54 protein-coding genes and 3 tRNA genes (2 of these 57 cut by a window edge) are annotated in these 55,932 nt (G+C 72.4%); 34 read left to right on the forward strand and 23 right to left on the reverse strand.

Annotation, left to right across the window (positions count from 1 at the left end; translation table 11 throughout):
* The 11 genes from BRM3_RS08140 to BRM3_RS08190 form a co-directional block, all read left to right on the forward strand.
* Nucleotides 1-601: the 3' portion of a PP2C family protein-serine/threonine phosphatase gene (locus BRM3_RS08140; RefSeq protein WP_263592832.1), read on the forward strand. It extends 257 nt beyond the left edge of the window; the window shows 601 of its 858 coding nt (coding positions 258-858); its start codon lies off the left edge, out of view; its stop codon occupies nt 599-601.
* Nucleotides 598-2,940 carry an FHA domain-containing protein gene (locus BRM3_RS08145; protein ID WP_263592833.1) on the forward strand — a complete coding sequence of 781 codons (2,343 nt, stop codon included), beginning with the start codon at nt 598-600 and terminating at the stop codon, nt 2,938-2,940. Before BRM3_RS08140 ends, BRM3_RS08145 begins: the two co-directional genes overlap by 4 nt.
* The gene (locus tag BRM3_RS08150; RefSeq protein ID WP_263592834.1) at nt 2,937-4,556 is read left to right on the forward strand and encodes a serine/threonine-protein kinase; all 1,620 of its coding nucleotides are present in this window, start codon (nt 2,937-2,939) and stop codon (nt 4,554-4,556) included. Before BRM3_RS08145 ends, BRM3_RS08150 begins: the two co-directional genes overlap by 4 nt.
* A gap of 47 nt (nt 4,557-4,603) precedes the next feature.
* Nucleotides 4,604-5,308 (forward strand): hypothetical protein, encoded by a 705-nt coding sequence (locus BRM3_RS08155; RefSeq protein WP_263592835.1) that lies wholly within the window; start codon nt 4,604-4,606, stop codon nt 5,306-5,308.
* 90 nt (nt 5,309-5,398) lie between these two features.
* Nucleotides 5,399-9,865, forward strand: a complete 4,467-nt coding sequence (locus BRM3_RS08160) for an FtsK/SpoIIIE domain-containing protein (protein ID WP_263592836.1) — start codon at nt 5,399-5,401, stop codon at nt 9,863-9,865.
* Between the two features lie 196 nt (nt 9,866-10,061).
* The gene (locus tag BRM3_RS08165) at nt 10,062-10,331 is read left to right on the forward strand and encodes a WXG100 family type VII secretion target (protein ID WP_263592837.1); all 270 of its coding nucleotides are present in this window, start codon (nt 10,062-10,064) and stop codon (nt 10,329-10,331) included.
* 138 nt (nt 10,332-10,469) lie between these two features.
* On the forward strand, nt 10,470-10,892 hold the full coding sequence (locus tag BRM3_RS08170; RefSeq protein WP_263592838.1) for a hypothetical protein: 423 nt from the start codon (nt 10,470-10,472) through the stop codon (nt 10,890-10,892).
* 208 nt (nt 10,893-11,100) lie between these two features.
* Complete coding sequence (locus BRM3_RS08175; RefSeq protein WP_263592839.1) at nt 11,101-11,361, forward strand: WXG100 family type VII secretion target; 261 nt, start codon at nt 11,101-11,103, stop codon at nt 11,359-11,361.
* Between the two features lie 46 nt (nt 11,362-11,407).
* The gene (locus tag BRM3_RS08180) at nt 11,408-11,692 is read left to right on the forward strand and encodes a hypothetical protein (RefSeq protein WP_263592840.1); all 285 of its coding nucleotides are present in this window, start codon (nt 11,408-11,410) and stop codon (nt 11,690-11,692) included.
* Nucleotides 11,693-11,902: 210 nt separating this feature from the next.
* On the forward strand, nt 11,903-12,781 hold the full coding sequence (gene htpX, locus BRM3_RS08185; protein ID WP_263592841.1) for a zinc metalloprotease HtpX: 879 nt from the start codon (nt 11,903-11,905) through the stop codon (nt 12,779-12,781).
* Between the two features lie 281 nt (nt 12,782-13,062).
* Complete coding sequence (locus tag BRM3_RS08190; protein ID WP_263592842.1) at nt 13,063-13,248, forward strand: hypothetical protein; 186 nt, start codon at nt 13,063-13,065, stop codon at nt 13,246-13,248.
* Nucleotides 13,249-13,829: 581 nt separating this feature from the next.
* Here the strand turns inward: BRM3_RS08190 and BRM3_RS08195 are convergent.
* The 11 genes from BRM3_RS08195 to BRM3_RS08245 all read right to left on the reverse strand — a co-directional run bounded on the left by BRM3_RS08195 (nt 13,830) and on the right by BRM3_RS08245 (nt 21,450).
* The gene (locus BRM3_RS08195) at nt 13,830-14,156 is read right to left on the reverse strand and encodes a head-tail adaptor protein (protein WP_263592843.1); all 327 of its coding nucleotides are present in this window, start codon (nt 14,154-14,156) and stop codon (nt 13,830-13,832) included.
* On the reverse strand, nt 14,153-14,461 hold the full coding sequence (locus BRM3_RS08200; RefSeq protein ID WP_263592844.1) for a hypothetical protein: 309 nt from the start codon (nt 14,459-14,461) through the stop codon (nt 14,153-14,155). The genes BRM3_RS08195 and BRM3_RS08200 overlap by 4 nt, the downstream gene beginning before the upstream one ends.
* Nucleotides 14,461-15,291: a phage major capsid protein gene (locus BRM3_RS08205; protein ID WP_263592845.1), complete on the reverse strand. Its 831-nt coding sequence runs from the start codon at nt 15,289-15,291 to the stop codon at nt 14,461-14,463. The genes BRM3_RS08200 and BRM3_RS08205 overlap by 1 nt, the downstream gene beginning before the upstream one ends.
* Before the next feature lie 106 nt (nt 15,292-15,397).
* Nucleotides 15,398-15,577, reverse strand: coding sequence for a hypothetical protein (locus BRM3_RS08210; protein WP_263592846.1), 180 nt, complete (start codon nt 15,575-15,577; stop codon nt 15,398-15,400).
* A gap of 14 nt (nt 15,578-15,591) precedes the next feature.
* Entirely contained in the window at nt 15,592-16,062 is a 471-nt protein-coding gene (locus BRM3_RS08215) for a hypothetical protein (protein WP_263592847.1), read from the reverse strand.
* Between the two features lie 16 nt (nt 16,063-16,078).
* Nucleotides 16,079-16,687, reverse strand: a complete 609-nt coding sequence (locus BRM3_RS08220) for a hypothetical protein (RefSeq protein WP_263592848.1) — start codon at nt 16,685-16,687, stop codon at nt 16,079-16,081.
* On the reverse strand, nt 16,684-17,964 hold the full coding sequence (locus BRM3_RS08225; RefSeq protein ID WP_263592849.1) for a phage portal protein: 1,281 nt from the start codon (nt 17,962-17,964) through the stop codon (nt 16,684-16,686). Before BRM3_RS08225 ends, BRM3_RS08220 begins: the two co-directional genes overlap by 4 nt.
* Nucleotides 17,961-19,529, reverse strand: coding sequence for a terminase large subunit domain-containing protein (locus tag BRM3_RS08230; RefSeq protein WP_263592850.1), 1,569 nt, complete (start codon nt 19,527-19,529; stop codon nt 17,961-17,963). Before BRM3_RS08230 ends, BRM3_RS08225 begins: the two co-directional genes overlap by 4 nt.
* Before the next feature lie 569 nt (nt 19,530-20,098).
* Complete coding sequence (locus BRM3_RS08235) at nt 20,099-20,743, reverse strand: hypothetical protein (RefSeq protein ID WP_263592851.1); 645 nt, start codon at nt 20,741-20,743, stop codon at nt 20,099-20,101.
* Nucleotides 20,744-20,806: 63 nt separating this feature from the next.
* A complete protein-coding gene (locus tag BRM3_RS08240; protein ID WP_263592852.1) occupies nt 20,807-21,268 on the reverse strand; it encodes a hypothetical protein in 462 nt (153 codons plus the stop codon).
* The gene (locus tag BRM3_RS08245) at nt 21,265-21,450 is read right to left on the reverse strand and encodes a helix-turn-helix transcriptional regulator (RefSeq protein WP_263592853.1); all 186 of its coding nucleotides are present in this window, start codon (nt 21,448-21,450) and stop codon (nt 21,265-21,267) included. Before BRM3_RS08245 ends, BRM3_RS08240 begins: the two co-directional genes overlap by 4 nt.
* A gap of 99 nt (nt 21,451-21,549) precedes the next feature.
* Here BRM3_RS08245 and BRM3_RS08250 point away from each other — a divergent pair, with 99 nt between their 5' ends.
* On the forward strand, nt 21,550-22,074 hold the full coding sequence (locus BRM3_RS08250; protein ID WP_263592854.1) for a helix-turn-helix domain-containing protein: 525 nt from the start codon (nt 21,550-21,552) through the stop codon (nt 22,072-22,074).
* Nucleotides 22,061-23,200 carry a tyrosine-type recombinase/integrase gene (locus tag BRM3_RS08255; protein WP_263592855.1) on the forward strand — a complete coding sequence of 380 codons (1,140 nt, stop codon included), beginning with the start codon at nt 22,061-22,063 and terminating at the stop codon, nt 23,198-23,200. The genes BRM3_RS08250 and BRM3_RS08255 overlap by 14 nt, the downstream gene beginning before the upstream one ends.
* Here the strand turns inward: BRM3_RS08255 and BRM3_RS08260 are convergent.
* The gene (locus BRM3_RS08260; protein ID WP_263592856.1) at nt 23,197-23,685 is read right to left on the reverse strand and encodes a YajQ family cyclic di-GMP-binding protein; all 489 of its coding nucleotides are present in this window, start codon (nt 23,683-23,685) and stop codon (nt 23,197-23,199) included. The two genes, BRM3_RS08255 and BRM3_RS08260, sit on opposite strands and share 4 nt — an antisense overlap.
* Nucleotides 23,686-23,969: 284 nt before the next feature.
* On the opposite strand from BRM3_RS08260, the gene BRM3_RS08265 reads away from it, so the two are divergent.
* The 10 genes from BRM3_RS08265 (at nt 23,970) to BRM3_RS08310 (ending at nt 30,137) form a co-directional block, all read left to right on the forward strand.
* Nucleotides 23,970-24,051, forward strand: a tRNA-Tyr gene (locus tag BRM3_RS08265).
* A gap of 90 nt (nt 24,052-24,141) precedes the next feature.
* Nucleotides 24,142-24,214, forward strand: a tRNA-Thr gene (locus BRM3_RS08270).
* A 54-nt stretch (nt 24,215-24,268) separates the two neighbouring features.
* Nucleotides 24,269-24,345 (forward strand) — tRNA-Met (locus tag BRM3_RS08275).
* 108 nt (nt 24,346-24,453) lie between these two features.
* On the forward strand, nt 24,454-24,624 hold the full coding sequence (rpmG, locus tag BRM3_RS08280) for a 50S ribosomal protein L33 (RefSeq protein ID WP_263592857.1): 171 nt from the start codon (nt 24,454-24,456) through the stop codon (nt 24,622-24,624).
* A 145-nt stretch (nt 24,625-24,769) separates the two neighbouring features.
* Nucleotides 24,770-25,219: a MaoC family dehydratase N-terminal domain-containing protein gene (locus BRM3_RS08285; protein ID WP_263592858.1), complete on the forward strand. Its 450-nt coding sequence runs from the start codon at nt 24,770-24,772 to the stop codon at nt 25,217-25,219.
* Between the two features lie 14 nt (nt 25,220-25,233).
* Entirely contained in the window at nt 25,234-25,704 is a 471-nt protein-coding gene (locus BRM3_RS08290) for a MaoC/PaaZ C-terminal domain-containing protein (RefSeq protein ID WP_263592859.1), read from the forward strand.
* The gene (locus BRM3_RS08295; protein WP_263592860.1) at nt 25,701-26,828 is read left to right on the forward strand and encodes a UDP-N-acetylmuramate dehydrogenase; all 1,128 of its coding nucleotides are present in this window, start codon (nt 25,701-25,703) and stop codon (nt 26,826-26,828) included. The genes BRM3_RS08290 and BRM3_RS08295 overlap by 4 nt, the downstream gene beginning before the upstream one ends.
* Before the next feature lie 135 nt (nt 26,829-26,963).
* The gene (gene glyA, locus BRM3_RS08300) at nt 26,964-28,232 is read left to right on the forward strand and encodes a serine hydroxymethyltransferase (protein ID WP_263592861.1); all 1,269 of its coding nucleotides are present in this window, start codon (nt 26,964-26,966) and stop codon (nt 28,230-28,232) included.
* A 74-nt stretch (nt 28,233-28,306) separates the two neighbouring features.
* Nucleotides 28,307-29,218 (forward strand): bifunctional methylenetetrahydrofolate dehydrogenase/methenyltetrahydrofolate cyclohydrolase, encoded by a 912-nt coding sequence (locus tag BRM3_RS08305; protein WP_263592862.1) that lies wholly within the window; start codon nt 28,307-28,309, stop codon nt 29,216-29,218.
* 97 nt (nt 29,219-29,315) lie between these two features.
* Nucleotides 29,316-30,137 (forward strand): exodeoxyribonuclease III, encoded by an 822-nt coding sequence (locus tag BRM3_RS08310; protein ID WP_263592863.1) that lies wholly within the window; start codon nt 29,316-29,318, stop codon nt 30,135-30,137.
* Between the two features lie 117 nt (nt 30,138-30,254).
* Here the strand turns inward: BRM3_RS08310 and BRM3_RS08315 are convergent, their stop codons facing one another.
* Genes BRM3_RS08315 through sdhC form a run of 4 tightly spaced genes read right to left on the reverse strand, consistent with a single transcriptional unit; the run spans nt 30,255 to nt 33,678 of the window.
* Nucleotides 30,255-31,028 carry a succinate dehydrogenase iron-sulfur subunit gene (locus BRM3_RS08315; protein WP_263592864.1) on the reverse strand — a complete coding sequence of 258 codons (774 nt, stop codon included), beginning with the start codon at nt 31,026-31,028 and terminating at the stop codon, nt 30,255-30,257.
* A complete protein-coding gene (gene sdhA, locus BRM3_RS08320; RefSeq protein ID WP_263592865.1) occupies nt 31,028-32,800 on the reverse strand; it encodes a succinate dehydrogenase flavoprotein subunit in 1,773 nt (590 codons plus the stop codon). The genes BRM3_RS08315 and sdhA overlap by 1 nt, the downstream gene beginning before the upstream one ends.
* A 39-nt stretch (nt 32,801-32,839) precedes the next feature.
* Nucleotides 32,840-33,298, reverse strand: coding sequence for a succinate dehydrogenase hydrophobic membrane anchor subunit (locus BRM3_RS08325; RefSeq protein WP_263592866.1), 459 nt, complete (start codon nt 33,296-33,298; stop codon nt 32,840-32,842).
* A 2-nt stretch (nt 33,299-33,300) separates the two neighbouring features.
* A complete protein-coding gene (sdhC, locus tag BRM3_RS08330) occupies nt 33,301-33,678 on the reverse strand; it encodes a succinate dehydrogenase, cytochrome b556 subunit (protein WP_263592867.1) in 378 nt (125 codons plus the stop codon).
* Nucleotides 33,679-33,876: 198 nt separating this feature from the next.
* Between sdhC and BRM3_RS08335 the strand changes: the two genes are divergently transcribed.
* The 8 genes from BRM3_RS08335 to BRM3_RS08370 all read left to right on the forward strand — a co-directional run bounded on the left by BRM3_RS08335 (nt 33,877) and on the right by BRM3_RS08370 (nt 43,801).
* Complete coding sequence (locus BRM3_RS08335; protein ID WP_263592868.1) at nt 33,877-35,034, forward strand: mannose-1-phosphate guanylyltransferase; 1,158 nt, start codon at nt 33,877-33,879, stop codon at nt 35,032-35,034.
* 58 nt (nt 35,035-35,092) lie between these two features.
* Nucleotides 35,093-36,322: a M20 family metallopeptidase gene (locus tag BRM3_RS08340; RefSeq protein WP_263592869.1), complete on the forward strand. Its 1,230-nt coding sequence runs from the start codon at nt 35,093-35,095 to the stop codon at nt 36,320-36,322.
* A gap of 179 nt (nt 36,323-36,501) precedes the next feature.
* Complete coding sequence (locus BRM3_RS08345; protein ID WP_263592870.1) at nt 36,502-37,605, forward strand: BMP family lipoprotein; 1,104 nt, start codon at nt 36,502-36,504, stop codon at nt 37,603-37,605.
* Between the two features lie 113 nt (nt 37,606-37,718).
* A complete protein-coding gene (locus BRM3_RS08350) occupies nt 37,719-39,290 on the forward strand; it encodes an ABC transporter ATP-binding protein (RefSeq protein ID WP_263592871.1) in 1,572 nt (523 codons plus the stop codon).
* Nucleotides 39,287-40,618, forward strand: coding sequence for an ABC transporter permease (locus tag BRM3_RS08355; protein ID WP_263592872.1), 1,332 nt, complete (start codon nt 39,287-39,289; stop codon nt 40,616-40,618). The genes BRM3_RS08350 and BRM3_RS08355 overlap by 4 nt, the downstream gene beginning before the upstream one ends.
* Nucleotides 40,615-41,958, forward strand: coding sequence for an ABC transporter permease (locus tag BRM3_RS08360; protein ID WP_263592873.1), 1,344 nt, complete (start codon nt 40,615-40,617; stop codon nt 41,956-41,958). The genes BRM3_RS08355 and BRM3_RS08360 overlap by 4 nt, the downstream gene beginning before the upstream one ends.
* A gap of 64 nt (nt 41,959-42,022) precedes the next feature.
* Complete coding sequence (locus BRM3_RS08365) at nt 42,023-42,445, forward strand: cytidine deaminase (RefSeq protein WP_396126892.1); 423 nt, start codon at nt 42,023-42,025, stop codon at nt 42,443-42,445.
* Between the two features lie 42 nt (nt 42,446-42,487).
* On the forward strand, nt 42,488-43,801 hold the full coding sequence (locus BRM3_RS08370) for a thymidine phosphorylase (RefSeq protein WP_263592874.1): 1,314 nt from the start codon (nt 42,488-42,490) through the stop codon (nt 43,799-43,801).
* Between the two features lie 67 nt (nt 43,802-43,868).
* On the opposite strand, the gene BRM3_RS08375 is transcribed toward BRM3_RS08370, so the two are convergent.
* A complete protein-coding gene (locus BRM3_RS08375; RefSeq protein WP_263592875.1) occupies nt 43,869-44,942 on the reverse strand; it encodes an NUDIX domain-containing protein in 1,074 nt (357 codons plus the stop codon).
* Between the two features lie 206 nt (nt 44,943-45,148).
* Between BRM3_RS08375 and BRM3_RS08380 the strand changes: the two genes are divergently transcribed.
* Together BRM3_RS08380 and deoC are read left to right on the forward strand one after the other, a co-directional pair.
* On the forward strand, nt 45,149-46,531 hold the full coding sequence (locus tag BRM3_RS08380; protein ID WP_263592876.1) for a dicarboxylate/amino acid:cation symporter: 1,383 nt from the start codon (nt 45,149-45,151) through the stop codon (nt 46,529-46,531).
* Nucleotides 46,528-47,175, forward strand: a complete 648-nt coding sequence (deoC, locus tag BRM3_RS08385; RefSeq protein WP_263592877.1) for a deoxyribose-phosphate aldolase — start codon at nt 46,528-46,530, stop codon at nt 47,173-47,175. The genes BRM3_RS08380 and deoC overlap by 4 nt, the downstream gene beginning before the upstream one ends.
* Before the next feature lie 64 nt (nt 47,176-47,239).
* On the opposite strand, the gene BRM3_RS08390 is transcribed toward deoC, so the two are convergent.
* Together BRM3_RS08390 and BRM3_RS08395 are read right to left on the reverse strand one after the other, a co-directional pair.
* Nucleotides 47,240-48,982 (reverse strand): phospho-sugar mutase, encoded by a 1,743-nt coding sequence (locus BRM3_RS08390; RefSeq protein WP_263592878.1) that lies wholly within the window; start codon nt 48,980-48,982, stop codon nt 47,240-47,242.
* Nucleotides 48,979-49,824, reverse strand: a complete 846-nt coding sequence (locus BRM3_RS08395) for a purine-nucleoside phosphorylase (protein ID WP_263592879.1) — start codon at nt 49,822-49,824, stop codon at nt 48,979-48,981. The genes BRM3_RS08390 and BRM3_RS08395 overlap by 4 nt, the downstream gene beginning before the upstream one ends.
* Before the next feature lie 87 nt (nt 49,825-49,911).
* Here BRM3_RS08395 and BRM3_RS08400 point away from each other — a divergent pair, with 87 nt between their 5' ends.
* Entirely contained in the window at nt 49,912-51,381 is a 1,470-nt protein-coding gene (locus BRM3_RS08400; protein ID WP_263592880.1) for an NAD(P)H-quinone dehydrogenase, read from the forward strand.
* 55 nt (nt 51,382-51,436) lie between these two features.
* Here BRM3_RS08400 and BRM3_RS08405 read toward each other — a convergent pair whose 3' ends face one another.
* The 4 genes in view from BRM3_RS08405 to BRM3_RS08420 are tightly spaced (at most 60 nt apart) and all read right to left on the reverse strand, a layout consistent with a single transcriptional unit that may run on beyond the window.
* Entirely contained in the window at nt 51,437-53,212 is a 1,776-nt protein-coding gene (locus BRM3_RS08405) for an acetyl/propionyl/methylcrotonyl-CoA carboxylase subunit alpha (RefSeq protein ID WP_263592881.1), read from the reverse strand.
* 60 nt (nt 53,213-53,272) lie between these two features.
* Nucleotides 53,273-53,929 (reverse strand): Maf family protein, encoded by a 657-nt coding sequence (locus BRM3_RS08410; protein WP_263592882.1) that lies wholly within the window; start codon nt 53,927-53,929, stop codon nt 53,273-53,275.
* On the reverse strand, nt 53,926-55,611 hold the full coding sequence (locus BRM3_RS08415; protein ID WP_263592883.1) for a DUF885 domain-containing protein: 1,686 nt from the start codon (nt 55,609-55,611) through the stop codon (nt 53,926-53,928). The genes BRM3_RS08410 and BRM3_RS08415 overlap by 4 nt, the downstream gene beginning before the upstream one ends.
* Before the next feature lie 51 nt (nt 55,612-55,662).
* A protein-coding gene (locus BRM3_RS08420; protein ID WP_263592884.1) for a hypothetical protein crosses the window boundary here: on the reverse strand, nt 55,663-55,932 show its 3' portion. Its footprint extends 48 nt past the window's final position; 270 of the gene's 318 nt are visible here — the last part of the coding sequence; the start codon falls outside the window, past its right edge; it ends in the stop codon at nt 55,663-55,665.

Consider the following 55,932-nt stretch of genomic DNA (forward strand, 5'->3'; position numbering starts at 1 on the left):
CCACGAGATCGGCACCGGCGGTCCGCTCTCGGCGGGCACCACCGTCGCGCTCGCCGCGACCATGCTCATCGACGGCGCCGGGTACTGGGTGGTCCTGAACCTCGGCGACTCCCGTGTCTACCGGCTCTCGGGCGACGTCTTCGAGCAGGTGAGCGTGGACCACTCGGTGGTCCAGGAGCTGGTCGACGCGGGGGAGCTGACGGCCGCCGAGGCCAAGGTGCACCCCTACCGGCACATGATCACGCGCGCTCTGGGCGCCGGGCCGCAGTCCGACCCCGACTACTGGCTGATCCCCGCCGAGGCCGGCGATCGCCTCCTGGTCTGCTCCGACGGGCTCAGCGGCGAGCTCGACGACGAGACGATCGAGCGGGTCCTGCGCCGCACCGCCGGCGTCCAGGAGGCGTGCGACGTCCTCGTCGAGCTCGCCCTGGCGGCGGGCGGCCACGACAACGTCACGGTCGTGATCGTCGAGGCGATCGAGGTGCCCGGCGCCGAGGGCGACGGGGACACCGGCCCCGCCCCGCGCGCTCCCGAGCGCGTCGACGACGCCGGGGAGGACACGGTGCCCCGCCGGCTGCGCCGAGACGGAGGGGAGCCGTGAGCGAGAGCCGCCCGCTCCTGCCGCCCGGCACCTGGTACCAGCCCGGACCCGCCTACCTGATCCGTCGAGCGGACTCGTTCGTCGTGCTCACCCCCACCGCGCCCAAGCCGCTCCTCGACGCCGCGTGGGCCGTGCTCGGGCACGGCCCCGCGAGCGACGACCTCCTCGAGACCCTGGCCCGCGAGGCCGGGCTCGAGGGCGCCGACGCCCTCGGCGCCGTGCTCTTCGGCACCCTCGGAGGCGACAGCACGCTGCTGGGCGTCAAGGGCGACACACCTCTGGCGGCCTACACGCACGACGGACGCGAGCTGGTCGCGGCCGAGGACGGGCCGGCCCTCGCACGCCGCGAGGGCGTCCTGCGCCTCGCATTCGGCGACCTGCCCACCGAGCAGGGGCCGGGGGTGCTGACGCTCGAGTCGGGCATGGTCCGCATCCGCGGCTTCGTGCACATGACGGAGGCCGCCGGCCGCCTCGACGACGCCGCGCGCGACGCGCTCGCCGCCCTGGTCGAGCAGGACGGCCGCTCGATCGAGGACCCCGAGGTGCGGCGCCGCCGCGAGCAGAACCCGCCGCCCGCCCGCGCGCCCCGCACGCCCCCTCCCGCACCGGCGCGCCCGGCCCCGGCGGCACCGCTCGTCGTCCCTGCCGCGGCACCTTCCGCCCCGGACGCCCCGGAGCCCGCGGTGCCCAACATCTTCGCCGACCTGCTCGGGGAACCCGCCCCGGCCGCGCCTCCCGCCCCCGCGGCCGCCACGACGGCCCCGGCCCCCGAGAGTGCACGCACCACGGCGCCTCCGCCGTCGGTGCCGCCGTCCGCCGCACCGTCGGCCCCCGGCTCCCAGGAGCCGCCCGACGCGTCACCCCCCGAGCCCGCCCGCCCGGCCCCCGTGACCCCGGGTGTCGCCGGCCGCGACGCCCCGCGCCGGCCCTCGCAGCGCAGCTCGCTGTTCGATCGCGCCGCCGGCTCCTCGGCCGGGCGGTCGGCGCCGCGCCCGGTGGCCCCGGCCGCGCCTCAGCATGCCTCCATCGCCTCCTCGCTCGAGCTCACGCGCGATCCCTCGACCCTCGAGTTCAGCCCCGACGAGCCCGAACCGGAGGCCGGGGCACCCTCGCAGACCCCGGCCGCACCGCCCACCGCGCCCGCGCGCCCGACGGGCCCGGAGGCCGGGCCTCCCGCCATGCCGCCGGGCCCCCAGCGGTCGACCGAGCACAGCACCCCGGCTCCGCCGCCCGCAGCGCGTCCCAGCCCCGCACCTGCTCCCGCCCCGGCGGCGCCCGAGGCCGATCCGGTGGCGCCGGAGCCACCGGCCGTGAGCCCTCCGGCATCCCCCGAGGCCGGACCCGCGGCCACCGGACCCGCCGCAGACGACCCACGGGAGGAGTCCCGCTCGTACGACGACCTCTTCGGCCACACCCTGCACCGGCGGATCGAGGACGCCGCCCGGCCCCGGCACGCCGAGGAGCCGCCGCCCGTCGCTCCCGTCGCTCCCGCGCCCGGGCCGCCCGCGGCTCCCGGCGCCGCCCGGCCGGAGCCCGACCGGGCCGCACCCCCACCGGCCCCGGCCCCAGTCTCCGAGGTCCCGGCTGCCGAGTTCATCGACTGGGTCCCGGGCGTGCGGCGGGAGACCTCCCCACCGCCCCCGCTCGCGACGCCCGCGGCCCCGGCTGCCGCGCCGCCGCAGGGCGTCGCCCCTGCGGCCCCGGCCGTCCCCTCCTCGGCCGCCTCGTCGCCGGGCCCCTCACACTCCCCGGCCGCACCGTCGTCGGGTCCCTCGCCGTCCTCGTCGTCGGGCCCGCCCGCACCGGCCCCCGTGCCGTCGCCGGGCCGTCCCGCCGGCTCCGCGGGGCCGATCCAGCAGCCGATGACCGCCCCCCGCGCCGCCGTCACGGTCCCCGCCCTCGTGTGCCCCGCCGGGCACGCCTCCCCGCCCGACCGCGACACGTGCCGCGTGTGCGGGACCCACGTCGGCGGCCCCGTGCGCACGGTCGTCCGACCCCCGCTCGGGCGGCTCGAGATCTCGACCGGCGGCACCGTCACCCTCGACCGCACCGTGGTGCTGGGGCGCCGCCCTCGCGCCTCCCGCGTGGGCGGCGACGACGTGCCCCTGCTCGTGACCGTGCCGAGCCCCCAGCAGGACGTCTCCCGCTCCCACCTCCAGATCCGCCCCGAGGGATGGCACGCCGTCGCGACCGACCTCGCGACCACCAACGGCACCCTGCTCGTGCGCTCCCAGCACGAGACAGTCCGCCTGCGCCCGCACGAGGCCGTCGTGCTCGTCGACGGCGACGTGCTGGACCTCGGCGACGGCGTCGTGCTGCGCTGGTCGGAGCAGGCATGAGCCCCCGTCCGCCGTCGCGGCCGCCCGAGCTGCCCGGCTACGAGTACCAGACGCTGCTGGGCAGCGGCGGCTTCGCCGACGTGTTCCTGTACCGCCAGGAGCGCCCCCAGCGAGAGGTCGCCATCAAGGTCCTGCTCGCCGACGTGCACGACCCCGCCGTGCGGCGCCAGTTCGAGTCCGAGGCCAACGTGATGGCCACGCTGTCGACCCACCCCTCGATCGTCACCATCCACCAGGCCGACGTGTCGGCCGACGGACGTCCCTACATCGCGATGGAGTTCTGCTCGCGACCGAACTACGGCGTGCGCTTCCGCAGCGAGCGGATCGCGGTCGACGAGGCGCTGCGGGTGGGCGTCCAGATCGCCGGGGCCGTCGAGACCGCGCACCGCGCAGGCATCCTCCACCGCGACATCAAGCCCGCGAACATCCTCGTGACCGCGTACAACCGGCCCGCGCTGACCGACTTCGGGATCTCCATCGCGGCGGGCGAGGGCGACCTCGACGACAGCGTCGGTATGTCCGTGCCGTGGTCGCCGCCCGAGTGCTTCGCCGACCCGCCCCGCGCCGACGTCCGCAGCGACGTGTTCTCGCTCGCCGCATCGGTCTACTCCCTGCTCGCGGGACGCTCGCCCTTCGAGCCGATCGGCACCCGGGCGAGCGCCGCGGACCTCATCCGCAGCATCGAGACCGTGCCGCTCGCGCCGCTCGACCGGCCCGACGTCCCGCCCTCCCTGAACCGGGTCCTCGCGGTCGCGATGGCCAAGGACCCCGCCGGCCGCTACGACAGCGCGCTGTCGCTCGGCCGCGCGCTCCAGAGCGTCGAGAGCGAGCTGTCCCTGCCCGTGACCGGCATGGACGTGCTCGAGGAGCGCGGCGCGGCGGCCGAGCCGCACCCCGCCGACGACGAGCTCGACGCACACACCCGGATCCGGTCGATCACGACGCTCCCGGCCCCGGGCGCGAGCAGCCCGAACGGTCCCGGTCGCGTGCGGGACCCGTTCGCCGCAGTCGCCCCCGCCCCGGGCGCCGTGCCCGGCCCCCGCCGCTCCGCGCGCACGGTGCCCGAGACCACCGCGCCGACCGTGCTGCGCCCCGCCTCGGCCGCGAGCCCGACCCCCGTCGAGCCGGAAGACCCCGCCGGCGCCGACCGTCCGGGTCTGCGGCGCGGCCGCGTCCCCGCCTGGGCCGTGCTCACGCTCGTCACGGTGCTCGTGCTCGTCCTCGGCGTCGGCGCGGTCGTCGCCGTGCGCATCCTGTTCCCCGTCGAGACCCCCGCCGTCGCCTCCCGGACCACCGCCCCCGTGCTCATCGGCAGCGCGGACGTCCCCGTCCCGGAGGGCGTGACGATCGAGCCGATCGACATGGGCCCCGGGATCGACAAGGCGCGCATCACGTGGCAGCGGCCCGAGGGGTTCGACGCGTCCGACAGCTACACCGTGCACTGGGACATCGACGTCGACGGCTACGAGAAGTACGCGCAGCCGGTGACCGTCACCGGACGCGAGGCGGTCGTGCTCGACATGCCTCCCCACCAGGACCAGGTGTGCGTCGAGGTCGCCGTGGTCCCCTCGTCCGGCGCGATCGGCGAGCCTGCGGAGCAGTGCGCCTCGCCGTGACGCCCGCGGACGGGCGACGGGCGGCAGCGAACACGAAGGAGAGGGACATGGCAGCGATCTCGGTGGAGTTCTGCGGGGAATGGTTCGACCTCGAGGACGGCGGGGAGCTGACCATCGGCCGCGACGCGCAGCTCGCGATCGACGAGGACAACCAGTTCCTGCACCGGCAGTTCCTCTCGATCGTGCAGGTCGACTCGCTGTGGTGGCTCGTCAACATCGGCTCGCGGCTGTCGGCGACGATCACCGACTCGACGGGGACCATGCAGGCGTGGCTCGCCCCCGGCGCGCGGATCCCGCTCGTCTTCCCGATCACCAAGGTCGTCTTCACGGCCGGACCCACCACGTACGACCTCTCCATCCACGCCCAGTTCCCCGAGTTCGAGCGCTCGCCGACCGCGGACGACCCCGCCGGCGACACCACGGTCGGCCCGGTCGCCCTCACGGTCAGCCAGAAGCAGCTGATCCTCGCCCTGTCCGAGCCGATGCTGACCCGGGACGGGACCGGGATCAGCGCCGTCCCCACCTCCGCCCAGGCCGCAGAGCGTCTGGGCTGGTCGAGCACGAAGTTCAACCGCAAGCTCGACAACGTGTGCGACAAGCTCGACCGGCTCGGCGTGCGGGGCCTGCGCGGCGGCCCCGGCCGACTCGCGAGCAACCGACGTGCCCGGCTCGTCGAGCACGCCGTGTTCTCGCGCCTCGTCACCGCCGACGACCTGCCCCTCCTCGACCTCGGCGCCGACGACGAGGACTGAGGTGCACGGCGCCCGCCTCCCCGCGGACGCCTCCCTCGTCGCCGCGCGCACCACCCATCCCGCCCCAGCCCCAGGAGACGACGACCCCTCATGCGCATCAAGCTCACGCTGCGACGTCCCGAGGACCGCCTGACCGACGTCGAGGTGACGGCGGACGCGACCGCGACGGTCGCCGACGTCGCCTCCGCGCTCTACCTCGGCGACCCCCTGCGGGCCGGCATGCAGGCCCCCGAGGGTCTCACCCTGCAGGTGCAGGACCCGGGCGCCGGGCCCGGCGCGAGCGGGGTGCGCACCCTGCGGCGCGACGCCGACCTGATCCAGGCCGGGCTGCGCTCGGGCAGCGTCGTCTCCATCGCGCGGTCGAGCGACCGCTATGCGAGCGCCTCGGAGTCCCGCGGCGCGGGCGTCGCCCTGCTGCGCGTGCTCTCCGGGCCCCAGGAGGGCCGCGAGTACCCGCTGCCCGCGGGCGCCACCGTGATCGGGCGCGAGGGCGACGTCGACATCCGCATCGCCGACGAGATGCTGTCCAAGCGCCACTGCCGTCTCAACGTCTCCGACACCGTGGAGATCGTGGACCTCGGCTCCTCCAACGGGGTCGTGATCGCCGGCGAGCGCGTCGAGCGCGCCGTCGTGGGCCCCGCCGACACGGTCCTCATCGGCGGCACCTCCTTCGCCGTGGTCCTGCTGCACCGTCCCGGCGGTGCCGCCCCGTCCTCGCCCGTCGTCGAGTTCAACCGGTCGCCCCGCGTGGTGCCGCGCTTCCCCTACCGGCCCCTGCAGGCGCCGACCCCGCCGAGCGAGCCGCAGGCCCAGCCCTTCCCCGTCATCATGATGATCGCGCCGCTGTTCATGGGAGCGTTCATGTTCCTGCTGACGGGCAGCCCGCGCTCGCTCATGTTCGTGTTCATGATGCCGCTCATGGCCGCGGCCGGGTACTTCACCCGACGGTCCCAGCAGCGCAAGATGCTCGAGACCCAGATCGCGCGCTTCACCGATGCGATGGCGTCCCTGCGGCGCCGCGTGAGCGCGGCCCAGGAGCTCGAGCGCGCGGTGCGCCTGGTGGAGGCACCGAGCGCCGCCGACACCGTCGACTCCGCCTTCCGCCTCGGCCGCCTGCTGTGGACCCACCGCCCCGAGCACGCCGCGTTCGGCACGGTCCGGCTCGGGCTCGGGATCGCCGAGTCCCGCGTCGGGATCGCGATGCCCAAGGAGAACAACGCGATCGCGGCGTACTGGGACGAGCTCGTGGACATGCAGGAGGAGTACAGCCGGATCGCCGGGGTCCCGATCGTCGCGGACCTGCGCACGTGCGGGTCGATCGGCGTCGCGGGGGCGGGGGAGGAGGCGCGCGGGGCCGCCCGGGCCGTCGCCGTGCAGCTGGCCGGGCTGCACTCGCCGGCCGAGGTCGCGCTCGCCGCGATCGTCTCCCCGCGCAGCCGGCGCGACTGGGAGTGGCTCAAGTGGCTGCCGCACACGTCCAGCCCGCACTCGCCGCTGCCGGGCGACCACCTCGCGGACTCGCGTCTGCTCGGTGCGTCCCTCGTCTCGCGCCTCGAGGAGCTGATCGCCGAGCGGGCCGGCGAGGACGACAGGCCGCAGAGCCGCGGCGCGCTCACGCCCGACGTGACCCAGGTGCCCGAGCTGCCGCCGGACCCCGTCACCCCGTCCCTCGTCGTGATCGTCGAGGACGACGCCCCCGTGGACCGGGCACGCCTGGTGCGCATCGCCGAGCGCGGCCCCGACGTCGGGGTGCACGTGCTGTGGTGCGCCGCCAACGTCGCCGCCCTGCCCGCGGCCTGCCGCACCCACCTCGTGATCGACGAGGCCGTCCAGGGCGCCTCCGCCGGCCACGTCCGGCTGGGGGAGCGCAGCTATCCCGTCACGATCGAGACGGTCGGACCGGACGTCGCCACGGGCGTCGCCCGCCACCTCGCGCCCGTCATCGACGCGGGCGTGCCCGTCGACGACGACTCCGACCTCCCGCGCTCGATCAACTGGCTCCAGCTCGCGGGCACCGAGCTGGCCGAGATCCCCGGCAGCATCGTCGAGCGGTGGCGCGAGAACGGCTCGCTCGTCCCGCGCGACGGCGCGGCCCCCGTGCGACGCAGCCACGACGCGGACCTGCGCGGCCTGATCGGGCACGACGGCGCCGACGCCTTCCACCTCGACCTGCGCACGCAGGGCCCGCATGCCCTCGTCGGCGGCACCACGGGCGCCGGCAAGTCGGAGTTCCTGCAGGCGTGGGTGATGGGCATGGCCACGGCCCACAGCCCCGACCGCGTGACCTTCCTGTTCGTCGACTACAAGGGCGGCGCCGCGTTCGCCGACGCCGTGACCCTGCCCCACGCCGTCGGCCTCGTCACCGACCTCTCGCCCCACCTGGTCCGGCGCGCCCTGACCTCCCTGCGCGCGGAGCTGCAGTACCGCGAGCACCTGCTGAACCGGAAGAAGGCCAAGGACCTCGTCTCGCTCGAGCGCACCGGCGACCCCGACTGCCCGCCGAGCCTCATCATCATCGTCGACGAGTTCGCCGCCCTGGCCAAGGAGATCCCCGAGTTCGTCGACGGCGTCGTCGACGTCGCCGCCCGCGGCCGCTCCCTCGGGCTGCACCTGATCCTGGCCACCCAGCGCCCCGCCGGCGTCATCAAGGAGAACCTGCGGGCCAACACGAACCTGCGCATCGCCCTGCGCATGGCCGACGAGGCGGACTCGAAGGACATCCTGGGCGACCAGATGGCCGCCCATTTCGATCCCGGCATCCCCGGGCGCGCCGCCGCCAAGACCGGTCCGGGGCGCATCGCCACCTTCCAGACCGGGTACGCGGGCGGCTGGACCACGGACGAGCCCGAGCAGGCGCGCGTCGACGTCGTCGAGAAGGCCTTCGGCACGGGGGAGACGTGGGACATGCCGGCGCCCGCCGTCGCCGAGACCGCCGACCCCGGGCCCAACGACATCACCCGCATGGTGCGCACGATCCGGCGCGCCGCCGACGAGGCGGACGTGCCCGATCCCCGCAAGCCGTGGCTCGCCGAGCTCGCCGAGGCCTACGACCTCTCGCGCCTGCCGAGCCGCCGCACCGACGAGGAGCTCCTGCTCGGGGTCATGGACGTGCCCGAGAACCAGGCGCAGCCGACCGTCTCCTACCTGCCGGACCGCGACGGCAACATGGCGGTCTACGGCACCGGCGGCTCGGGCAAGTCGACGACCCTGCGCACCCTCGCGATCTCCGCCGCGAGCACCGTGCGCGGCGGGCCCGTGCACGTCTACGGGCTCGACTTCGGCGCCTCGGGCCTCACGATGCTCGAGGAGCTCCCGCACGTCGGATCGATCATCGCGGGCGATGACGAGGAACGGGTGACGCGGCTGCTGCGCACCCTGCGCCAGGAGATCGACGACCGCGCCAAGGAGTTCGCGCGCGTGCGCGCCGGCACGATCGCCGAGTACCGGCGGCTCGCCGAGGCGCCGGAGACCCCGCGCATCCTGCTGCTCGTCGACGGCATGGCCGCCTTCCGCGAGGCCTACGACTTCTCCCACCTCGCCAAGTGGTTCACGACCTTCGTGCAGATCGCGACCGACGGGCGCCAGGTCGGCGTGCATGTCGTGGTCACGGGCGATCGGCCCAGCGCCATCCCCACCTCGCTCGGCTCGTCGATCCAGCGCCGCCTCATCCACCGGCTCGCCTCGGCCGACGACTACTCGGTGTTCGGCGCGGCCCGCGACGTGCTGGACTCCTCCTCGCCTCCCGGGCGGGCGATCCTCGACGGCCACGAGGTGCAGATCGCCGTGCACGGCGGCGACGCCAACGTCGCCATCCAGTCGCGCGAGGTCGCGGCGCTCGCCCAGGCGATGCGGAGAGCCGGCGTGGGGCGGGCCCCCGCGATCGCCCGCCTGCCCGAGCGCGTCGAGTTCTCCTCGCTGCATCCCGTGCTCGGCGGGCGGCCCGTCGTGGGCGTGGCCGACGAGACGCTCTCGGAGATCGCGATCGAGCCGCGCGGCGCGTTCATGGTCTCCGGGCCGATCGGGTCGGGACGCACGACGACGCTGCTCACCCTCGCCACCGCGCTGAAGGCCATGGAGCACCCGATGCGGATCGTGCGCTTCTCGGCCCGCCGCACGCCGTTGACGGGCCAGGGCATCTGGGACGTCGAGGCGTCGGATCCCGACGAGGTGCGCACCCTCGCCCAGCAGCTGCTCGCGACCCTCGAGTCCGGCGGCGTCGCCGAGGGGCGGCTCGCGGTGTTCGTCGACGGCGTCGCGGACTTCACCGGCACGGGCGCCGAGGGCGACCTCGAGAAGCTGATCCGCAGCGCCGCCCGCGAGGGGCAGTTCGTGGTGGGCGAGAACGAGTCCTCCACCTGGTCCCAGGCCTACACGCTCGCCAAGCCCTTCAAGTCCGGGCGCCGCGGGATCCTGCTGCAGCCGAGCGACGGCGAGGGCGACACCCTGCTGGGCACACCGCTCGGGCGGGTCCGGCGCGCGGACTTCTCGGCCGGCCGCGGGTTCCTGGTCGCCGGCGGGCGCGCCACCAAGCTCCAGGTCGCGCAGGTCACCGGCTGAGACCGGGCCAGGCCGGCGAGGGCCGGGGGTCCCGGGAGGCCCGCGCGCCGGGGAGACACGGGACCTCCCCACGGGCGGCTTGTCCACATGGGGAGTGCTCCCCATGTCGGTCCCGGTCGCCGCTCCCTAGAGTGGGCCCGGTGGAGACACGCGGCGCCGGGCACCCGGGCCGCGCCGAGACGGACGGGGAGGCACCGTGAACACAGCCGCCAAGGGCATGTCCGTCGACGAGGTCCGGCGCATGGCGCGCGATCTCGCCGACGCGGCCGAGGAGATCGAGCAGATGCGGACCGAGCTCACCACGGGGCTCGAGGAGGTCGACTGGACGGGCCCGGACGCGGACCGCTTCCGGGGCCAGTGGGCCGACGAGATGGCCCCCGCCCTCGAGGACCTCTCCACCGCCATCGCCGCGCTCTCGACGACCGCCGAGACGAACGCGCAGGAGCAGGAGTCCACCTCCGCCTGATCGCAGGCACGGGGCCGCCGGCCCGCGGTGGGTACAGTGACGGCGACCGAGCCGAGGAGCGCCGCGCCGTGACATCCCCTCCGACCAGGACCGTCGAGTTCCCGAGCGTCGAGCTGCCTGCGCCCCCCGCATCTGACGATGTCGGTGCCCGAGACCTGGGAGACCGTGATCGTGCCGGGCCTCCAGGTCGCCGTCGCCGAGCCCGCCGCGCCGGGCCGTTTCCGCGCCAACGTCGTCGTGACGTGCGAGCGTCTGCCCGCCGAGGGCGGGCCGGCCCGCGCCGTCGAGGCGCTCGGGCAGCGGAGCTCGGCGCTCCCGTCGCTCGAGGAGATCGTCACGGACGAGGTCGAGATCGCCGGTCGTCCGTGGCTGCGCCGCGAGTACGGCTACACCCAGCCGGGCTCGGAGACGGTGGTCCAGGCGGTCCGGCACACCCACCTTGACCGCGGCCGGGCCGTCGACGTGATCGAGGTCGTCGGCAGCTGTGGGGCCGCCCGCGCCGACGAGCTCTTCGCGGTGATCCGCGGGATCCAGGACTCGGTGCGGGTCTGGATCGACTGATCGATCCGGCGGCCTGCATGCCGAGCCGGTCCCCGTCGGGCGGCGTGTGGAGGGGACGGCGTCCACATGGGGAGTTGTCCCCATCGTCAGGTGTGACAGGCACCTCTAGGCTGAAGCCATCACCGAGGGATCGGGCCGAGGACGCGACATCGTCGCCGAGGTGCCGGACCGGGTGGGCACAGCAGACCAACACCCCCAGGAGGGCACCATGAAGAAGGGCATGATCCCGGAGGACGTCGACAAGATCGCCACCGACATCACCACGGCGGTCGAGGATGTGGACACCTACTACAACGACGCCTACAGCGCCCTCACGGAGCTGGACTGGACCGGCGACGACCGCGATCGCTTCGTGAGCGATTTCGAGGAGCAGGTGGGCGGCCTGCTCACCACGCTCAAGCAGGCCGCGAGCGACATGGCCACGCGCGCCACCACGAACGCCAACGAGCAGCGCAACGCCTCCGCCTGACCCGCCGTCGATCGCCACCGCCACACTCGAGAAAAAGGACTGAACGATGTCTTTCAAGGGCATGAACTCGGAAGACGGCCGCACCGTGGCCGACACCCTCAAGACCGCCGGGACCAACATCCAGGAGGCCTTCGCCACCGCCACCACGAGCGTGAACAGCGCCAACTGGGTCGGGGACGACCGCGAGTCCTACGTCGCGGACTGGAGCAGCCTCGTCACGAACCAGATCGATCCGCTCGTGGACGCCCTGACCACCAAGAGCGAGGATCTCCGCCAGCAGGCCGAGGAGCAGGACACGACCTCGACCGGCGGCGGCTCGTCCTACGCCTGAGCCCCTCCGGCCCCCGGCCCCCCCCCCACCGACGGGCCCGCTCTCGCCCCCACGCGAGAGCGGGCCCGTTCTTCTCTCCCCGACGTCTCCCCGGCATCACCGAGGCGGCGCACAGGTCCCGGACAGGCCCCCTGCCTACACTAGATGCCAGGTGAGCGCCGGACGGAGACGATCCCGGACGAGTAGAGCTCCACTCCGGAGGAGGAACAGATGGGTCGCGGGGCCATGAACACGGTCAAGACGGCGGCGCTCTTCGGCGTGCTGTGGGGCGTCCTGCTCGCGATCGGCTTCCTCGTCGGCAACGGCCCGAAGTACCTGTGGATCTTCGCGATCGTCGGGCTGATCGGCACCTTCGTCAGCTACTGGAACAGCGACAAGATCGCCCTGCGCTCGATGCGGGCGGTTCCCGTCACCCCCGAGCAGGCGCCGCGCCTGTACGCGATCGTGCAGGAGCTCTCGACGGCGGCCAACGCGCCCATGCCGCGCCTGTACATCTCGCCGACCGACCAGCCCAACGCCTTCGCGACCGGCCGCAACCCCCAGCATGCCGCCGTCTGCGCGACGCAGGGGATCCTGCGCATCCTCGACGACCGTGAGCTGCGAGGGGTGCTGGGCCATGAGCTCATGCACGTCTACAACCGCGACATCCTCACGAGCTCGGTGGCCGCCGGCATCGCGGGCATCATCACCTCGCTCGCCCAGATGGCCCTCTGGTTCGGCGGCGGCCGCGACCGCAACGGCGGCAACATCATCGCCTCCCTCGCGGCGATGATCCTCGCGCCGCTGGCCGCCTCCCTCATCCAGCTCGCGATCTCCCGGACCCGCGAGTACGACGCAGACGAGGACGGCGCACGCCTGACGGGCGATCCGCTCGCGCTCGCCTCCGCCCTGCGCAAGATCTCGTCCGGCGTCACGGCCAAGCCGCTGCGGCCCGAGCAGGACATCGTCGACAGCGCCCACATGATGATCGCCAACCCGTTCAGGGCCGGCGAGGGCCTGACCAACCTGTTCTCGACGCATCCGCCGATGGACAAGCGGATCGCGCGGCTCGAGGAGATGGCCGAGCAGGGCAAGCAGCGCCCCTTCTGACGGACCCGCCCGAGCAGGCGCACGCCGTCGAGATCGCCTTGTCGGGCGGAATTCTCGGGGAGTTCCGCCCGACACGGCGATTTCGATGCGCGAGAGGGACGCACGCGAGCGGCGACCGTTCGGCGATGTCGATGTCGATCGGCACTGTTGCCTGTAGCCCGCGGCCGGCCTCCGAGATCGCGGCCGCCGCGTCCCCTGCCCAGGAGCCTCTGATCGTTCCCCCAGCGAATCGACGGACGCCCGGCCTAGGGTGTCAGGAGTACACCCAAGGGGGGAACATCATGGCTACGTACACCCAGCTCCGCCGTCTCGCCGCGGACTGCCGCATCGATCATGAGAAGGCTCCGGTGGCCCCGGACGACCTGGACGCGCTGCTCGACATCGCCGAGCAGCGCGAGCAGCCGGCGGCGAGCACGCCCGCCCGGACGTCACCGACCGTGACGGCGGGCTCTGCGCGTCGTCGCTGAGAGCCCGAGCGCGGCGACGCGGCCCCGGTCCCGACCATCTGGCCGGGACCGGGGCCGCGGCCGTCTCAGCGGTAGTTGACGAACTGCCCCGGGGGTTCTGCGGCGCCCCGGCTGATACGGGAATGTCGCGCTGACCTGCGCGTATGTCATTGTGGCGTACTGGGTCGGATCGGGCTCCGCGGACTCTCCTGCGGACTATTTGCGGACTGCGCCGCTGGTCGCGACGGGTGCGTCCCGGGCGCTCGAGGTGCCGATCCGCAAGGAACTTCCTAGCGTCCGCAAGGAACTTCCTTGCGAAGTGCTCCCCGTGCGCGTAAGGACATCACCGGGCAGCATGCTTCCTGCGGCGCAGTAAGCAGGTCCTCCCCGGGCGCGCGAGGTGCCGATGGGTTAGCGCATGGGTTAGCGCATGGGTTCCGGCCCCCCTTCGCGCAGAGAACCGCCCCCTCAACGTGGTGTCGAGGGGGCGGTCGTACTGGCGCAGGAGCTTCTTCGGGGGAGGGTTCCCTCCACTCCTTCGATCCGCGTGGTCCGGGCTGCCCCATTAGAAGAGCCCGGGCGGTGACGTTCACGCCAGGTCGCTAGCCGGTGGTCTGCTCCACAATCAGCTCGTAGTGGTGGACACTGCCGTTCCAGAGGATCGGCATGGGCTGGCCGATCACTTCGAGGGTGGTGCCGAGGGCGCTGATTTTGGAGCTTGCGTCGATCTTCGCGGTGGCCGGCAGGATGAGCCGGAACCGGATCACCACGGCGTCACGGTTCGGTTCGTTCAGATCGTCCGTGGAGAGGGGAGAGAACTCTCCGTAGACGGTCTCCTCGACGTCCGGGCCGTAGATGGGGTTGCCGTAGCGGTCGCGGCCGATCTCCCCGCCCTTCCGGAGTATGACGATCTTCGTGTGGCCGATCACTGGGCGCGCCGCCTATACCTGTTCAGCACGAACGTTTCGGCGAGAGTCCAGCCGCGGAAGGAGTCCTGCACGGTGACAGCGCCGGCCGAATACCGGAGTTGTTCCGGGTTGGCGATGAGGCGGGCGGTTGCCGTGGTGACGACTGCGGTGATCTCCTCGTTGGGCTCGTTGGCGGTGAAGCCGCCGCCGCGAGTGTAGGACCGAGCCATGGCGATGATGATCGCAAGGTGCTCCCCGGCCAGGGCGGCAAGCTCTTCGTTGTCTCCCTGGCCGAGGAACTCTGCGACGTCCTTGCCTTCGATCATCAGGCGGCCTTGGCGACGATGACACCTTCGGGGTGCAGCAGGCCGAGGTCGAAGCGGGCGGTCACGCGGATCGCCTGCTCGTCGTACTCCGCGTATCGCTGGTCCAGGAGCTTCACGGTCGGGTTGGTGTCCCGGGCGATCGCGACCTGCGACATGTCCGCGAGGACCGCGGTGCCGGCGGGCAGCTTGTTGGTGACGGTGACGGGGACCCCGAAGAGGCGGTACGTGGTGCCCGTGGTGATGTCGGACTCCAGCACGTACTTGCCGGACGTGTCCTTGATCTTCCGCACGGAGAAGAAGTCAGCGCCGGAGATGAACCAGCGGTTCGGGGTGACCTCCGCGGCCGAGGCGAGGGCGAGGGCGTCGAGGAAGCTGTCGGGCTCCGTGGCATCGAGCACGGCGTGCTGCACACCGGGCTGGTTGATGATGCCGGTCACGGACTTGTCCGCGCCGTTGCCGGTGAGGAACGCGGTGTCGAGCTTCCGGGCGACGTCGGACACGAGACGGGCCTTGAGGGTCGCGTCCAGGCCGATGACGGACTGGCGCAGAAGCTCGTTGGTGAACCGGATCAGCGTCTTGATGGACTTCCGGTCCGTGGGCATGAGGCGGACCTCGTCGAAGTTCACGTCGTGCTCGGGGATCAGCTCGCCCTCACCAACCCAGGCGGGATCGCTCGAGGAGACGAGCTTGGGGATGCGCAGCGGGGACGCGGTGTCGAAGATCCGGGGACCGGACGCGAGGACGACGGACGCGGCCTCGAGGGGCTGGAGAAGGATCGAGGCGACCTGCTCCTGGAGCAGTTCGGGGTTGGTGGTGGTGGTCTCAGCCATTGTTGGCTCCTAAGTCTGAGAAGTGAATGTGTTCTCGCTCAGGTGCCAGACCTGCAAAGCAATGAGGGCGCGGCCACCAGGACCACGCCCTCATTGTAGCGGTGAACTACTTCTTGCGTACAGTCTTCACTTTGCTCGCGAGGATGGAGAAAACGATGCCGTCCTCGTCCGTGATGAACTCGAAGTAGCCGTTGCGGTTCTCATACCGCTCGGCCTCGACCTCGATCGAAAGGTCATCCTTCGTCCGAGCGTTCTGCGTTCCTTCATTGATGATGTACGTCCGCATCTTCTTCTCCTTGTTTAGGCTCGTGACCGCAGCAGTGCGGCGAGGTCGACCGTACCGTGGGAGTCGGACATCTGGCCCTGACCAACGTCACCGCGGGGCCGACGGGAGGCGAGGTGGGGCTTGCGGGCGAGGAGATCGTCAACTGCAGACTGCAGTTTCGCGGGGTCATCGAGGTGGTCGTCTGCGAAGGGCAGATCCTCAGGGTCGGCGAGGCGGCCCGTCGCCTTCACGAGCTGCACGTGGAGACGGTGGGCGAGGTCGTCGGCCTCCTGGGCTCGTTGACGGTAGCGGCCATTCTCCTGGCGCAGCTTCTCGACGTATTCACGGGGGAACGTCTCAGCGGTCTCCTGAGACTCCTCCTGACCCTCGGGAGCGTCCTGGGGCGTCTCCTGACCGTCCTGGGGCTCGTCATGGCCCTCGGCGGCGTGGTGGACGTCCTGGGGCGTCTCCTGGGGCTCCTGGGGAGTCTTCTGGGCGTGGGGCATGGTGTTCTCCTTCGATCTAGTGGTCCAGTCGGGTCTTGCGGGCTTCGGACGCCTCCCAGCTCCTCTCGTCAGGCGTCCTCATGTCGTCGGCAGCGATCATCACGGGCACTTGACGGCAGGTGCAGCCCTTATGGGTCTGCAGGCTGTAGCCCTTCGGCCAGACACGCCCCTCCCGCCACCACCATGTGCACAGCTCGCAGGCATCAGGTTCCATGCCGCGTTTCCAGCCCTTGACGCGCCGAGAGGTCTGCATGGTCCTGCTGAACGCGCTCTGTGCGGCCTCGATCGCCTCGGAGCGCGCGAGGCGTCCCGCGGCCATGACGGCCGACCCCTGCTCCGCAAGTGCCGTCCTGGTGGCCTTCTGGATGCGCTCGGCGTCGTGGACGTGTGAGTACGCCTCGCCTGTGACCACGGAAGTGTCGTCGCCCAGGGAGATCAGCAGTTCCCTGCACGCGGCTTCACCGAGGTTGAGGCCGCGCGCGTTGGACGTACGCACCACGACCTCGAGGCCGTCGATCGCGATCTCAAGGTCGATCTGCCCGGACACGTACTTCGAGGCGATCGTGGTGGCCTGGCGCTCAGCCCGGGAACCGAGGTGCGCCAGGAGATCCGTGAACGTGGTCATGCCGCGACCTGTCCGACGAGGCCGGCGGCGGCGCGGTCAACTGCCTCAGTGCGGGAAGCGGCCCGGATCTCCGCGATCTCGTCATCCCCGTAGCCGAGGCGCTTGAGCGCATACGTCGCGGGCAGCAGGCCGGCGGTGTACAGCTTCACGACGGCGTCGGCTTCCTGGGCGATCGAGCGGGTCGCGGGGTCCGCCCACGTGATCCGCACGTCCACGGTCGAGGGGTCCACGCCGGTACGGACCGCGACGACGAGGCGGGCGACCTGCTCCCACGCGCGGCCGAAGATCTGCTGACGCTGCTCGGCCCGTGCCGTCAGAGACGCCTCAGCGGCCCTCAGAGCGTCCGCGGACGGCGGCTGCGACGCCGAGATCCCCACGTAGTGATCCGGGAGGCCGGAGAGGGCCTGCATCTGCTGCACCACGACCTTGATAGCCGCGTCATAGGCGGAGAGGTCCGCCGCCGGCAGGGAACCGAACTTCGACGCAGGGTCCTCGGAGATCATCATTCGGTTGTTCTCGGGGAACGGGTTGGCGACCTCCCCGTCCTCGTCCTCGACCAGCTCCACGCCCGTCGCCCAACGTCGGGGGCGTGCGTAGTACTCCGAGCCCACCATGAGGTCCGCCAGGAGCTTGTTCAGGGAGTCCTGGAGCGGAAGGAGGTCGCGCATCTCTGACATGCCCGGGGCGTTCAGCCGGTCCGTGTTCACCAGCTCCACGACGGGGACGACGCCGAGGGGGTTCTCGAGGGTCTCCATGACCGCATAGCCGGATGCGGCGTCGGTCCCCTGCGCCCGGTAGCGGACGATCGTGTCCGGCCCGTACAGGACCGCGTGGGTGTGCGTGGCATCCGTCCACCGCTTCACCCCGGCGACGATCTCCCGCGAGGCAGGGTCACGGATCACAGCGACCTGCCGGGCGTCCTCCACGGTGATCGTCGGCCGGCCCTGCTCGTCGGCCCACACGATCACGAACGCGGAGCCGAGAGTCAGGGCCTCCCGGTGGGCGACCGGGGCGAGCTGGTCCAGATCGTTGCGGATCCAGTCGGCCCACACGTCGGCGCCCGTGAAGCCGGTGACACGGAGCCGCTCCGACAGGGCGGTGACCGCGAGGCGGCACAGGTTCGAGCCGAGGACACCGAACCGGTTGCCCAGCGCTTCCTTCGCCTCGGGGGCGAGGAACGCCAGGGGCGGCTGCCCGGTGTAGTACCGGTCGAGGCGGGAGAACTTGCCGGTGTTCTCGTCCAGCCGCTGAATCAGAGTAGTCAGAATGTCGCTCACTTGAATGATCTTACCTTTCGCTTCTTCGATTTCATAGCGTTCCACGTGGAACGTGAATGTGCCATGACGGCCGCGGCAGCCAAGTCGATATGCCGCGTCGAGCCGCGCTTGGACTTGTCGAGCCGCACACCGCGCTCGGACTCATTCACGACAGCGTTGCCGATATGCCGCGCGAAGTCCTTGTCCCCGGAATGTGTGACCGCGCCATTGATGCACGCGTTGTAGAAGTCCGTGGTCGCAGGCGTGATGCGCGCCGCCGACCAGGGGAACTCCGTGATGGGCAGGCCCTCGCGCTCAAGGACTTGTAGCGTCCTCGTCCACCGGAACGGGTCAGCGACGATCTCCTTGACCTTCCAGCGGCGGCAGGCGGCGCGGATCGTGTCCTCCACGTCCTCCACGGGCACCCGGTAGTCGGAGTCGCCCACGGGCGGCTCCCACATCGCGAGCTTGTCCATGTGCGGGGTCAGGGAGATCGTGGAGATCACCAGCGCCGTCGCATCGGAGTTGAAGGAGCCGTCCAGGGCGATCACCACCTCCGCGCCGTCCTCGATCTCCTCGCCCGTGGACAGGCCGTCCCACACCCGCTCCGGCAGGAACCCGCCGCTGCTCTCGCTGACGAACTGGCAGAGCCTCGCCCGGCGGAAGGTCGCCTCACGGGTCTTCGGTGGTAGGAGCGCCCGGATCGCGTCGACGTGAAGGAAGTCGCCCAGCGCCGGGTTCGCCAGCTCCCAGCAGTGCTCGCAGTCCACCGGGTGATCCTCGAAGCCCGCAGCGGAGAACTCGCGCCACACGAAGGACGTGTCCTCCGGGTGGGCCCGCCCGTACGCCCGCAGGTCCGCCAGGACGTTCTCGTGTGGGTTCGGCCCCGGAGTGCCAATACCGATCAGCACCGACTCGGCGCGCTTGCCCTGGGCGAGGCTCAGGACCTCCCACGTGTCCCTGCGGACCACGCCGATCTCGTCCACGATCGCCAGCGACGGGTCCAGGCCCTCCAGTGACGCCGGAGTGGCCGGAAGGACCACGAACTCCGCGCCCCGCGACGGCACCCGCAGCTTGTCCTGGTACACCTGCACCCGGGCCGCGAGATCCTCGTTCAGCTCGACCATCCGCACAGCCGTCTTGAAAATGATTCCCGCCTGGCGTTCGTCATACGCGACCACGACCACCGACGCGCCCTCCTGGCCGAGCATCAGCTCGAACAGGCCCAGCGCCGCCAGCAGCGTGGACTTCCCCTGCCCTCGAGGAAGCATCCACCCCGCCGTCCGCGGCATCGGCTTCGCATCCAGCACAGAGCCCACCAGCTCCACCTGCCACGGCCGCAGCTTCAGGGGCTTCGACGCACCCGTGCCCTTCGGGACCACGACGTAGTCCCGCACGAACTTCGCGAACCTCTTCGAGCCCTTCAGTCGCGTGTTGAACGGAAGCGGTGACGGATCGACTGCTGCTTTCCTACCTGCCTGCATGAGAATCCTTCCCAATAGCAACTGCCCCTGTGCCTTGCGGCTCGGGGTCGAACGTGATATGGCGAACCCCTGCCCCCCAGGGTTGGCCGGGTTCTTGACCACGAGGACGACCAGCTCGGACCCAGACCTCGAACCGCTCGGTACCCGGCCGCGAGGAACCCCGATCCGTGTTGCAGCCGGCGCAGACCACGTCCACGTCAGGGAGGCCGATGGGGAGGCCCTGGGAGCGCCGCCACCACGCGGACGGCAGATGGTCGGTCGTCAGGTTGTCCTCACGACCGCAGGTCGCGCAGAACGGCTGTAGACGGCGCGCACGAGCCGCGATCCGCTTCCACGTCCCGTCGTAGCCGCGTCCCGTGGTCGAGCGATTCCTCGGAGCCCGCGGCGTCGCCCGATCCAGCTCGGCAGCACAGTCCATGCACCTGCTGCCCTCGACCGGCACACCACACCCCAGGCACGGACGGCGCGTCACGACTCCACCTCCCACGACGCCAGCCGAGCCCGGTAGCACTCCACGCACGGACACTCGAGCCGGGGCCGATGCTTCTGCTGCATCCACCTGTCCGTGCGACCCCGTGCGATCTGACCGAGCAGCGACTCGTCCTTCGCGATCTTCGCGACGTAGTCACACACGCACGGCCAGCCCTTGCAGCGAATGCACACCGTCTTGCTCACGATGCCGCACCCCCGTAGTAGGTGAGCGCCGCCCATGGCTGAGGATCGGGCGACTTCTCCCCGGAGCCGGGAAGCTCTGACTGCTCGTCGTACATCTCGGCTTCGAAGTCGAAGGCGTCGTCGTGGGTCACCGTGTCACGCTCAGAATCGCTCTCGGGAACGATCTTGTAGTCCTGGCCCGTCCTGTCCTGTCCCGTCCCGATGTCACTCGTAACGTCACGCGTGACATGACTCGTGACCTCTCCCGTGGAGGTGTTGACCTTGACCTTGTCGCAGTTCTCCGGGAGGCACATGGAGTGGTCGCCGTCCTTGTGGGCGCGGCTCCTGCGCTTGCGGATCTTCGCGCGCTCGGCTTCCTGCCTGACGCTCGGCGGGGGGATGTGCTCGTCGATGGAGCCGACCTTCACCATGTTGTCCGGCAGCAGGGTCAGCAGCTCGTGGGCGGCGAGGTTCTGGATCGCGCGGGCGGGGTCGTCGATGTCGGAGCATCGGCGGGCGTCGGACATCTTGAGCACGCCGTCGTAGCGCTTGGTGCGGGAGCAGAACTGGATCATCGTGAGGTAGTGCCAGCGGTCGGCGTACGTGAGGTCGGCCAGCGCGGGCTGGTCGGTCCAGGCGTCGTCGAGTCTCGTCCAGGTCATCTGCTCCTCCTTTCGTTGGTATGGGGAGGGGGCCGGCCCTGTGGGCTCGGCCCCCTCGGGGTCTCAGTTGTTGGTGTGCGCCTGGATCTGCGCCAGCTCGTCGCGGGCTCGGGCGAGGAGTTCGGCGAAGGTGGCCACGGTGGACAAGCTGTGTGTCTCGGCGGGGTCGAAGTTCGGGGAGAGGAGCACGCCCGCAGGGGAGATCTCGACGCGCAGCTTGTCGGTGTCGAAGTGGCACTCGACGCTCTGCACGATGTCGACGGCGATCCCGTTAAGCTCTATGGCTCGGACGTGCTCGACGTACGCGGTGCCGTTGTCGAAGATGGCGGGACCGTGCGCGCGATCGCACCAGAACGGACACTCCGTCGTAGTCGGCGTGGACTTCTGCTTGCAGTACTGCGCCGGGGTGAGGGCGTGTGAGATCATGGGGCCGTTCTGCTCCTTGGTAGGTGTGGACGTCAGGCCCTCGTCGCGATCGCCGCCAAGCTCTGCGACGGGGGTCTTCTCTGTGCGGTTGGTGGTCATGCGGACTCCTTCTCGAACTGCTCGTTGATCCACGCCTCGATGTCCGACTCGCGGAACATGCGACGGCCGCCGATCTTGGCCGAGCGCGGCGCCTGGCCGGTGTAGATGAGCCACTCCATCTGCCGGGGCGACTTCCCCAGCAGCTCCCCGGCCTGGGGGATGGTCAGCAGCTTGATGTTCACAGTGCACTCCTCCCTGTTCTAGTCACGGCGCGACTGCGATATCTAGTAGAGCACGAATCTAGTCGCGCCGCAACTAGGCAATCCTGTAGGGTGCTGGTCATGACCAGAGACGAGGAGATCGGACAGCGCCTCCAAGCGCTCCGAGGCCCAGTCATCTCCCAGGCGGGGCTAGCCGGGGCGATGAAGGAGCGCGGATACGAGAAGTGGTCACAGGCGACCGTGTGGGCCATCGAGGCGGGGAAGCGCCCGCTGCGGCTCACGGAGGCGCAGGATCTCGCGTCGATCCTGAGCGTGGAGGTCGGCGACCTGCTCCAGTCCACCGAGGTTGCGCAGACGTTGGACGCTCTCTTCTCGGCGACCTTGCGCGTGGAGGGTGCACTCCGGATGGTGATGGGGTCGATCGGGGAGCTCGAGCAGGAGCGCGCGAAGCTCCGGGAGGTCATGGCCAGCATTGATCCTGACGACGTAGCTGGGTGGTCGGAGTCCGCACGGGAACGTCTCCACGACCTTCTCGTCGATGCGAAGGCAAAGCTGAAATGGTCTGTCCACGACCTCCTGGACTACCGGGAGCAGCACGACGGAGACGACATCTACTTCAGGGGGCAAGACGGTGTCCTCGATTAGGAAGCGCCCTGACGGCCGGTGGCGGGCTCGTTACCGGGATGAGGCGGGTAAGGAGCACGCGCGGCACTTCCGGCGGAAGCTGGACGCGCAGAGGTGGCTGGACGAGACGACGACGTCGATCGTCTCGGGTATGTACGTGGACCCGCGAGCCGGGAAGATCACGTTCAACGGCTTCTATCGGGAGTGGGCGGGTCGGCAGGTGTGGACGGACTCGACTCGGGGGACCGCCGATCAGGCTGTGGAGTCGGTGCCGTTCGGGGGAGTGCCACTGTCGAAGATCCGTCGCGCACACGTCGAGGACTGGGTGAAGTCGATGTCCGTGACGGCGGGGGAGCGGAAGGCCCTCGCGCCGTCGACGATCACCACCCGGTTCAGCTACGTGTCCATGGCGCTTCGTGGCGCTGTGCGGGACAAGCGGATCGCCGTCGACCCGTCAGAGGGGGTGAAGCTCCCGCGCCGGCGTCGCGCGGACCAGGCGATGCAGATCCCGACGACGGAGCAGGTACGCGCGGCGCTCGACGCGGCTCCGAAGGAGTATCGGGCGCTCGTTGCCGTGTGTGCGTTCGCGGGGCTGCGCCTGGGGGAGGCAGCCGGTCTGCAGCTCGCCGACATCGACTTCCTGCGCCGAACCCTGCGCGTCCAACGGCAGATTCAGGGCGCGAACGTGAAGACGGCCAAGGTCGTGCCGCCCAAGGCAGGATCGGAGCGCACCATCGCGATCCCCAAGGCCCTCGCGGACGAGCTGGCCGCGCACGTCACGGAGATCGGCACCATGAAGAGCTTCTTCTTCTTCCGCGGCCCGGACCCGTTGAACAGGAACTCCGCGGCCCACATCTGGCGTGAGATCAGGAAGGCCGCGAAGCTCCCGTCCGCGTACACGCTGCACACGCTCAGGCACTTCTACGCCTCGGCGCTCATCTCGTCCGGCTGCGACGTGGTGACCGTGCAGCGGGCGCTGGGGCACTCGACGCCGGCGATCACGTTGAACGTGTACAGCCACCTGTGGCCGTCCGCGGAGGACCGGACGCGGACTGCGGCGGCGGACCTGATGACAGCGGTTCTCGATCCTGCTGCGGACTCTGTGCGGACTACGGAGCAGAATCCCGTCGCTGACCTGGGGTCTTAGCGGTAGTTGACGAACTGCAGGGCGACGTCGAGGTCCTTGCCCTTGAGCAGGGCGATGACGCCCTGCAGGTCGTCGCGGCTCTTGGAGGACACCCGCAGCTCGTCTCCCTGGATCTGCGCCTTGACGCCCTTGGGGCCCTCGTCGCGGATGATCTTGGAGATCTTCTTCGCCTCGTCCGAGGCGATGCCCTCCTTGAGTCCGCCCACCAGGCGCACCTCCTTGCCGGACTGCCGGGGCTCGCCCACGTCGAGGGACTTGAGGGAGATGCCGCGGCGGATCAGCTTGGACTGGAGCACGTCGAGCACGGCCAGGACGCGCTCCTCGGCGTTGGCGACCATCACGATCTCATCGCCGCCGAGGGTCACGCTCGCTCCCGTGTTGCGGAAGTCGTAGCGCTGCGCGATCTCCTTGGCGGCCTGGTTGACGGCGTTGTCGACCTCCTGGCGGTCGAGCTTGGAGACGATGTCGAACGAGGAGTCGGCCATGGTCGGGGTCCTTCCTGTCGGGAGTCGGTCGGCGCGGGCGGGTCATGCCCGCCATCCGGCGTCGTCCGGAGGCGGTCGTGTGCGGGCCCGGACACCCGCGTCCCGCCACTGTAGACGGCGCGGCGAGCCGGACCCGGAACAGCCCTGTGACCAGCCTCATGCGCCCCGGAGCGGGCTCCGGTTCGCACGATCACGGGTGCGTCTGTACGATGTACGAGTCCGGTTCTGCGGCGCGCTCCGACCCTCACGGTTCGGGACGCGGACACGGGGCCAGGCGCCTTCCCGGCAGGTTACCCGAGTGGCCAAAGGGGGCTGACTGTAAATCAGCTGGCATCGCCTACGGGGGTTCGAATCCCTCACCTGCCACCGCCGAGGATCACCGCGTGTGATCCCAGGCACCGAGGAGCGCATGCGGATTGTCCGCAGGTCAGAGCGCATGTAAGCTTCCTCGGGCTTGCCCTGATAGCTCAGTCGGCAGAGCATCTCCATGGTAAGGAGAAGGTCAAGGGTTCGATTCCCTTTCAGGGCTCTGATGGGTTCGTCGGCCCGGTCTCGCACGAGACCGGGCCGACGTGCCGATCACGCCGGGGTAGCTCAGACGGTTAGAGCGCACGACTCATAATCGTGAGGTCGCGGGTTCGATCCCCGCCCTCGGTACCACTCCGTTCCGCCGGCCGCGGAGCGGTGTGCAGGATCAGCAGTCCCCGCCCGGCGGGGACACCACCGGCGCGCGGGCCACACCGCGCCCCCGACGGAAAGAGGCGAGTCATGGCGAGCAAGAGCTCTGACGTGCGTCCCAAGATCACGATGGCCTGCACCGAGTGCAAGTCGCGCAACTACATCACCAAGAAGAACCGTCGCAACACCCCGGATCGGCTCGAGCTCTCGAAGTTCTGCCCGACCTGCGGCAAGCAGACGGCGCATCGCGAGACCCGCTGACCCGAGTCGCGTATCCCACGAAGGCCACCCGGCGGCACGCCCCCGGGTGGCCTTCGTGCATCCTGGGGTCGTGCACCCTGCGGCTCCGCCCGTCGGATGCCGACCCCGTCCCACCGACACCCGCCTGAGCGCCCGAGGAGACCCCATGAGCACGACCCCCGATCCGTCGTTCGCCGGGAAGGCGTACCCGCCCGGCGCGCCCCGCCTCGTCTCCGGCGCCAAGATCGCCGAGTTCGCGGCCGCGACCGGCGCCACCAGCCCGCTGCACACCGACGCCGAGGCGGCCCGCGCGGCCGGCCACGCCGACGTGATCGCCCCGCCGACCTTCCTCGTCTCCCTCGCCCAGCAGGCCGAGGCCGACTACATCCGCGACCCCGCCGCCGGGATCGACTTCTCCCGGGTCGTGCACGGCGAGGAGGGCTTCGTGCTGCATCGTCCCGTCGTCGCGGGAGACCGCCTCACCCCCACCCTGACGGTCGAGAACGTGCGCCTGGTCGGCGGCAACGCGATGATCACCACGCGCGTCGAGTTCGCCGACGACCACGGCGACGACGTCGCGACCGTCCGCAGCAGCCTCGTCGTGCGCGGCGAGTGAGAGGAGACGACCCCATGGCCGAGAACACCCCGACCGAGCAGACCCCCGCCGTCGTCCGCCTCGCGGACCTCGCCGTCGGCGACGTCGTCGCGACCCGCACCTTCGAGATCAGCCGGGACACGCTCGTGCGCTACGCCGGCGCCTCGGGCGACTTCAACCCCATCCACTACAACGACGCGGTCGCGACCTCCGTCGGGCTCGACGGCGTGATCGCCCACGGCATGCTCACGATGGGCACCGCCGTCAACGCCGTCGTCGACTGGATCGGCGACCCCGCCGCGATCCGCGAGTACTCCACGCGCTTCACCAGGCCCGTGCTCGTGCCAGCGCTCGGCAGCACCGAGCTGACCGTGACGGCGACGGTCGGCGCGATCGACGCCGAGGCCGGCACCGCCCGCATCGACCTCGTCGCCGAGGCGGCGGGCGCCAAGGTCCTCGGCCGCGCCCGCGCGACCGTGGCCGTCGGGGACGGGGGAGCGGCGTGAGGCTCGCCGACCTGACCACGCTGCGCATCGGCGGCGAGATCTCCCACCTCGTCGAGGCCCGCTCCGAGCCCGAGCTGATCGACGCGGTGCGCGGCGCCGACGAGCGCGGCGAGCCCCTGCTCGTCCTCGGCGGCGGCTCCAACCTCGTGGCCTCCGACGCCCCCTTCGCGGGCACCGTCGTGCTCGTGCGCGACCCGCGCACGCCGCCGCGCCTCGAGGCGTCGTGCGAGATCCCGCCGGCGGGGGAGCCCGACGGTGCGGACGCCGATCCCGCCGCGCTCACCCCGCTCGAGGCCACCTGCGGCGGCGCGGTCGTCGAGCACTTCGCGGGCGTGACCTGGGACGACGCGGTCCACTACGCGGTCGAGCGGGAGATGGTGGGCATCGAGGCCCTGTCCGGCATCCCCGGCAGCGTCGGCGCGACCCCGATCCAGAACGTCGGCGCCTACGGCCAGGAGGTCGCCCACACCATCACCCGGGTGCGCACCTGGGACCGCGAGCGCATGGCCGTGCGCACCTTCTTCGCGGCCGACTGCGGCTTCTCCTACCGCGACTCGGTGTTCAAGCGCACCCCGTACGCCGGCCCGGTGCCCTCGGCGACGGGACGCTACGTCGTCCTCTCGGTCACCTTCCAGCACACCCAGGGCTCGCTGTCGGCCCCGGTGCGCTACGCCGAGCTCGCCCGACGGCTCGGCGTCGAGCCCGGCGCGCGCGCCCCCATGAAGGAGGTGCGGGCAGCGGTCATGGCGATCCGCGCCTCCAAGGGCATGGTCCTCGACGCGGGCGACCACGACACCTGGAGCGCCGGCTCCTTCTTCACCAACCCGATACTGCCCGACGAGGTCGCGGCCACCCTGCCCGAGGACGCCCCCCGCTTCCCGGCGGGACCGGGCAGGACCAAGACGAGCGCGGCCTGGCTCATCTCCCACGCCGGATTCGACCGCGGCTTCGCGGTCGGTCCCCGCGCCGCCCTGTCCGGCAAGCACTCCCTCGCGCTGACCAACCGCGGCGGCGCCACGAGCCAGGACATCGCCGACCTCGCCCACGCCGTGCAGCGCGGCGTCGCCGAGCGCTTCGGCATCCGCCTCGAGGCCGAGCCGGTGCGCCTGGGCGTCGACATCTGACACGCCCCCGGGCGCGCCGGGGAGACGGTCCGCGGACCAGGACCCTCAGGCGCGGCCCGGCGGCGGCGACCTAGGATGTCCAGGTGCCCGGTGACGGGCGCACACCTCGTCCCGCAGTGCCGACCAGGAGGCCACGTGAGCGTCACCGATCAGTCCATCGCCGACCTCGACCCGGACATCGCCCGGGTCCTCGACCGCGAGCTCGACCGCCAGCGCGCGACGCTCGAGATGATCGCGAGCGAGAACTTCGTGCCGCGAGCGGTGCTGCAGGCCCAGGGCTCGGTGCTCACCAACAAGTACGCCGAGGGCTACCCCGGTCGCCGCTACTACGGCGGCTGCGAGGAGGTCGACGTCGCCGAGACCATCGCGATCGACCGGGCCCGCTCGCTGTTCGGCGCCGCGCACGCCAACGTCCAGCCCCACTCCGGCGCCACCGCCAACGCGGCCGTCATGCACGCCCTCGCCCGACCCGGCGACACCCTGATGGGCCTCTCGCTCGCCCACGGCGGCCACCTCACCCACGGCATGAAGATCAACTTCTCCGGGCGCCTGTACGACATCGCGGCCTACGAGGTCGATCCCGCGACCGGCCGCATCGACATGGACGCGGTGCGCGCCCTCGCGCTCGAGCATCATCCCCAGGTCATCGTCGCCGGCTGGTCGGCCTATCCGCGCCACCTCGACTTCGCGGCCTTCCGCGCGATCGCCGACGAGGTCGGCGCCGCGCTCTGGGTCGACATGGCCCACTTCGCCGGGCTCGTCGCCGCGGGCCTGCACCCGAGCCCCGTGCCCCACGCCGACGTCGTCTCCACCACGATCCACAAGACGCTCGGCGGGCCCCGCTCCGGCATGATCCTGTCCACCGACGAGTGGGCCAAGAAGATCGACTCCGCCGTGTTCCCCGGACAGCAGGGCGGCCCCCTCATGCACGTCATCGCCGCCAAGGCCATCGCGCTCAAGATCGCCGCGAGCGACGAGTTCGCCGACCGCCAGGCCCGCACCCTCGAGGGGGCGCGCCTCCTCGCCGACCGCCTCCAGGGCGCCGACGCCCAGCGGGCAGGGGTCAAGGTCGTCTCGGGCGGCACCGACGTCCACCTCGTGCTCGTGGACCTCGTGGACTCCGCCCTCGACGGGCAGCAGGCCGAGGACATCCTGCACGAGGTCGGCATCACCGTGAACCGCAACGCGGTGCCGAACGACCCGCGGCCGCCGCGCGTGACCTCCGGGCTGCGCATCGGCACCCCGGCGCTCGCGACCCGCGGGTTCGGCGCCGACGAGTTCACCGAGGTCGCCGACGTGATCGCGCTCGCCCTCCAGGACGGCGCCGACCTCGAGGCGCTGCGCGCCCGCACCCGCGCGCTCGCCGACGCCAAGCCGCTGTACGCGGACCTGCGCCAGTACTGACGGCAGAAGGGCCCGGCCGCCCGTCGGCCGGGCCCTCCCGCCCTTTCGCCCGCCACGACCTCGGAGGCACCTCCATGACCGCTCAGATCCTCGACGGCAAGGCCACCGCGACGGCCATCAAGGAGGAGCTCGCGCGCCGCGTCACGGCCCTCACCGACGCCGGGCATGCCCGCCCGGGCCTCGCGACCGTGCTCGTGGGCGACGACCCCGGCAGCGCCGCGTACGTGCGCGGCAAGCACCGCGACTCCGAGCAGATCGGGCTCACCTCGATCCAGCGCCATCTGCCCGCCGACGCCACCCAGGCCGAGGTCGAGGCCGTGATCGACGAGCTCAACGCGGACGACGCGTGCACCGGCTACATCGTGCAGCTGCCGCTCCCGGCGCACATCGACACCGACGCGATCCTCGAGCGCATCGACCCGGCCAAGGACGCCGACGGCCTGCACCCCATGAACCTCGGGCGCCTCGTGCTCAACGCGTACCGGCCGCTGACGACCCCGCTGCCGTGCACGCCGCGCGCCGTCATCGAGCTCATGACCCACTACGGGCTCGACCTGGCGGGCAAGGACGTCGTCGTGATCGGACGCGGCGTGACGGTCGGCCGCAGCATCGGCCCCCTCATGACCCGCCGCGAGGTCAACGCGACCGTCACCCTGACCCACACCGGCACGCTCGACCTGCCCGCCCAGCTGCGCCGCGCCGACGTGATCGTGGCCGCGGCGGGCGTGGCCCACCTCGTGCGCCCCGAGGACGTCAAGCCCGGCGCCGTCGTGCTCGACGTCGGCGTCTCGCGCGTCGAGGGCGAGGACGGCAAGGCCCGTCTCACGGGGGACGTCGCGCCCGGCGTCGCCGAGGTCGCCTCGTGGATCTCCCCGAACCCCGGCGGGGTGGGGCCCATGACCCGCGCCCTGCTGCTCACCAACGTCGTCGAGTCCGCCGAGCGCGCCGCCGGCCTCGAGGTCGGCCGCCTGCTCGACGAGAGCTGAGACCCGCCGGCAGGGCCCGGCCCGGCCGGGCTCCCGCCCGACCCGACCGGGCTCCCGCCCCGCCCGAACGTCGGCCGGCCCTGGGATACTGGTCGGCATGACCCTCACCATCGCGACCGTCAACGTCAACGGCCTCCGGGCCGCCGCACGCAAGGGCATGGGCGACTGGCTCGCCGCCACCGATGCGGACGTCATCACCCTCCAGGAGGTCCGCGCGCCCGACGAGCTGGTCGCGAGCCTCGTCGGCGACGGCTGGAGGATCGAGGGGGAGGCCTCCGCCCTCAAGGGGCGCGCCGGGGTGGCGATCGCCGCCCGGGTCGCGCGCGAGGACGTGGACCTCGACGGCGTGCGACGCGGCGTCGGCCTCGAGGGCGACGCGCACACGGGCCGCTGGCTCGAGGTGGATCTCGCTGACCCCTTCGACGACGGGCGCACCCTCACGGTGGTCTCGCTGTACATGCACTCGGGCAACACCGAGAAGCCGCAGACGATGGTCGACAAGTACGCCTTCCTCGACCAGATGCTCGAGCACCTGGCGGCCCTGCGCGCCGACGGCCGGCACGTGCTCGTGACCGGCGACCTCAACATCGCGCACACCGAGCGCGACATCAAGAACTGGAAGGGCAACCTGAAGTCCGCGGGCTTCCTGCCCGCCGAGCGCGCGTACGTCGACCGCCTGACGGGCGACGAGGGCGGGCTCGTCGACGTGCACCGGGCGCTCGCGGGGGACGTCGCGGGACCGTACACGTGGTGGTCCCAGCGCGGCAAGGCCTTCGACAACGACTCCGGCTGGAGGATCGACTACCAGCTCGCGACGCCGGACCTCGCCGCCCGGGCGGTCACGGCGACCGTCGACCGTGCCCCCAGCTACGACACCCGCTGGTCCGACCACGCCCCGCTCGTCGTCCGCTACGAGTGAGCCGCCGGGGCGCCGGCCCCGCCGACGGACGATCCCCCGTCGCGATCACAGGATCGCGGCGGGGGATCGGCACGGCGACAAGGGGCGGCGTGCGCCGCCGGTGAGCCGGGGCGCGTCTCAGACGCGGCCGCGGATCACCGCCTGCTTGACCTCGGCGATCGCCTTGGTGACCTGGATGCCGCGCGGGCAGGCCTCGGTGCAGTTGAAGGTCGTGCGGCAGCGCCACACGCCCTCCTTGGAGTTGAGGATCTGCAGGCGCTGCTCGCCCGCGTCGTCACGCGAGTCGAAGATGAAGCGGTGGGCGTTGACGATCGCGGCGGGGCCGAAGTACTGCCCGTCGGTCCAGAACACCGGGCACGAGGACGTGCACGCGGCGCACAGGATGCACTTGGTCGTGTCGTCGAAGCGCTCACGCTGCTCGGCGCTCTGCAGGCGCTCGCGGCTCGGCTCTTGGCCATGCGCGATGAGGAAGGGCTGGACCTCGCGGTAGGCGTCGAAGAAGGGCTCCATGTCGACGATGAGGTCCTTCATGACCGGCAGGCCCTTGATGGGCTCGACCGTGACCGGCTTGCTCAGGTTCAGGTCCTTGAGCAGCGTCTTGCAGGCCAGGCGGTTGCGGCCGTTGATGCGCATCGCGTCCGAGCCGCACACGCCGTGGGCGCACGAGCGGCGGAACGTGAGCGACCCGTCGAGGTGCCACTTGATCTCGTGCAGGGCGTCGAGCACACGGTCGGTGCCGTGCATCGTGACGGTGAAGTCCTCCCAGCGGGTGGTCGCGTCCTCCGCGTCCGGGTCGAAGCGGGCGATGCGCAGCGTGACCTCGAACGAGGGGATCTCGGCGGCCTGGGACTCGGGCTCTGCGGCCCCCTGCTTCTCGGCGACGGCGCTCATCAGAACGTGCGCTCCTTCGGCTCGTAGCGGGTGATGATGACGGGTTTGGTGCCCAGGCGCACGTCCGTGCCGTCCTGGCCCTGCCCGTCCAGGGTCTTGTAGGCCATGGTGTGCCACAGGAAGTTCACGTCGTCGCGCTGGGGGTAGTCCTCGCGGAAGTGCCCGCCGCGCGACTCCTTGCGCTCGAGCGCGCCGAGGGCGACGACCTCGGCGAGGTCGAGCAGGAAGCCGAGCTCGACGGCCTCGAGCAGGTCGAGGTTGTAGCGCCGGCCCTTGTCCTGCACGGCCACCGTCTCGTAGCGCCGCTTGAGGTCGGCGATGTCCGACAGCGCCTGACGACAGGTGTCCTCGGTGCGGAACACCTGGACGTTGGCGTCCATGGTCTCCTGCAGATCGCGCCGGATGTCGGCGATCCGGTCCTGGGTCGCGGGCCGGTCGCGCAGGCGCTCGAGCAGCTCGACGGTGGGCAGCTCCGAGCCCTCGGCGATCTCGGCCTGGTCGACGCCGTGGGCGTGGTCGGCCGCGGCGATGCCGGCGCGCCGCCCGAACACGTTGATGTCCAGGAGCGAGTTGGTGCCCAGGCGGTTGCCGCCGTGCACGCTCACGCACGCGACCTCGCCGGCCGCGTACAGCCCGGGGATCACGTCGGCCTCGTTGCGCAGCACCTCGCCCTTGATGTTGGTGGGGATGCCGCCCATGCCGTAGTGCGCCGTGGGGTACACGGGCACCGGCTCGGTGTAGGGCTCGACGCCCAGGTAGGTGCGCGCGAACTCCGTGATGTCCGGGAGCTTGGCGTCGATGTGCGCGGGCTCGAGGTGCGTGAGGTCCAGCAGCACGTAGTCCTTGTTCGGGCCGCAGCCGCGGCCCTCGCGCACCTCGTTGGCCATCGCGCGCGCGACCACGTCACGCGGGGCGAGGTCCTTGAGGGTCGGCGCGTAGCGCTCCATGAAGCGCTCCATCTCCGAGTTGCGCAGGATCGCGCCCTCGCCGCGGGCGGCCTCGGAGAGGAGGATGCCCAGGCCCGCGAGGCCCGTCGGATGGAACTGGAAGAACTCCATGTCCTCGAGCGGGATGCCGCGGCGCAGGGCCATCGCGGGGCCGTCGCCCGTGAGCGTGTGCGCGTTCGAGGTGGTCTTGAACATCTTGCCGAAGCCGCCCGAGGCGAAGACGACCGACTTGGCGCGGAAGATGTGCACCTCGCCCGTCGCGAGCTCGTAGGCGACGGCGCCGGCGGCGCGCACGTCCTCGTCGGTGCGCGGATCGCCCGTCATGAGGACGTCGAGCACGTAGAACTCGTTGAAGAACTCCACCTGCTGCTTGACGCAGTTCTGGTAGAGGGTCTGCAGGATCATGTGGCCCGTGCGGTCGGCGGCGTAGCACGAGCGGCGCACCGGCGCCTCGCCGTGCTCGCGCGTGTGCCCGCCGAAGCGGCGCTGGTCGATCCGGCCCTCGGGCGTGCGGTTGAAGGGGAGGCCCATCTTCTCGAGGTCGAGCACCGCGTCGATGGCCTCCTTGGCCATCACCTCGGCCGCGTCCTGGTCCACCAGGTAGTCGCCGCCCTTGACGGTGTCGTACGTGTGCCACTCCCAGTTGTCCTCCTCGACGTTGGCCAGGGCGGCGCACATGCCGCCCTGCGCCGCGCCGGTGTGGGAGCGCGTGGGGTACAGCTTGGTCAGCACCGCGGTGCGGGCGCGGGTCGAGGACTCCAGGGCCGCGCGCATCCCGGCGCCGCCGGCGCCGACGATCACCACGTCATAGCTATGGGTCTGCATGAAGGTCAGAACTCCTGGTTCACGAAGCGGCAGGACGGGTCAGCGGCAGATGCTCGGGAGCAGGCTGGGGTCGCCGCCGGAGGGGCACGGGTCGAAGGTGAAGATCACGAGGGTGCCCAGCACGACGGTGATGATCACGGCGAGGTAGAGCAGGCCCTTGAGAACGAGGCGCAGACGCGGTCCGTGCGCGTAGTCGTTGATGATGGTGCGCACGCCGTTGCCGCCGTGCAGCAGGCCCAGCCACAGCATGAGCAGGTCCCAGACCTGCCAGAAGGGCGAGGACCACTTGCCGGCCACGAAGGCGAAGTCGATGCGCTTGACGCCCTCGCCGAGCCACAGGTTCACGAACAGGTGGCCGAACACGAGGATCACGAGCAGCAGGCCCGAGCCGCGCATGAACAGCCACGACAGCATCTCGGCGTTGACGCCGCGCTGGCCCGTGCGGCGGTAGCGGCCCGTGGGCTCGGGGATGGTGGTGGTGGGAGAGGCAGAGGTCATGATCAGGCTCCGAACATGTGCATGAGCTGACGCGGGACGAATCCGAGCATGAGAAGGACCCACACGACGACGACGACCCAGAACAGCATGCGCTGGCGCCGCGGGCCCTGGGACCAGAAGTCGACCAGGATGATCCGCAGCCCGTTGAGGGCGTGGAAGCAGATGGCGCCGACCAGCCCGATCTCGCCGAAGCCGAACACGAGCGTCTTGTAGTGGCCGATGACCTCGTTGTACGCGGCGGGGGAGACCCGCACGAGGGCCGTGTCCAGGACGTGCACGAGCAGGAACAGGAAGATGAGCATTCCCGAGATGCGATGCGCGACCCAGGACCACATGCCCTCGCGCCCGCGATAGAGCGTGCCGGACTGGGCAGATGCCACGTGAGCCTCCAGAGGGGACGTGAAGGATGATGGACGGACGTCGGCTGCACCGCGCGGCGGTCCGGGCGATCGCTGGTGATCGCGGGGGCGTCGCAGCGGCGACGCGGGCGAAGCGCGGCGGGGCGGGCCGACCTCGGATGGGGCTCTGCCACCCTAGCATCGGAAAGTGCCGGTGACCGGTGAGGCTACCCTTCCCCCATGGTGTCCGCGTCGCCCTCCGTCCCGTCCTCCGCGCCGCCCGCGTCGCCGTTCGTCCCCGTGGTCCCGGCCGGGGGCGCGGGCACCCGGCTGTGGCCGCTGTCACGACGATCCCACCCCAAGTTCCTCCTGGACCTGACCGGCAGCGGGCGCTCGCTGCTGCAGCAGACGCTGGACCGCCTCGCGCCGCTCGGCGACCGCGCACCGCTCGTCGTGACCGGGAGGGCGCACGAGGCGGAGGTCCGCGAGCAGGCGGGCGCCGGCGTGCGCGTGCTCGCCGAGCCCTCGCCGCGCAACTCGATGCCCGCGATCGCGCTCGCCGCGGCCGTCGCGGCCGCCGACGACGAGGACGCCGTCATCGGCTCCTTCGCGGCCGACCATCTGATCGCGGACGAGGCGGCCTTCGCCCGCGCCGTGGCGAGCGCCCGGGCGGCGGCCGAGCGCGGCTACCTCGTGACCATCGGGATCGAGCCGACGCATCCGGCCACGGGCTTCGGCTACATCGAGGAGGGCGCCACGCCGTCGTCGCTCGCCGGGACGGGCGCCGTGGGCGTCGAGCGGTTCGTCGAGAAGCCGGACCGGGACCGGGCCGAGGAGTTCGTGCGCTCGGGCCGCTTCCGGTGGAACGCCGGCATGTTCGTCGTGCGCGCCCGCGTGCTGCTCGAGGCGCTCGACGCCCAGATCCCTCCGCTCGCGGCGGGAGCGCGCCGGATCGCCGCGGCGCTCGGCACCGCGGAGGAGGCCGAGGTGCGCGAACGGGTCTGGCCGACCCTCACCGCGATCGCGATCGACCACGCCCTCGCCGAGCCCCTGAGCGTCGCCGGGCGGGTCGCGATGGTGCCCGCCGCGTTCGGCTGGGACGACGTGGGCGACTTCGCGGCGCTCGCCCGCCAGCTGCGCGAGCGGCGGGAGGGCGCGGACGGCGTGCACGCCGAGGGCTCGGACGTCGTGGTCGTCGGCGGCGCTGAGACGATCGCGATCGACGCGCAGGCCACGGTGTACGGTTCCCCCACTCGGCCGGTCGCCCTGGTGGGCGTCGAGGGCATCAGCGTCGTCGACACCCCGGACGTCCTCCTCGTGCTCGCCGACGAGCGGGCGCAGGACCTCTCGCGCCTGGGCTCGCTGCTCGACGCGGAGGGCCTGGACGCGCTCCGCTGACGCGGCGGTGGCACGAGGCGGGCCGCAGCCGTCACGCAGCAGGCAAGGAGCGCCAGACATGACCCTCACGTCCATCGACCAGGACGTGCTCGGCGAGCACGGTCTCATCCGGCGCGTCATCGGGGCCCGCACCGATCAGCTGCGTGAGATCCGCCGCCACCTCCACCGCCACCCCGAGCTCAGTCATGCCGAGCACGCGACGACCGACTTCGTCGTCGCCCAGCTCGAGGCCCTCGGGCTGCACCCGGTGCGGATGCCCCGCACGGGCGCCTACTGCGACATCCCCGGCACCGACCCCGCGCTCGCCCCGGTGGGCCTGCGCGCCGACATGGACGCTCTCGGCATCCCCGAGCTGACCGACCTCCCCTTCCGCTCGGGCGTCGAGGGCGTCTCGCACGCGTGCGGGCACGACGTCCACATGAGCGCCGTGCTCGGCGCCGCGATGGCGCTCGTGGCCGTCGCGGACGCGGGCGCGCTGCCCCGCACCGTGCGGCTGATCTTCCAGCCCTCGGAGGAGCGTCACCCGTGCGGGGCGCTCGAGATGATCTCCGAGGGCGTCGTCGACGGCCTCGACTCGATCTTCGCGCTGCACTGCGACCCCGGCGTCGACGTCGGGCACGTGGGCCTGAAGCCCGGGCCCATCACGTCGGCCACCGACCCGGTGCGGATCGAGCTCGCGGGGGCCGGCGGCCACACCTCGCGCCCCCACCTGACCCAGGACCTCGTCTACGCGATGGGCCAGATCATCACCCAGCTGCCGGCCGCCCTGACCCGCCGGATGGACCCCCGCAGCGGCGTCAACCTCACGTGGGGCAGCGTGCACGCGGGGAGCGCCTTCAACGCGATCCCCTCCGCCGGGATCCTCGAGGGCACCCTGCGCTGCCTCGACCACGACGCCTGGGACCAGGCGGAGGCCCTGCTCGAGGAGACCCTCGCCGACATAGCCCATGCGTGGGGCGTCGAGGCCGCCGTGCAGCACGACCGCGGCGTGCCGCCGGTGTCCAACGATCCCGTGAGCGTGCGCCTGCTCGAGGACGCGGTCACGAGCGCGTACGGGCGCGAGCAGGTCGACAGCGCCCGGCAGTCCCTGGGCGGCGAGGACTTCGCGTGGTACCTCGAGCAGGTCCCGGGGGCGCTCGCACGCTTGGGCACGCGCACGCCGGGCGGCCGCACCTACGACCTCCACATGGGGGACTTCATGGTCGACGAGAGAGCCATCGCGATCGGCGCGACGCTGCTCGCGACCGTGTGCCTGCACCGCGATCTGGGCGCCGAGCGGGGCGTCTGAGCCCCCGCGGGCCCCGCTGCGGTCTCGGACTCATAACAGTTCGGCCGCGGGGTGAGGGAACGCGTCTCGCGGGCCGAGCCGCGGGCATAGGGTCTCGAGCTAGATCCCTGATCCCGGTCCGGTCGCCCCAACGGCGGGGCGAGCACCGATCACCCTGGCACGCATCCCCTGGAGGACCCGTGAAGCAATTCCCCCGCGCCGCAGCTCTCGCCGGAGTCGGCGCCCTCGCCCTGGCCGCGTGCGGCTCGGCCCCGGACACGACCGGCGGCAGCGATGCCGGCGGCAGCGCCTCCTCCGACTTCAAGGCCTGCATGGTCTCGGACTCCGGCGGCTTCGAGGACAAGTCCTTCAACGAGTCCGGCTCGGACGGCCTCGAGGCCGCCAAGAAGGACCTCAAGATCCAGACCCAGAAGGCGGAGTCGACGTCGAACTCGGACTTCGTGCCGAACATCGACAACCTCGTCTCGTCCAACTGCAACCTCGTCTTCACGGTCGGCTTCCTGCTGGCCAACGCGACCGCGACCGAGGCCAAGGCCAACCCCGACGTCGAGTTCGCGATCATCGACTCGACCGCGCAGGACGACCAGGGCAACACCGTCGAGCTCGACAACGTCAAGCCCGTCTCCTTCGACACCGCCCAGGCCGCCTACCTCGCCGGCTACGTCGCGGCCGGCTCCTCGAAGACCGGCAAGGTCGCCACCTACGGCGGCATCAAGATCCCGACCGTCACGATCTTCATGGACGGCTTCGCCGACGGCGTCGCGAAGTACAACGAGGTGCACAAGGCGAACGTCCAGCTCATCGGCTGGAACAAGGACACCCAGGACGGCTCCTTCACGGGCGACTTCGAGGACCAGACCAAGGGCAAGACCACCTCGGACGGCTTCTACGACCAGGGCGCGGACATCGTGATGCCGGTCGCGGGCCCCGTGGGCGCGGGCACCATCGCGAGCGCCAAGGAGCACGAGGGCGCCATGGTCGTGTGGGTCGACTCCGACGGCTACGAGTCGATCAAGGACGCCGACGCCCAGCCGCTCATCCTGACCTCGGTCATGAAGGGCATCGCGGCGGCCGTCGAGGACGTCACGAAGTCCGCCTCCGAGGACTCGTTCGACAACACCCCGTACGTGGGCACGCTCGAGAACGGCGGCGTCGACATCGCGCCGTACCACGACCTGTCCTCGCAGGTCCCGCAGGACGTGCAGGACGAGGTCACGCAGCTCAAGCAGGACATCATCGACGGCAAGATCACCGTCGAGTCCGCCGCCTCGCCGCAGTCCTGACCGCGGCGGGCTCCGGCCCGCCCGCGGCGCGCGGCCCCTGGGACAGCTCCCGGGGGCCGCGGCGCGACGTCCCCCGGTCCGGCGACGGGCCTCACCCACGGAAGCGAATCGACGTGAAGCTCGAACTCAGAGGGATCCGCAAGGTCTTCGGCACCTTCGTCGCCAACGACGACATCGACCTGGTGGTCGAGCCCGGCGAGATCCACTGTCTCCTCGGAGAGAACGGCGCCGGCAAGTCCACGCTCATGAACGTGCTGTACGGGCTCTACCAGCCCGACGGCGGCGAGATCCTGCTCGACGGCAGCCCGGTGCGCTTCGCCGGACCGGGCGACGCGATGGCCGCCGGGATCGGCATGGTCCACCAGCACTTCATGCTCGTGCCCGTCTTCACGGTCGCCGAGAACGTCGTGCTCGGCCACGAGCCCACCCACGGCGGCCTGCTCGACCTCGCGAGCGCCCGTCGCACGGTGCGCGAGATCTCCGAGCGCTTCGGCTTCGAGCTGGACCCCGACGCCGTCGTCGAGGACCTGCCCGTCGGCGCGCAGCAGCGGGTCGAGATCATCAAGGCGCTGTCCCGCCAGGCCGAGGTGCTCGTGCTCGACGAGCCCACCGCCGTGCTCACCCCGCACGAGACCGACGAGCTGATGGGCATCATGCGCCAGCTGCAGGCCGAGGGCACCTCGATCGTCTTCATCACCCACAAGCTGCGCGAGGTCAAGGCCGTGGCCGACCGCATCACCGTCATCCGCCGCGGCCGCATCGTCGGCACCGCCGATCCCTCGGCCGACCAGACCGAGCTCGCCTCCCTCATGGTGGGCCGCCAGGTCGCGCTCGATCTCGAGAAGGAGCCCGCGCAGGCCGGGGACGTCGCGCTCGAGGTGCGCGACCTGTCGGTCGCCGACGCCGCGGGCGTGCAGGTGCTCGACGGCGTCTCCTTCGACGTGCGCCGCGGCGAGATCCTCGGGATCGCGGGCGTCCAGGGCAACGGCCAGACCGAGCTGTCCGAGGCGCTCCTGGGCCTCCAGCACGACGTGCGCGGCTCGATCCGGCTCGACGGCGCCGAGCTCGTGGGGCGCGGGACCAAGCAGATCCTCGACGCCGGGGTCGGCTTCGTCCCCGAGGACCGCACCCACGACGGGCTCGTCGACGACTTCTCCGTGGCCGAGAACCTCGTGCTCGACCAGCACGACCGGGCGCCATACGGATCGGGGCTCGCGCTGCGCCCGCGGGCGATCGCCGAGAACGCGGCGCGCCAGGTCGAGGAGTTCGACGTGCGCCTGTCCTCCGTCGAGCAGCCCGTCGGGGCGCTCTCGGGCGGCAACCAGCAGAAGGTCGTCATGGCCCGCGCGCTGGGTCGCGACCTGTCGCTGTTCATCGCCTCCCAGCCCACCCGCGGCGTCGACGTCGGCTCGATCGAGTTCCTGCACCGTCGCATCGTCGCCGAGCGCGACAAGGGCACCCCCGTCGTGATCGTCTCGACCGAGCTCGACGAGGTCTCCCAGCTCTCCGACCGGATCGCGGTCATGTACCGCGGGCGGATCCTCGGCATCGTGCCCGGCGACGAGGACCGCGACGTGCTGGGCCTGATGATGGCGGGCTACACCGCCGAGGCCGCCCGGGAGGCCGTCGCCGCGGGCGCCCGCACCACCGACACCCAGCTCGCCGACGAAGGAGAGATCGCATGAGCGCGACGCCGGCATCCACCCCGGAGACGGCCGACCCCGCGGTCCCGAGCCTGACCGGCCAGGGGAGCCCGAGCGGGACCCCGCGCAGCGCGGACCGTCCCGGGCTGCTGCAGCAGATCATCCGGGGCGACGTGCTCGTCGTCGTGCTCGCGTTCGTCTTCGCCGTCATCATCGGCTCGGTGCTCATCGTCATCGCCGACGAGGACGTCCGCGCCGCCGCCGTGTACTTCTTCGCGCGGCCGGGGGACACCCTCGCCGCCGCGTGGGGCGCGATCCGCGACGCCTACGCCGCCATGTTCCGCGGCGCGATCTTCGACTACCAGGCCCGCACGCCCGCCCGTGCGTTCAAGCCGATCACCGAGACCCTCACGGTCGCGACCCCGCTCATCATCGCCGCGTGCGGCATGGCCGTGGGCTTCCGCGCGGGCCTGTTCAACATCGGCGGGACGGGCCAGCTGATCGTCGGCGCGATGGGCGCCGGCTACGTCGGCTTCGCGATCGACCTGCCGCCCGTCGTGCACCTCGTGGCGGCGCTCGTCGCGGGCATCGTCGCGGGCGGGATCTGGGGCGGCATCGCCGGCTTCCTCAAGGCGCGCTTCGGGGCCAACGAGGTCATCTCGACGATCATGCTCAACTGGATCGCCACCTACGGGATCATGTACGCCCTGAAGACCAAGGCGTTCACGGGCGCCAACCAGGCCCAGCCCACCTCGCCGGCCGTCGCCGACGACGCCGCGCTCCCGCTCCTGCTGGGCCCGCAGTTCCGCCTGCACCTGGGCCTCGTCCTCGCGATCGCCTCGATCGTGTTCCTGTGGTGGCTCATGAGCCGCTCCTCGCTCGGCTTCAAGTTCCGCGCCGTGGGCTCCAACCCCCGCGCCGCGGAGGTGGCCGGCATCGACGTGGGCCGCAGCGCGCTCGGCGTCATGCTCATCGCCGGCGCCCTCGTCGGCCTCGCCGGCGCGGTCCACGTGCTCGGCACCGAGCACCGCCTGACCGGCGGCATCGCGGGCTCCGTCGGCTTCGACGCGATCACGGTCGCGCTCCTGGGGCGCTCCGGTCCGATCGGGATCCTGCTGGCCGGCATCCTGTTCGCGGCGCTCGGCACCGGCGGCCGTTTCATGGAGACCACCCAGGGCGTGCCGCTCGACCTGGTCCAGGTGATCCAGGCGCTCGTCGTGCTGTTCATCGCGGCCCCGCCGCTCGTGCGGGCCCTCGTGGGCCTGCGCCGCGTGGACCGGCCCGGCGCCCCGCGCCGCCGTGGACGCCGCCGCTCGCAGTCCCCGTCGCCGACCTCCGGCCCGGCCGCCACCGAGGGAGAGAACGCATGAGCACCACCGTCACGCCCCAGCCCCCCGTGGCCGACGACCAGGTCATCGAGCGCACCGTGCTGGCCGAGCGCCCGCGCTCGTGGTGGCAACTGCCGACCGCCCTGACGGTCCTCGCGCTCGCGGCGTTCGTCCTGTTCGGCCTGCGGGTGCCCTCGGGCGCGCACACCACCTTCCAGATCGCACGCGAGGGCAACCTCAACCCGGGCGGCGTCATCCCCGAGACGGTCGACGTGCCGAGCGCCGCCACCGCGATCGTGCTCGCCGTGCTGTGCCTCGCGATCGCCACCTTCTTCTGGTGGGCGAGCGCCACGATCCGCGGGCTCGACCGCCGCGTGCGCGTCACGCTGCTCGTCGTGTTCGGCGTGCTGTGGGTGCTCTCGTTCCTCACCTGGGTCAACGCCGGCATCTCCCAGGCCGTCGACCTCGGCTCGATCCTCCAGGCGACGCTCGCCCTGGCCGTCCCGCTCACCTTCGGCGCCCTGTCCGGGGTGCTCTCCGAGCGTGCCGGCTTGGTCAACATCGCCATCGAGGGCCAGCTCCTGTTCGGCGCCTTCGGCGCCGCGCTCGTCTCCTCCCTCGTGGGCGGCGCGGCGGGTCCGTGGGCCGGCCTCGTGGCGGCGCCGATCATGGCGCTCGTCATCGGCGCGCTGCTGGCCCTCTTCGCGGTCGGCTACCACGTCCAGCAGATCATCGTGGGCGTCGTGCTCAACGTCTTCGCGGTCGGCCTGACGAGCTTCTTCTTCGGCTCGGTCATGCAGTCCGACCCGGCCCGCTTCAACGCCCCCAGCCGCCTGCCCTCGTGGCGCATCCCGGTGCTCGCCGACATCCCTCTCGTCGGCCGGGTCCTGTTCGACCAGAACATCCTCGTGTACCTCATGTGGGTGATCGTCGCTCTGCTGACCGTGGCCCTGTTCCGCACCCGCTGGGGCCTGCGGGTGCGCGCCGTCGGCGAGCATCCGCGCGCCGCCGACACCGTCGGCATCGACGTGGCCCGCACCCGCTGGACCAACGTCCTGATGGGGTCGGCCGTCGCGGGCCTGGGCGGCGCGACCCTCACCATCGGCACCAACGTGGCCTTCGGCGAGAACATGTCCGCCGGCAAGGGCTACATCGCCCTGGCCGCCATGATCCTCGGGCGCTACCATCCCGTCGGCGCCCTCCTGGCCGCCCTCATGTTCGCCTTCGCCGACGCCCTCCAGCTCCGGCTCAGCGGCGGCGGCCGGCTCCCGAGCGAGTTCCTGCTGATGCTCCCGTACATCGTGACCCTGTTCGCGGTCGCCGGCGTCGTGGGCCGCGTGCGCGTCCCCGCCGCCGACGGCGAGCCCTACGTCAAGGAGTGACCGCGGGCCCTGACCCCCTGCCGTGCGCGGCGCCCGAGCCGCCCGACCGTCGAAGGAGACGAGCGTGACCGATCCCCGCGAGACCCCCGAGGACTTCGCCGCGCTGCTCGCCGTGGCCGTCGACTTCGCCGCGCGCGCCTACGCCCCCTATTCGGGGTATGCCGTCGGCGCGGCCGCGCTCGTCGACGACGGACGCACGGTCGGCGGATGCAACGTCGAGAACGCCGCGTACGGCGTGACCCTGTGCGCCGAGTGCGGTCTCGTCTCCGACCTCGTGGCCGGCGGCGGCGGCCGCCTCGTGCGGTTCGTGTGCGTCAACGGGCTCGGCGCGGTCATCATGCCGTGCGGCCGCTGCCGCCAGCTCCTGTCCGAGCACGCCGCCGCGGACCTCGTCCTGCTCACCCCCGAGGGGCCGCGCACGATCGACGAGGTCCTGCCGCAGGCCTTCGGCCCCCGCGACCTCGACGAGGTCGCCCCCGGGGACTGAGCCGCCCCGGACCACCCTGCCCCGACGTCAAGGAGAACCCTCATGGCACCCGAGACCACCGCATCCTCCGTCGAGCGCTTCGACGCCGTCGACGTCATCCGCGCCAAGCGCGACGGCGGCCGCCTGAGCGACGACCAGATCGACTGGGTGATCGACGCCTACACGCGCGGCGTCGTCGCCGAGCGGCAGATGGCGGCGCTCGCGATGGCGATCTTCCTCAACGGCATGGACCGCGACGAGATCGTGCGCTGGACCGACGCCATGATCGCCTCGGGCGAGCGCCTGGACTTCTCCTCGGCGCTCAGCCGTCCGACCACCGACAAGCACTCGACCGGCGGCGTCGGCGACAAGATCACCCTCCCGCTCGCGCCGCTCGTCGCGAGCTTCGGCGTGGCCGTGCCCCAGCTGTCGGGCCGCGGCCTCGGCCACACGGGCGGCACGCTCGACAAGCTCGAGTCGATCCCCGGCTGGCGCGCCGACCTGAGCAACGACGAGATGATCGCCCAGCTCGAGTCCGTGGGCGCCGTCGTGTGCGCGGCGGGCTCGGGGCTCGCCCCGGCCGACAAGAAGCTCTACGCGCTGCGCGACGTGACCGGGACCGTCGAGGCGATCCCGCTCATCGCGAGCTCGATCATGTCCAAGAAGATCGCCGAGGGCACCGCCTCCCTCGTCCTCGACGTCAAGACGGGCGCGGGCGCCTTCATGTCCGACGAGGCCGACGCCCGCGAGCTCGCGCGCACCATGGTGGACCTGGGCACCGACGCCGGCGTGCGCACGGTTGCCCTGCTGACCGACATGTCCGCGCCGCTCGGGCTCACGGTCGGCAACGCCCTCGAGGTGCGCGAGAGCCTCGAGGTGCTCGCCGGCGGCGGCCCCGCCGACGTCGTCGAGCTGACGGTCGCCCTCGCGCGCGAGATGCTCGCCGCCGCCGGGAGGACCGACGCCGACGTCGAGGAGGCGCTCCGGGACGGACGCGCGATGGACACCTGGCGGGCGATGATCTCGGCCCAGGGCGGCGATCCCGACGCGCCGCTGCCCGAGGCCGCGCACACCCTGGAGGTGCGCGCGGAGGCCGCCGGTCGGGTCACGGGTCTCGACGCCATGCAGGTGGGCGTCGCCGGATGGCGCCTGGGCGCGGGCCGCTCCCGCCCCGGGGAGGCGGTGCAGGCCGGCGCCGGTGTCGAGCTGAGGAGGACCATCGGGGACACCGTGAGCGCGGGCGACGTGCTCGCCGTGCTGCACACCGACACCCCGGAGCGCTTCGACCGGTCCGTCGAGGCGATCGACGGCGCGTGGAGCATCGAGGCGGACGCCCCCGCGGCCGAGCGGCGCATCGTGCTGGACCGCATCGCCTGAAGACCGCATCGTCTGAGGACCGCGCCCGCTGCCCGGGCCTGCCCGACCCGGGCGGCCTCGGGCGGTCTCAGGCCTGCGCGGCGCGCAGGGCGGGCAGGATGTGCTCGGTCATGAGCGGCGCCCAGCGGCGCCCGCGGGGCGGGGCGGCGACAGGGCACCACACCGACTCGACGATCTCCGCCCGCACCTCGACGTCCCGGGGGAGGGCCTCGGCCGAGGCCAGGAACACGCTCGCCGCGACGCATGTGTCGGGCTCGTTGGCGGCCACCGCGTCGAACTCGCCGAGCAGCTCGAGGTCGCCCTCGTCGAGGGCCACGTCGAGCTCCTCGACGAGCTCGCGCACCGCGCACGCGCGGGCGCTCTCTCCCGGCTCGAGCTTGCCGCCCGGCTGCATGAAGGAGCCGGTGCCGCGCTTGCGGACGGCGAGCACCTCGAGCCCCTCGCTCCCGCTCCGCACGAAGCACACGGCCGCGATCCGGAGCACGGCGCCGCCCGCGCCCGAGGCGCGCCGCACATGCCGCTCGGTCTCGGCGAGGCCGTGCAGCGCCTCGAGGCGCGCGAGGCCCTCGTGCAGGCCGACGGTCGTCATCCCGGCCCGGCGCCACGCCGCGATCGCGGGCGCCTGCTCGCGCGCGAGCGCCCAGCCGCGCCGCACGAGGGTGAGCGGCGGCTTGCGCGCCTCGCGCAGGTCCCGGGCCAGGCGCAGGGCGAACACGAGCGGCGCCGGACGGGACAGCACGAGGGCGTCGGCGAGCAGGCCCGCCGCGCGCAGCGGCGCGACCAGCTCGGCCGCGAAGATGCCCTCGGCCACGAGGAGGGAGGAGGCCGAGGCGTCGAGGGTGCGCACGCCCGTGCGGCGGTTCTCGGCGATCGTGTAGCGCGGGATCTCGGCGACGCCCTCGTGCGCGAGCACCGTGAGCGCCTCGAGCGCCGCGCCGGCGTCCCAGGACCCCGGATCGTCCCAGTCCACGATCCCGAAGCGGTGCGGGAGCGAGGGGTCGTCGCCGTCGCGGTAGAACTCGTCGAGCGGCACGAGCGGGAGCCCGCTGCGCCGCGTCATCACGCCCTTCCCGCTCCCCGAGGGGCCCGCGATCAGCACGATGCGGCGAGGCGGGGCGGGCGACGGCGAGGGAGAGCTCATGGACGAGCAGTCTAGGAGCCCCGCCCCGGCCCGCGGCGCCTCCGCGGCGGCCGCGGGCTTCCGCGGGCCCCGGTCTCCATGTTGCAGGGTGTCCACGATGCGGGAGCCCGCATCACGCCTGGGTCACGGGGCCGCCCGCGGGCGGGCGGCGGCGACGTGCCCGGCTAGCGTGACGCCCACCTGCAGGCCGGACCACGGATGCGATCATGGCCACGCTCAAGCACCCCGCCACCCTCATCGGCATCGCCGCCGTCGCCGGGATCCTCGTCGGCCTGATCGCGGGGGAGTGGGCCGGCAACCTGCAGTGCGTCGGCGACCTGTTCATCCGGCTGATCCAGATGGCGATCGTGCCCCTCGTGATGGCCTCGGTGATCGTCGCGACCGGTTCCATGTCGGGCAGCGGCATGGGGCGCCTCGCGCTGCGCACGTTCGCCTGGATGATCGGCTTCTCGGTCGCCGCCGCGATCCCCGCCTACGCCCTGAGCGCCCTGCTCCACCCCGGGGCGGGCATCACCTTCAACGGAGGGGTCGATCCCGCGCTCGAGGAGTCCGCGACCGAGGCGACGGGCTGGCAGGACACGATCCTCGGCTTCGTCTCGACCAACGTCTTCGAGGCGATGTCCACGGCCACGATGGTGCCCATCATCGTCTTCTCGCTCCTGTTCGGACTCGCGCTCAACAGCTATCAGTCCCGCACCGGCAACACCCTCGTGCTCGAGTTCCTCGACCAGGTGCAGAACATCGTGCTCACGATGATCCGGCTGGTGATGGTGATCGCGCCGATCGGCGTCTTCTGCCTGCTCGCCTCGCTCACCGGTCGCATCGGCTTCTCGGTCGTGACGTCGGCCCTCGCGTACCTCGGCACGACGGGCCTCGGCGTGGTCGTGCTCATGCTCGTCTTCGTCGCGGTCGTCTCGCTGCGGACCCGGCTGAACCCCCTGCGCCTGCCGTCCAAGCTCGCCGAGCAGACGGTGATCGCGGTGACCACCACGAGCTCGGCGGTGACCTTCCCGACGGTCCTGCGGAGCGCGATCGAGAAGGTCGGGGTCAGCCAGCGCGTCGCCAACTTCACCCTGTCGATCGGCCTGACCATGGGCTCCTACGGCGCGGTCCTCAACTACATGATCGTCGTGATGTTCCTCGCGCAGACCGGCGGGATCGAGCTCGGCGTCGGCCAGATCGCGATGGGCATGCTACTGGCGATCCTGCTGAACATGGGCACGATCACCGTGCCGGGCGGGTTCCCCGGTGGTCGCGATGTTCCTCGCCACCTCGCTCTTGCTGCCGATCGAGGCCGTCGGCCTGCTGATCGCGGTGGACTGGTTCACCGGCATCTTCCGCACCTTCCTCAACGTCAACGGCGACACGATGGTCGCGATGCTCGTCGCCGACGCCACCGACGAGCTCGACCGCCAGGTCTACGACTCCGGCAAGACCGTCGCCGCCGATATGGACCTCTCGGGCCACGCGGCGCTCTTCGCCAAGGCCGACGCGGCGGACTGACCGAGGATCGAGGGGTTGACGGGGAGGCGGGACCTCCGAGCGGGGACGGTGGAGCCGCGCGCGAACGTGCCACAATCGGGCCATGACTCACATCGACAACGCTGACCTGGCCCGGATGGTCGACCACACCCTGCTCAAGCCCGAGGCGACCCGGCAGGACGTCGAGGCGCTCGCCCGCGAGGCCGAGCAGCTCGGGACCTACTCGATCTGCGTGTCGCCCTCGATGCTGCCGGTCTCGACGAGCGTCGCCGTCGCGACCGTGTGCGGCTTCCCCTCCGGACAGCACGCGAGCGCGATCAAAGCGGCCGAGGCGGCCGACTCCGTGGCCAAGGGCGCCGCGGAGGTCGACATGGTCATCAACATCGGGCTGGCCCGGGCCGGGGACGTCGACGGCGTCGAGGCCGACATCCGCGCGGTCCGCGACGCGGCGCCGGCGCCCACCGTGCTCAAGGTGATCATCGAGTCCGCCGCCCTCGACGACGAGCAGATCGTCGCCGTGTGCGAGGCCGCCGAGCGCGCCGGCGCGGACTTCGTGAAGACCTCCACGGGCTTCCACCCCGCCGGCGGGGCGACCGAGCACGCCGTCGCGCTCATGCGGCGCACGGTCGGCGACCGGCTGGGCGTCAAGGCGTCCGGCGGGATCCGCACCCGGGAGGCCGCCGAGGCGATGGTGGCCGCAGGCGCCTCCCGCCTGGGCCTGTCCGGCACCCGGGCCGTGCTCGAGGGCTGAGCGAGGACCGGAGGAGACGACGGGCGCGGGGCCTCGGCCCCGCGCCCGTCGTCTTCTCGCATGCTCAGGACACGCCGAGGGCCTCCCGCACGTCCTCGACGATCGCGGCGAGATGGCGGGCCGCCGCCGCGCGGGCCGCGCCGAGCGCCGCGTCGTCCGCATCGGGCTCCACGGCCTCGATCACCTCGAGGTAGCACTTGAGCTTGGGCTCGGTCCCGGAGGGCCGCACGATGACCCGTGCGTCGTCGGCCGTCGCGAGCAGCATGCCGTCGGTCGGCGGCAGCCCGGTGGTCTCGACCGACCCCTCGGCGAGGTCGCGCACCTCGCCGACCTCGGAGCCCCCGAGCGCGGTCGGCGGGCGACGGCGCAGGCGCGTCATCATCTCGCCGAGGAGCGCGAGGTCCTCGACCCGCACGGACAGCTGCTCGGTCGCGTAGAGACCGCCCTGGCGCGCCAGGGCGTCGAGCATGCCGATCAGGGTGCGGCCCTCGGCCTTGGCCATCGCCGCCATCTCGGCGACCACGAGGGCGGTCGACAGGCCGTCCTTGTCGCGCACCACGTCGGGCAGGACGCAGTAGCCGATCGCCTCCTCGTAGCCGAATACGATGCCGGGGGTGCGGGCGATCCACTTGAAGCCCGTGAGCGTGGTCGCCGCCTCGCGTCCCGCGGCCTCGGCGATGCGGGACAGCCACCGCGAGGAGACGACGGAGTTGGCGAACACCCCGCGGTAGTCGTGCGCGGCGATCAGGTGCGCTCCCAGCAGCACCCCCAGCTCGTCGCCGCGCAGCATGCGCCAGTCGCCCAGATGCGGGTCGAAGGCGGCGGCCGCGCAACGGTCGGCGTCGGGGTCGTTGGCGATCACGACGTCGGCCTCGACGGTGCGCGCGAGCTCGAGGGCCAGGTCGATCGCGCCCGGCTCCTCGGGGTTGGGGAAGGAGACGGTGGGGAAGTCGGGGTCCGGGTCGGCCTGCTTGGCCACGGGGTGGACCTCGGTGAAGCCGACGCGCGAGAAGGCGGCCATCGCCGTCTCGTGGCCGACGCCGTGCATCGAGGTGTGCACGATCCTCACGTCCCGCGGCGCGTCGGGCAGCGGGAGGGCGCAGATGGCGTCGAGGTAGGCCTCGCGGACGTCCTCGCCGAGCTCGCCCCAGCCGGAGGCCGCGCGCGGGATGTCCCGCACCGCGCCGACCGCGGCGATCCTGGCCGCGATCTCGGCGTCGGCGGGCGGCACGATCTGCACGCCGCGGCCGTCCACCTCGCTCGCGCGGCCGCCCAAGTAGACCTTGTACCCGTTGTCGGCGGGCGGGTTGTGGCTCGCCGTGACGACGACGCCCGCGTCGGCCTCGAGGTGCCGGGTCGCGAAGGCGACGAGAGGCGTCGGGCACTGCCGGTCAGACAGGCGCACGCGCAGCCCCGCCGCCGTCATGATGGCCGCGCTCGCCTCGGCGAAGGCGCGGGAGTTGTGCCGGGCGTCGTGACCGATGACGACGAGCGGCGCCTCGTCGGTGCCGGCCCCGCCGAGGCGCCCGATCAGGTGGTCGGCGAGGCCGCGCGCGGCCCGCGACACCACCGCGAGGTTCATCCGGAAGGGGCCGGGGCCCATCGCGCCGCGCAGTCCCGCGGTGCCGAACTGGAGGGGGCCCGAGAAGGCGTCGGCGAGCTCGTCGAGGGCGCCCTCCTCCCCGCTGCGGGCGGCCTCGAGCAGGGAGCCGAGCTCGGCGGCGGTGCGGGGGTCGGGATCGTCGGCCTGCCAGGCGAGCGCGCGCTCGGCGAGCTCGGCGGGCACGGCCCCGGGCGCGGCGCTCATGCCGCGCTCCCCTCTGCGACCGGGATGCGGCGCACGATGTCGGCGAGCAGGCCCGCGATGCGCGGTGCAGCCGCCTGCCCCGCCTCGAGCACCTCCGCGTGGCTCAGGGGGCTCGCGCTGATGCCGGCGGCGAGGTTCGTGACGAGGGAGATGCCGAGCACGTCGAGGCCCGCGGCGCGTGCTGCGATCGCCTCGAGCGCGGTGGACATGCCCACGAGGGTCGCGCCCATCGTGCGGGCCATGCGCACCTCGGCGGGCGTCTCGTAGGTCGGCCCGTGGAACTGCATGTACACGCCCTCGTCGAGCGTGGGGTCGACCTGACGGGCGATCTCCCGCAGGCGCGGCGTGTACACGTCCGTGAGGTCGACGAAGGTCGCCCCCACGAGCGGGGTGGCGCCCGTGAAGTTGATCTGGTCGCTGATCAGGACGGGTGTGCCGGGGGCCCACGACTCGTCGATGCCGCCGCAGCCGTTGGTGACCACGAGCGTGCCGCAGCCCGTGGCGGCCGCCGTGCGCACCCCGTGCACGACGGGGTCGACGCCCGCTCCCTCGTACAGGTGGGTGCGCGCGCCGAGCACGAGCACGTGCGCGCCGGTGTCCGCGACGCGGATCGAGCGGAGGCGCCCCACATGGCCCTCGACGGCCGGCGGCCGGAAGCCCGGGACGTCGGTCGCCGGCGCCTCCCACACGGTCTCACCGAGCAGGTCGGCCGCTCCCGACCAGCCCGAGCCGAGCACGAGGGCGATGTCATGGGGGGCGACGCCGCTGGCCTGCGCGATCGCGGCCGCGGCCTCCGCGGCGAGCTGAGCGGGATCGGTCGGGGGAGGGGGAGCTGCGTTCATGGCACGAACCTAACCCAGGTCGTGCCCCGTCGGCGCCGGGGGCGCCGAACCCGCCCGTCGGGCGGCACGATCGGGGAGAATCCTCACGTGACCGATCCGAGCTTCTCCCTGCCCGCCGATCCCTCGCGCCGCCGCGGCAGCCCCGCCGCGCCCGCCGTCGTCATCGTGGGCGGCGGCCCCGGCGGCTACGAGTCCGCCCTCGTGGCGGCCCGTCACGGCGCCGACGTCCACCTCGTCGACGCCGACGGCATCGGCGGCGCGGCGGTGCTCACCGACGTGGTGCCCTCCAAGACCCTCATCGCGACCGCCGAGGTGCTCGACCAGGTCCGCGGCTCGGGCGATCTCGGTCTGCGCACGACCCGCGGCGACGACCCCGACACGGACCCCTCGCTGCGTGCGGACCTCGGCGCCGTCAACGCCCGGGTGCGGGCGCTCGCCGCCGCCCAGAGCGCCGACATCGCCCGCTCCCTCGCCGAGGCGGGCGTCACGGTCCACCGCGGGCACGGGCGCCTCACCGCCCCGGACCGGGTCGAGGTGCACGGGGTGGAGGTGCAGGGCGCGGACGGCCCCCGGTCCCTGCGGGCCGACGTGGTCCTGCTGGCCACGGGCGCCCGGCCGCGCGAGCTGCCGAGCGCGCCCGTCGACGGCGAGCGCGTCCTGACCTGGACCCAGCTGTACTCGCTGGATGCCCTGCCCGAGCATCTCGTGGTGGTCGGCTCCGGTGTCACGGGAGCCGAGTTCGCGAGCGCCTACCGCGCGCTCGGTTGCCGTGTGACCCTCGTGTCCTCGCGCGACCGGGTGCTGCCGGGCACCGACCGGGAGGCCGCCGACGTGCTCGAGCGCGCCTTCGCACGGCGCGGGGTCGTCGTGCGCTCCCGCAGCCGGGCCGACCGCGTGGTCCGCGACGGCGACACGGTGCGGGTGGTCCTCACGAGCGGGGAGGAGATCCTCGCGAGCCACGTGCTCATGGCCGTCGGCGCGGTGCCCGCGACCGAGGGGCTCGGCCTCGACGAGGCGGGGGTGCGCCGCACCGCCTCGGGCCACGTGGAGGTGGACCGGGTCTCGCGCACGAACGTCGGCGGGATCTACGCGGCGGGCGACTGCACGGGGGTGCTCCCGCTCGCCTCGGTCGCGGCGATGCAGGGCCGCATCGCGATGCACCACGCCCTCGGCGACGCCGTCGCCCCGCTGCTCACGCGCCAGGTGGCCCAGGCCGTGTTCACGGCCCCGGAGATCGCGAGCGTGGGCGTGAGCGAGGCCGAGGTCGAGGCCGGCGAGGTCGCGGGCGAGACCCGTCTGCTGGCGCTCGCCACGAACCCGCGCGCCAAGATGCAGGGCATCGAGGAGGGGTTCGTGCGCATCGTCGTCGCCCCGGGGGCGGGGACCGTGCTCGGCGGGGTCGTGGTGTCCCCGCGGGCCAGCGAGCTCATCCATCCGCTCGCGCTCGCCGTCACCCACCGCCTCACGGCCGACGAGCTCGCCGCCGCGTTCACGGTCTACCCCTCGGTCTCCGGCTCCCTCGCCGAGGTCGCGCGGCGCGTGCCCCAGCACACGTGAGCCCTCGTCCCCGGTATCCGGGGGCGAGGGCTCACACGAGGTCGCGCGGGGGCGGTCAGTCCGCGATCTGGCAGAGCACGGCGCCCGCCGACACGGTCGCGCCGATCTCGGCGTCCAGACCGGTCACGACGCCCGAGCGATGGGCCGTGATGGGCTGCTCCATCTTCATGGCCTCGAGCACGAGCAGGAGGTCGCCGTCGGCGACGGTCTGCCCCTCCTCGACCATGACCTTGACGATCGTGCCCTGCATGGGGGCCGCGACGGCGTCGCCGCCCGCGGCCTGGGCGGCCTGCTTGTGGGTGCGCTTGCGGCGGTGGCGCACCTCCGGCTGCGGGGCGCGCAGGGAGGCGGGCAGGGACACCTCGACGCGGCGCCCGTCGACCTCGAGGACCACGGACTCGCGATCCTCGGGCTCCTCGGGGGCGTGCGCGAGAGGGGCCGGCGGGATGTCGCCGCCGAACTCCGTCTCGATCCAGCGGGTGTGGATGCTGAAGGGCTCGGCCGGGTCCTCGGGGGCGAAGGCCGGGTCCTCGACGACGAGGCGGTGGAACGGCAGCACGGTCGGGATGCCCTCGATCGTGAACTCCTCGAGCGCACGCCGTGAGCGCTCGAGGGCCTCGGTGCGCGAGGCGCCCGTGACCACGAGCTTGGCGAGCATCGAGTCGAACGCCCCCGACACCTCGTCGCCGGCCCGGACACCCGAGTCGACGCGCACGCCCGGGCCCATCGGCGGGTCGAAGCGACGCACGGGACCGGGGGAGGGGAGGAAGCCGCGCCCGGCGTCCTCGCCGTTGATGCGGAACTCGAAGGAGTGGCCGCGCGGCGTGGGGGTCTGCTCGGAAATCTCCTCGCCCGCGGCGATCCGGAGCTGCTCGCGCACGAGGTCGACGCCCGCGACCTCCTCGGAGACGGGGTGCTCGACCTGCAGGCGGGTGTTGACCTCGAGGAACGAGATGGTGCCGTCGAGCCCCACGAGGAACTCGCACGTGCCGGCGCCGATGTAGCCGGCCTCCTTGAGGAGCGCCTTGGAGGACTCCACGAGCTGACGGTTCTGGGCCTCGGTGAGGAAGGGCGCGGGCGCCTCCTCGACGAGCTTCTGGTGACGGCGCTGGAGGGAGCAGTCGCGGGTCGAGACGACCTGCACGTGCCCGTGTGCGTCGGCCAGGCACTGGGTCTCGACGTGGCGGGGCGAGTCGAGGTACTGCTCGACGAAGCACTCGCCGCGGCCGAAAGCCGCCGTGGCCTCGCGCACCGCCGAGTCGAACAGCTCGCGGACCTCGGACTCCTCACGGGCGACCTTGAGGCCGCGGCCGCCGCCGCCGAAGGCCGCCTTGATGGCGATCGGCAGGCCGTGCTCGCGCGCGAAGGCGACCACCTCGTCACTGCTGGCGACGGGGTCCTGGGTGCCGGCCACGAGCGGGGCGCCGACCTTCTGGGCGATGTGACGCGCTGAGACCTTGTCGCCGAGGGCCTCGATCGCCGCGGGCGGCGGGCCGATCCACACGAGGCCCGCGTCGATCACGGCCTGCGCGAAGTCGGCGCGCTCGGAGAGGAAGCCGTAGCCGGGGTGGACGGCGTCGGCGCCGGAGCGCTGGGCGATGTCGAGCAGCTTGTCGACCACGAGGTAGGAGTTCGCGGCGGTCGCGCCGCCGAGGGCGTAGGCCTCGTCGGCGACGGTCGTGTGCAAGGCATTGCGATCCGGGTCCGCGTACACGGCCACGGAGCGCAGGCCCGCGTCCCGGCAGGCTCGGGCGATCCGGACTGCGATCTCGCCGCGGTTGGCGATGAGGACCGTCGAGAACGAGCGCTGCGGAGAGGGGCGAGCGGCCATAGGGGTGGATTTCCTTTCCAGGGCACCGGTCAGTCGATGAGCATACCGCGAGCGCGGCTCTCAGCCCGCGGCGACATCCGTGCGCCACAGCACGTGCACGGGCACGTCGATCTCGGCGAGCAGCTCGCGCAGGAGCGGCAGGGACAGGCCCACGACGGCATGGGGGTCGCCCGCGACGGCGGTCACGAAGGGCCCGCCGAGGCCGTCGACGGTGAAGGCGCCTGCGACGCCCAGGGGCTCGCCGGTCGCGACGTAGGCGTCGATCTCCTCGTCGTCCAGCGCGGCGAAGGTCACCTCGCAGCTCGCGGTCGCCCCGAGCGTCGCGCCCGTCCCGCCGTCCTCGGCGTCGCGGTCGTCGATCAGCCAGTGCCCCGAGTGCAGGGTCGCCGTGCGTCCCCGCATCGTGCGCCAGCGCTCGCGGGCGCGCTCGGGGGTGTGCGGCTTGCCGACCACCTGACCGTCGATCTCGAGCATCGAGTCGCAGCCCAGGACGACGTAGCCGCCCTCGCTCGCGGCGAGCACGGCCTGCACCTTCTCGCGGGCCAGCAGCAGCACCGACTCCGCGGGGGCGAGCGGGCCCGCCGCGGCGAGCAGGGCGTCCTCGTCGAGGTCGGCGGGACGGGCCGTGAAGGCGATGCCCGCCCGCTCGAGCGTCGCGCGCCGCCCGGCGGAGGCCGAGGCGAGCAGGAGCAGGGGCTCGAAGTCCTCGGCGCTCATCGGGCGAGCGCTCCCGTGAGGACCGACAGCGGCAGGGAGCCCAGCTCGAGGGCACGGCGGTGGAAGCCGCGCACGGAGGCCTCGTCCCCGGGCGTCGTCTGCTCCGCGCGCAGCTGCTCCCACAGGCGCTGGCCCAGCTTGTAGGAGGGCGCCTGTCCCGGCCAGCCGAGATAGCGGTGCAGCTCGAAGCGCTGCTCGGCGGGGGCCATGCCCCAGTTCGGGGTCATGAACTCCCATGCCTTCTCGTACGTCCAGGCCCCGCCCGCGGAGCCGACCACGCCCTCGGGCATGGGCAGCCCGAGGTGCAGGCCGATGTCGAGGACCACGCGCCCGGCCCGCATGCGCTGGGCGTCGAGCATGCCGAGACGGTCGCCGTCGTCGTCGAGGTAGCCGAGCTGCTCCATGAGGCGCTCGGCGTACAGGGCCCAGCCCTCGCCGTGGCCCGAGACCCAGCACAGGAGAGCGCGCCAGCGGTTCAGGGTGCTCGCCTGCAGGGTCTGGATGCCGCACTGCAGGTGGTGGCCGGGCACGCCTTCGTGGTACACGGTCGTGGTCTCCGACCAGGTGTGGAACTCCGTGGTCTCGCGCGGCACGTCCCACCACATGCGGCCCGGGCGGCTCAGGTCGGCGCTCGGCGGGGTGTAGTAGATCCCGCCCGAGCCGGTCGTCGCGATGCAGCACTCGAGGCGGCGGATCTGCTCGGGGATGTCGAAGTGGGTGCCCGCGAGATCGGCCAGGGCCCGGTCCGCGGTGGCCTGCATCCACTCCTGCAGGGCGGTCGTGCCGTGCAGGGTGCGCGCGGCGTCGGCGTCGAGGGCGGCCCGGGCGGCGGCCACGTCGGTCCCCGCCCCCGTGCGGTAGCGGTCGTTGAGGCGCGCGGCGACCTGCTCCTGCTCGGCGATGATGCGTCGCAGCTCCTCGACGCCCCACGCGTAGGTCTCGTCGAGGTCGACCTCCTGGCCGAGGAACACGCGCGAGCTCAGACGGTAGGCGTCCCGGCCGACGGCGTCCTCGACGGGCGCCTGGGGCACGAGGCTCTCGAGCACGTCGGCGATGTCGCGGTAGGCCGCCGAGGCCGCCTCGACGCCCGCCGTGACGCGACGGCGCACGGCGTCGTCCGTGGGAGCCTTCGCGCCGAGGGTCGCGAAGTAGCCTCCCGCGGGGTCGGCGTAGCCGCGGGCCTGCTCGGCGCCGAGCTCGAGCTGGCGGCGGGCCGACACGTAGCCGGCCGCGGCGGCCTCGCGCAGGGTCTCCGCCCAGGCGCGCATGGCCTCGGGCATCCGGTCGAGCCGGTCGCAGATCGCCTCCCAGTCCTCGGTCGTGTCGGTCGCCATCATGTCGAAGACCGACTGGGTCTGGAGCGAGGACGCGATGTTGTTGACCTGGGCGCGCGACAGGAGCGCCGCGTCGAGCTCGAGCTCGAGGCCCAGCCGCTCGGTCATGGCCGCACGGGTGACGGCGTCGACGTCGTCGGCGTCGGGCACCTCGGCGAGACAGGCGAGCACGGAGCGGGCGGCGGCGGCGCGCTCGTCGAACCCGGCGGGCGAGAGGTCCGTGATCTCGTGCTCGTGACCCGGCACGCCGATCGAGGTGGCGGCGAAGGGGTCGAGGCGTGCGACCTCGTCGACGTAGGCGTCGGCGATCGCGTCGAGGGCAGAGGGGGTGCGGCTGGTCTGGGGCATGACGCGCAGTCTAGGGGGCCGCGGCGACATCCCGGCGCGGCCCCGGCGGGCTCAGCGGTGCGAGAACTGCCAGGCGGCCGCGGTCGCCTGGGCACGCGCGGCGTGCATGCCCGGGAGACGGTGGACGGCGTCGTCCCAGCCGCAGCTCTCGGCGGCGGAGCCCTGGGCGAGGGCGCGCTCGTGCGCCTCGGCGTGGCTCGCGGCGTTGACGGCCGCGAGCGCCGCCACGACGGCCGTGACCTCGGCGTCCGAGAGGTGCCCGGTGACGATCCTGACCTCGGGGCGCGGCAGCGGCGTCTCCGCGGGGGCCGTCGGAGCGGA

This window comes from Brachybacterium huguangmaarense (assembly GCF_025725725.1).
GTDB lineage: Bacteria > Actinomycetota > Actinomycetes > Actinomycetales > Dermabacteraceae > Brachybacterium > Brachybacterium huguangmaarense.

What these genes read in the sequence shown, in the direction of transcription:
- BRM3_RS08150 (WP_263592834.1), top strand. Translation starts at nt 2,937, where the DNA reads ATGAGCCCCCGTCCGCCGTCGCGGCCGCCCGAGCTGCCCGGCTACGAG.
- BRM3_RS08155 (WP_263592835.1), top strand. Translation starts at nt 4,604, where the DNA reads ATGGCAGCGATCTCGGTGGAGTTCTGCGGGGAATGGTTCGACCTCGAG.
- BRM3_RS08160 (WP_263592836.1), top strand. Translation starts at nt 5,399, where the DNA reads ATGCGCATCAAGCTCACGCTGCGACGTCCCGAGGACCGCCTGACCGAC.
- BRM3_RS08170 (WP_263592838.1), top strand. Translation starts at nt 10,470, where the DNA reads ATGTCGGTGCCCGAGACCTGGGAGACCGTGATCGTGCCGGGCCTCCAG.
- BRM3_RS08175 (WP_263592839.1), top strand. Translation starts at nt 11,101, where the DNA reads ATGAAGAAGGGCATGATCCCGGAGGACGTCGACAAGATCGCCACCGAC.
- BRM3_RS08180 (WP_263592840.1), top strand. Translation starts at nt 11,408, where the DNA reads ATGTCTTTCAAGGGCATGAACTCGGAAGACGGCCGCACCGTGGCCGAC.
- htpX (WP_263592841.1), top strand. Translation starts at nt 11,903, where the DNA reads ATGGGTCGCGGGGCCATGAACACGGTCAAGACGGCGGCGCTCTTCGGC.
- BRM3_RS08190 (WP_263592842.1), top strand. Translation starts at nt 13,063, where the DNA reads ATGGCTACGTACACCCAGCTCCGCCGTCTCGCCGCGGACTGCCGCATC.
- BRM3_RS08200 (WP_263592844.1), bottom strand. Translation starts at nt 14,461, where the DNA reads ATGATCGAAGGCAAGGACGTCGCAGAGTTCCTCGGCCAGGGAGACAAC.
- BRM3_RS08205 (WP_263592845.1), bottom strand. Translation starts at nt 15,291, where the DNA reads ATGGCTGAGACCACCACCACCAACCCCGAACTGCTCCAGGAGCAGGTC.
- BRM3_RS08210 (WP_263592846.1), bottom strand. Translation starts at nt 15,577, where the DNA reads ATGCGGACGTACATCATCAATGAAGGAACGCAGAACGCTCGGACGAAG.
- BRM3_RS08215 (WP_263592847.1), bottom strand. Translation starts at nt 16,062, where the DNA reads ATGCCCCACGCCCAGAAGACTCCCCAGGAGCCCCAGGAGACGCCCCAG.
- BRM3_RS08220 (WP_263592848.1), bottom strand. Translation starts at nt 16,687, where the DNA reads ATGACCACGTTCACGGATCTCCTGGCGCACCTCGGTTCCCGGGCTGAG.
- BRM3_RS08235 (WP_263592851.1), bottom strand. Translation starts at nt 20,743, where the DNA reads ATGACCTGGACGAGACTCGACGACGCCTGGACCGACCAGCCCGCGCTG.
- BRM3_RS08240 (WP_263592852.1), bottom strand. Translation starts at nt 21,268, where the DNA reads ATGACCACCAACCGCACAGAGAAGACCCCCGTCGCAGAGCTTGGCGGC.
- BRM3_RS08250 (WP_263592854.1), top strand. Translation starts at nt 21,550, where the DNA reads ATGACCAGAGACGAGGAGATCGGACAGCGCCTCCAAGCGCTCCGAGGC.
- BRM3_RS08260 (WP_263592856.1), bottom strand. Translation starts at nt 23,685, where the DNA reads ATGGCCGACTCCTCGTTCGACATCGTCTCCAAGCTCGACCGCCAGGAG.
- rpmG (WP_263592857.1), top strand. Translation starts at nt 24,454, where the DNA reads ATGGCGAGCAAGAGCTCTGACGTGCGTCCCAAGATCACGATGGCCTGC.
- BRM3_RS08285 (WP_263592858.1), top strand. Translation starts at nt 24,770, where the DNA reads ATGAGCACGACCCCCGATCCGTCGTTCGCCGGGAAGGCGTACCCGCCC.
- BRM3_RS08290 (WP_263592859.1), top strand. Translation starts at nt 25,234, where the DNA reads ATGGCCGAGAACACCCCGACCGAGCAGACCCCCGCCGTCGTCCGCCTC.
- BRM3_RS08305 (WP_263592862.1), top strand. Translation starts at nt 28,307, where the DNA reads ATGACCGCTCAGATCCTCGACGGCAAGGCCACCGCGACGGCCATCAAG.
- BRM3_RS08310 (WP_263592863.1), top strand. Translation starts at nt 29,316, where the DNA reads ATGACCCTCACCATCGCGACCGTCAACGTCAACGGCCTCCGGGCCGCC.
- BRM3_RS08315 (WP_263592864.1), bottom strand. Translation starts at nt 31,028, where the DNA reads ATGAGCGCCGTCGCCGAGAAGCAGGGGGCCGCAGAGCCCGAGTCCCAG.
- sdhA (WP_263592865.1), bottom strand. Translation starts at nt 32,800, where the DNA reads ATGCAGACCCATAGCTATGACGTGGTGATCGTCGGCGCCGGCGGCGCC.
- BRM3_RS08325 (WP_263592866.1), bottom strand. Translation starts at nt 33,298, where the DNA reads ATGACCTCTGCCTCTCCCACCACCACCATCCCCGAGCCCACGGGCCGC.
- BRM3_RS08335 (WP_263592868.1), top strand. Translation starts at nt 33,877, where the DNA reads ATGGTGTCCGCGTCGCCCTCCGTCCCGTCCTCCGCGCCGCCCGCGTCG.
- BRM3_RS08340 (WP_263592869.1), top strand. Translation starts at nt 35,093, where the DNA reads ATGACCCTCACGTCCATCGACCAGGACGTGCTCGGCGAGCACGGTCTC.
- BRM3_RS08355 (WP_263592872.1), top strand. Translation starts at nt 39,287, where the DNA reads ATGAGCGCGACGCCGGCATCCACCCCGGAGACGGCCGACCCCGCGGTC.
- BRM3_RS08360 (WP_263592873.1), top strand. Translation starts at nt 40,615, where the DNA reads ATGAGCACCACCGTCACGCCCCAGCCCCCCGTGGCCGACGACCAGGTC.
- BRM3_RS08370 (WP_263592874.1), top strand. Translation starts at nt 42,488, where the DNA reads ATGGCACCCGAGACCACCGCATCCTCCGTCGAGCGCTTCGACGCCGTC.
- BRM3_RS08375 (WP_263592875.1), bottom strand. Translation starts at nt 44,942, where the DNA reads ATGAGCTCTCCCTCGCCGTCGCCCGCCCCGCCTCGCCGCATCGTGCTG.
- BRM3_RS08380 (WP_263592876.1), top strand. Translation starts at nt 45,149, where the DNA reads ATGGCCACGCTCAAGCACCCCGCCACCCTCATCGGCATCGCCGCCGTC.
- deoC (WP_263592877.1), top strand. Translation starts at nt 46,528, where the DNA reads ATGACTCACATCGACAACGCTGACCTGGCCCGGATGGTCGACCACACC.
- BRM3_RS08390 (WP_263592878.1), bottom strand. Translation starts at nt 48,982, where the DNA reads ATGAGCGCCGCGCCCGGGGCCGTGCCCGCCGAGCTCGCCGAGCGCGCG.
- BRM3_RS08395 (WP_263592879.1), bottom strand. Translation starts at nt 49,824, where the DNA reads ATGAACGCAGCTCCCCCTCCCCCGACCGATCCCGCTCAGCTCGCCGCG.
- BRM3_RS08405 (WP_263592881.1), bottom strand. Translation starts at nt 53,212, where the DNA reads ATGGCCGCTCGCCCCTCTCCGCAGCGCTCGTTCTCGACGGTCCTCATC.
- BRM3_RS08410 (WP_263592882.1), bottom strand. Translation starts at nt 53,929, where the DNA reads ATGAGCGCCGAGGACTTCGAGCCCCTGCTCCTGCTCGCCTCGGCCTCC.
- BRM3_RS08415 (WP_263592883.1), bottom strand. Translation starts at nt 55,611, where the DNA reads ATGCCCCAGACCAGCCGCACCCCCTCTGCCCTCGACGCGATCGCCGAC.